Below are 57671 nucleotides of genomic sequence, written 5' to 3'. Positions count from 1 at the left end.
CCGCGCCGCACTGGCCACACCAACCCTGGGCCAGAGCTGGCAGACGCTGGACTTGCTTCTGACCGACGAGCTGGTGCTGGAACGGGAAATCGAGCGCTTTCAGGGCTACCAGCAACAATGGCAAAGCCAGGGCGTACTGCCCATGCTGCGCAGCTTTCTGATGGACTTCGAAGTGCCCGGTCTTTTGCTGCAACGCCCAGACGGTGAGCGAAGGCTTACTGATATTCTGCACATTGCGGAACTTCTGCAGCAGGACAGCCTGCAACTGGACGGCGAACATGCGCTGGTGCACCACTTCACCCAGATCCTGCGGGCAGCGGATGAAGAGGACGAACACCGCACCCTGCGCCTGGAAAGCGACGCCGGGCTGGTGAAGGTAATTACCGTACACAAATCCAAGGGCCTGGAATACCCGCTGGTGTTCCTCCCCTTTGGCACCGCCTTCCGGGCGGAGAACCAAAAGCAGGCGTATGTTCGCTACCACGACGACTCCGGCAAGCTGGTAACGGTGTTCGACCCATCGCCGGAAGACATCGAACAAGCCGACCAGGAACGCCTGGGCGAGGACATCCGCAAACTCTACGTGGCCCTGACCCGGGCCCGGTTTGCCACCTGGGTGGGCGCGGCGGCTGTGGATAACTGGCATCAGAGTGGTTTGGGCTACGTGCTGGCCGGATCACCGGAGCAGGGCATCAGCCAGGCGCTGACAACCCTGGCCCAGGGTCGGCCGGAAATCGGCGTGATGCCGCTGCCGGAACCCCAGGACACCGTATTCACCGAAACTGCCCCGGAAGCCCTGGGGCCGGCACTGGAGTCCAGCCGGGAAGCGAAGGAAGACTGGTGGATTGCCAGTTACTCCAGCATCGAATACACCGGCATGGCCGGCACCGGTATTACCTTCACCGGCGAGGTGGAAGACGCCCAGACCCAGAACCTGCTGGAAGAAAGCGCCCAGGAACCAGCCGAAGAAGCCCCGGCCATGCCCAGCGTACGGAACCATCACCACTTCCCCAAAGGCGCCGGCCCCGGCACCTTCCTGCACGAATTACTGGAATGGTGCACAGCCCAGGGCTTCCAGCGGGTTGTGGATAACTCCGAGCCGCTAAACGAACAGCTCACCCGCCGTTGTGGCACCCGGGGTTGGGGCGACTGGGTGGAACCCCTGCAGCAGTGGCTGCTGGCGTTGATCCGGAAACCGCTGAAACTGGACCGGGACGGGCAGCAAAGCGCCAGCCTGGCAGAGCTGGGCAACCTGCGCCCGGAGCTGGAGTTCTGGTTTGAAAGCCGCAACGTCAGCATCCGACAACTGGATGCGCTGGTCACCCGTCACACCCTGAACGGCGCGGACCGGCCCCGGGCCGAAACCTACCGCTTCAACGGCATGCTCAAGGGCTTTATCGACCTGGTGTTTGAACACAAGGGGCAGTATTACGTGCTGGACTACAAATCCAATGCTTTGGGCGAGGACGACGCCGCCTACACCGACCAGGCCATGGGCCAGGCGATCCTGGACAAGCGCTACGACCTGCAATACGTGCTCTACCTGCTGGCCCTGCACCGGCTGCTGAAAGCCCGGCTGCCGGGTTACGACTACGACCAGCACATCGGCGGCGCGGTGTACCTGTTCCTGCGCGGGGTGAATTCCGCCAGTGGCGGCGCGTTTACCGACAAGCCCCCGAGAGTGCTGATTGAACAACTGGATGCCCTGTTCGATGGCGAGCCAGTCTCCGGGGAGGTAGCCGCATGAGCCGTACCCGCCACACCGAAAACCAGTTTGCCCTGGACCTGGGAGACGACTCGCCGGTGAACACAACAGCAACGGAACCGCGCAAGCCTGTGGATAACTCACAGCTACTGGCCAGCCTGAACGAAACCGAAACCCTGTTAGGGCAATGGCAGCAGGCCGGCTGGATTCGCCCGCTGGATACCGGCTTTGCCCGACTGATCCGGGAACTCAGCGAAGAGCAGGGTGAAAGCCCGCAGCCATTGGTGCTGCTGTTGGCGGCGCTGACTTCCCACCAGGTGGGCCGTGGCCACGTGTGTATCGACCTGGCCACGCTGCTGGCCGATGCCGGCCATACCCTGGCGCTGCCGCCGGAAGAACCGGCCAACACCGGACTGTCCGAAGCCGAGGTGGCCAACCTGCAAGGGATTGATCCACAGGAGCTGCTGGCCCGGGTGCAACTGGCCGATTGCCTCGCGGCCCTGCAAGGCTCGCAAGCGGTCAGTGACGGCTCCATGCCGGCACCGCTGGTGCTCAACGGCAGCCGGCTGTATCTGCGCCGGTTCTGGCGCTATGAACAGCGTATTGCCGAGGGTATCCAGCAACGGCTGGCCTTGCCATCGCCGCTGGCTGACCCGCAATCAGTGGCCGCGCAAACCTTATCCACAGCCCTGGGCGCGCTGTTCCGTTCCACCGAACCAGTGGATTACCAGACACTGGCCTGTGCCCTGGCCGCCCGCAACCGCTTTGCGGTGATCACCGGCGGCCCGGGTACCGGCAAGACCACCACTGTCGTTAACCTGCTGGCTGCCCTGCAGGCCGTAGCCGGGGAAAGCCCGGAACGGGCAGGGCGCAAGTACCGTATCCGCCTGGCCGCGCCCACCGGCAAGGCCGCCGCCCGCCTGAACGAATCCATTGGCGGCGCCGTCAGCAAGCTGCCGCTGGCAGACCTGCCCGGCTCCGTGGAACTGGACGACATTCCCACCAAGGTCACCACATTGCACCGGTTACTGGGCAGCCGGCCGGATACCCGCCAGTTCCGCCACAACCAGGACAACCCGCTGCTGGTGGATATCCTGGTAATCGACGAAGCCTCCATGGTGGATGTCGATCTGATGGCCTCGGTGTTCGACGCACTGCCCGCCAACGCCCAGCTAATCTTGCTGGGTGACAAAGACCAGCTGGCCTCGGTGGATGCCGGTGCGGTGCTCGGCGAGCTGTGCCAGCGCGCCTTCGACGCCCACTACACCCCGGACACCGCCAGCTGGCTGGCCGCCATCACCGGCGCCCGGGTACCCGACGGCTTTGTGGATAACTCCGGCCAGCCCTTGGATCAGGCCGTGGCCATGCTGCGCAAGAGCTACCGTTTCGGGCAGGACAGCGGTATCCGGCAGTTAGCGGAAGCCGTTAATACAAGCGCTCTGACAGGCACCGTACTCAAGCAGATTCGCGACGCCGAGTTTGAGGATGTGATCTGGCTGAACGGCCACACAGCGAGACCCGACCCGGAGCAAACGCTGGAGCTGATCTGCCGCCACGCCATCACCGGCACCCCTGAGAGCTTCCGCAACGCCGGGCAGGGGCGGGTGGTGAATGGGAAAGCGCTGCCAGCGCCGGTGGGCTATCGCCATTATCTGGAAGTTATCCACAGCTCCGGTTTAACCGCGGACAGTCCGCGGGAAGCCTGGGATGCCCACGCGGCAGAAGTGCTGGAAGCCTTTAACGACTTCCAGGTTCTATGTGCGTTACGGAAAGGGCCCTGGGGTGTGGAAGGTTTGAACGAGCGCATCGCCCAACAGTTGCTGGCAGAAAAGCTGATCGACAAAACCGAAGGCTGGTACGCCGGCCGTCCAGTGCTGGTCACCGGCAACGACTACAACCTGGGCCTGATGAACGGGGATATCGGTATCACCTTCAGCGTGCCCTGGGATAAGACCGAAACCGGCGAGCCCAAACAGACCCTTCGGGTAGCCTTCCCCAGCGGTGACAGCACCGGCGGCATCCGCTGGATTTCCCCAAGCCGATTGCAGCAACTCGAGACCGTATACGCGATGACTGTACATAAGTCCCAGGGCTCGGAGTTCAACCACACCTGTCTGGTGCTACCGGATCGCCTCAGCCCGGTGCTTACTAAAGAGCTGGTTTATACCGGCATCACCCGGGCCAAGAACTGGTTCAGCCTGATTACCGGCGATGCGCAGGTGTTCAAGGACAGCGTAGGACAGCAGGTGGTGCGGGCTTCGGGTCTGGCGCTTCGGCTTGTGGATAACTAGGCCCTGGTATTCGGTCTTTGAGGGCTCCGGGTCGCCAGTAAGCGGAGGGCCTTGCCAAAACACGCTCCTTCGGCACATCCCTGTGACGCTTGAGCTCCGCCATCCATGGCTCCGCACAGTTTTGGCAAGGCCCTCCGCTCACTGGCTCAGCTAGGAGTTGTCCTCACTCCGGTGCTGCTGCTCCCACAGATGGGCGTAGTGACCACCGGCAGCTAACAGTTCATTGTGACTACCACTTTCCACAATCCTGCCACCGTCCATCACCAGAATGGTATTGGCGTCACGAATGGTAGACAGCCGGTGAGCAATTACCAGAGTGGTACGCTGACGACTAACCTCCTTCAAAGCACCGAGGATTGCCTGTTCGGAAAGGGAATCCAACGAAGAGGTCGCCTCGTCCAAAATCAATAACGGCGGGTTCTTCAAAATCACCCGGGCAATGGCCACCCGCTGCTTTTCGCCACCGGATAACTTCAGGCCACGCTCTCCCACTTTAGTTTCGTAACCTTCTGGCAGGCTGTGGATAAAGTCTTCCAGGTGGGCCATGCGTGCGGCCCGGTAGACTTCTTCCTCGGTCGCTTCGGGGCGGCCGTAGGCGAGGTTGCGGTACAGGGTATCATTGAACAGGACGGTGTCTTGCGGTACAGGGTATCATTGAACAGGACGGTGTCTTGCGGTACCACACCGATGGCCGAGCGCAGGCTGTCCTGGGTCACGTCGCGGATATCCTGGCCATCAATCCGGATGGCACCTTTATTCACCTCATAGAACCGGAATAACAGCCGGGCGAGGGTAGACTTGCCGGCGCCGCTGGCGCCGACCACCGCTACCGTGTGGCCAGCCGGAATGGTGAAGTTCACATCCTGCAGGATGGGGCGGTCCGGCCGGTAGGCGAAGTGGATGTTTTCGAAGCGTACTTCACCGTTATCCACAGCCAGGGGTTTGGCATTCGGCGCATCCTGGATGGCGGGTTTATCCCCAAGCAGTTTGAACAGGCGCTCCACGTTTACCAGGGCCTGGCGGATTTCCCGGTAGACGAAACCCAGGGCGTTCAGGGGGATGAACAGCTGGATCAGGTAGGCGTTTATCATGGTGAAGTCGCCCAGGGTGATCTCGCCACTGGCCACTTCGCCCACCGCCATGGCCATGATGACAATCAAGGCCACGCCGATGATCAGCGCCTGGCCGGCGTTCAGGGTGGCCAGGGACAGGCGGTTTTTCAGCCGGGCCTTTTCCCAGTCGTCCAGGTCCTGGTCGTACAGTTCGGCTTCGTAGCGTTCGTTGTTGAAGTATTTGACGGTTTCGTAGTTCAGCAGGCTGTCGATGGCCCGGGAGTTGGACTGGTTGTCGCGGGCGTTGGCTTCCCGCACGAACTTCGTTCGCCACTCGGTGATCTTGATGGAGAACACCACATACACCACCACCGCCACCAGAATGGCCAGCACGTAACCCACGTTGAACACCACCAGTAAAATACCGGCCACCAGCAGGATTTCCAGGATGGTGGGCACGATGTTGAACAGGGTGAAGCGCAGCAGGAAGCTGATGCCGTTGGTGCCCCGTTCGATATCCCGGGCCAGGCCACCGGTTTTGCGGTCCAGGTGAAAGCCCAGCTCGCGCTGGTGCAGGTGTTCAAAGATCCGCAAGGACACCCGCCGCATGGCCCGCTCGGCTACCCGGGCAAAGACGGCATCCCGCAGCTCATTGAACAGGGTGGCGCCAAAGCGCAGGGAGCCGTAGGTCACCACCAGTACCACCGGAATCCACAGCAGCATGTCCGCGCCGCGGTTCTGGTCCAGGTAATCCACGATGTATTTCAGGGCGACCGGTGTGGCTACCGTGGCCAGCTGGGCCATCACCAGCAAAGACAACGCCAGTGCTACCCGGCCCCGGAACTCGGTCAGGTAGGGCCAGAGCCCGGCAATCACTTTCCAGTCGGGTTTGTGGTCGGCGGGGTAGTCGTTATCAGCGTAGGCGCGCACGGGATTTCCTGTTCGGTTGGTAAGGAGCAGATTGTGCCAGATTCATCGTATACTGTGGGCATTCACAGGGTGCCTGAACAGCACCAAATTTTCAGACTCAGGTATTTACATGACTTCGGATAATTCCCAGCCCAAGACCACGCCGGATCACCAGCCGCGCCCCTGGATCGATTTGCTGGTCAGTATCGTGATTCCCTCCGTTATTCTGATGAAGTTCAGTGGCGATGAGCACCTGGGCAGTGTTAATGCGTTGATCCTCGGCCTGGCCTTCCCGTTAGGCTGGGGCTTGTTCGAACTCATCCGGTACCAAAAGAAGAACTTCATTGCCCTGCTGGGCCTGATCAGTGTGGGCCTGACCGGTGGTATCGGCCTGCTGGAGCTGGACGCCGGCTGGCTGGCTATCAAGGAAGCGGCGGTACCCGCGGTGATCGGGCTGGCAGTGCTTATCTCCACCCGCACCAAATACCCGCTGGTGCGCACCCTGCTGTATAACCCCAATGTTCTGGATGTGGATAAAATCCATGCTTCATTGGAGGAGCGGGGCAGTGTGGATGAATTCGAAGAGCGGCTGATGAAGGCCAGTTACTTCTTTGCCGGAACCTTTCTGTTCTCGTCTATCATGAACTACGTGCTGGCGAAGTGGATTGTGGTGAGCCCGTCTGGCACCCAGGCGTTCAATGAGGAGCTGGGGCGGATGACCCTGGTCAGCTACCCGATGATCGCCATTCCCTCCATGGTGATGATGATGCTGATTTTCTGGTATCTGTGGCGCACCATTCGCAGGCTTACCGGCCATACCCTGGAAGAGGTGATGGCACCGCACCTCGTGGAGAAAGAGAAAGAGAAGGAACGGAAGCGGGCACAGTCTTCCAAATAGTACGGACTGGAATATCCATTCGGTACTGATAACAAAAAACGGTGGCTTCCTGCGGATGCCACCGTTTTTTTTGCCCTGGATAGCGCCCGGGAATCAGACGTCCAGGTTGGTCACTTCCAGTGCATTGGTCTGGATAAACTCACGGCGCGGTTCCACATCGTCGCCCATCAGGGTGGTGAAGATCTGGTCCGCCGCAAAGGCGTCTTCAATGGTGACCTTCATCATCCGGCGGGTTTCGGGATCCATGGTGGTTTCCCACAGCTGTTCCGGGTTCATTTCACCCAGACCCTTATAGCGCTGGATGTTCAGGCCACGTGAGGCTTCCTTCATCAGCCACGCCAGGGCGCCTTCAAACGACAGTACCGCCTGCTTGCGCTCACCACGCTGGATGTAGGCACCCTCCTCGATCAGGCCTTCCAGGGTTTCGCCAAGGCGGGCAATGGCCTTGTAGGAGGCAGATTCGAAGAAATCGTGGCTGAACACGTGCTCGTAGGGAATACCGTGCACGTAGATCGTCACCTTCGGCAGGTACAGGCCACGCTCTTCGTCCCGGGTAACGGAGAAGGTGTACTTGGTGCCAGTCTTGGTATCCAGCTCCAGGCCTTCACCCAGGCGTGCCACCCAGCGTGCGACCGGTTCTTCGTCCTTCAGCTGCTCCGGTGTCAGGGTGCTGTTGTAGATCATCTGCTGCAGCACCATGGCCGGGTAGGCACGGGACAGGCGATCAATCATTGCCATAACGGCCTGGTAGTCCTTCACCATGGTCTCCAGGGCGGAATCCTTGATGGCAGGTGCCTCAGGGTTCACGTACAACTGGGCGCCTTCCAGGGCGGTCTGGGTCAGGTAGGCTTCCTTCGCCTTTTCATCCTTCAGGTACTGTTCCTGCTTGCCGCGCTTGACCTTGTACAGGGGCGGCATGGCAATGAACACATGGCCACGCTCGATGATTTCACGCATCTGCCGGAACAGGAAGGTCAGCAGCAGGGTACGAATGTGGGAGCCGTCTACGTCGGCGTCCGTCATGATAATGATGGAGTGGTAACGCAGTTTGTCCGGGTTGAATTCTTCCCGCCCGATACCGCAACCGAGGGCGGTAATCAGCGTGCCCACTTCGGCAGACGACAGCATCTTGTCGAAACGGGCTTTCTCTACGTTCAGGATCTTACCCTTCAGGGGCAGGATGGCCTGGGTTTTCCGGTCACGACCCTGCTTGGCACTACCACCCGCAGAATCACCCTCCACTATGAACAGTTCAGACAGGGCGGGGTCTTTTTCCTGGCAGTCAGCCAGCTTGCCGGGCAGGCCGGCGATATCCAGCGCACCCTTGCGACGGGTCATATCCCGGGCTTTACGGGCGGCTTCACGGGCACGGGCCGCTTCGATCATCTTGTTGACGATCACCTTGGCTTCGTTCGGTTTTTCCTGCAGGTAATCGGCAAACTTCTGGTACAGCTCCTGCTCAACCGCGGTTTTCACCTCGGATGAAACCAGCTTGTCCTTGGTCTGGGAGGAAAACTTCGGGTCCGGCACTTTCACGCTGACAATGGCTGTCAGGCCTTCCCGGGCATCATCACCGGAGGTGGCTACCTTGGCTTTCTTGCCCAGGCCTTCGTGCTCGATGTAGTTGTTCAGGGAACGGGTCAGAGCCGCGCGGAAGCCGGCCAGGTGCGTACCACCATCCCGCTGGGGGATGTTGTTGGTAAAACAGTAGATGTTCTCCTGGAAGGCATCGTTCCACTGCATCGCGACTTCCACGGCAATTCCGTCTTCACGTTCGTGGGTGAAGTGGAAAACCTGGTTCAGCGGGGTCTTGTTGGTGTTCAGGTGCTCAACAAAGGCCCGCAAACCGCCTTCATACTCGAAAATCTCTTCCTTGCCGCTGCGCTCGTCTGTCAGGCGGATACGCACACCACTGTTCAGGAACGCCAGTTCCCGCAGGCGCTTGGCCAGGATGTCGTAATGGAATTTGATGTGAGTGAAGGTTTCCGGTGAAGGAATAAAGTGAACCTTGGTACCGGAATCCTGGGTGTCGCCCACTTCGGCCAGCGGTGCGTTGGGAACACCGTGGGTATAGGTCTGCTCGTAGACCTTGGCATCACGACGGATGGTCAGGGTCAGGGTAGAGGACAGGGCGTTAACCACTGACACACCCACACCGTGCAAACCACCGGAAACCTTGTAGGAGTTGTCGTCGAACTTACCGCCGGCGTGCAGTACCGTCATGATAACTTCGGCAGCGGATACACCTTCTTCTTCATGGATATCCACAGGGATACCACGGCCGTTATCCTTGACCGTGATGGACTCATCGGGGTGGATGATCACGCCGATTTCAGAGCAGTAACCCGCCAGAGCCTCGTCGATGGAGTTATCCACCAATTCAAAGACCATGTGGTGCAGGCCGGTGCCATCGTCGGTATCGCCGATGTACATACCCGGGCGCTTGCGCACCGCATCCAGTCCCTTGAGGACTTTGATGCTGGAGGAATTGTAGTTCGATTCACTCATTAACGAGACTCCTGAGGTGATTCCCGGTCTATTCTTCCGTCAATTTTCCATGTTCCACGTGGAACATTCTGTATTCAGGGGCATCGACACCGGCCCATAACACGTCGGGTTCCGGGTGTTCGATGGAGGTAATAAACACCTGACAACGCAATTCCTGGAGCTTGCGGGCCAACATAATCCGGTGGCGCACATCCAGCTCCGCATTGATGTCATCCAGCAGGAAGGTAACCTGTTTACCGAGATCGCTCAGAACCTTGCCCTGGGCAATCTTCATCAGGATCACGAGGGCTTTCTGCTGTCCCCGCGAAAAGGTTTCTGCCACCGGACGCCCGCCTAGCTTCAAGCGAATGTCCGCACGGTTGGGGCCGTACAAGGTGTGCCCCATCCGGCGTTCCTGTTCCCGGTGACCGGCCAGCACCTCAACCAGTGACTGGCTGCGATCCCAGCCCGGATAGAACTCCAGCTTGAGGCCTTCTGTCCATCCGGCATCCAGTTCTTTGAGCACTTCATTGAAGGCTGTTTTGAACTTCCTGAAAACCTGTTCCCTGATGTCGCTGAGGGTTTCTGCAAGGGCACCAAACTGATTGTCCCATACCCGCATCAATGATTCGTCCAGTCTACCATTTCTGAGCGTTTGATTCCGCTGTGATGTCACTCTCTGGCATTGTTGCCAGGTTAAAGAAAAGGAAGGTTCCACGTGGAACACTAACCAATCCAGAAACTGGCGACGCTTGCCCGGCCCCCCGGCCACAATGTCGAAGACGCCGGGATCAATAACCGACACCGGAAGATGCATAGCCAGTGCCGACAAACTACGAACAGCCTCACCGTCCACGCGAAGAGAGGTTTCCTTGGCTGAAACATCCCGGGCGATGCCCAGGCGATGAACAACAGGTTCCTGGCTATCATCTGAAGTTCCGGCCATGCCTTTATCCAGGCCACCAAAAACCGTGAGTTTGCTCTGACCATGGGAAACGACCGCCTGGTGCCGGGTAACCCGGAACGAGCGACCGAGCCCCAGATAACCAATGGCTTCCAGTACGCTGGATTTACCACTGCCATTGGCACCGTAGATCAGGTTAAAGGAGGGAGAGAAGCTGATGGGATCCGGCGCCAGGTTACGAAAATTCTGGGTCTGAAGTTTCACTAGCGCCATAGGGAGAAAATCTCGATAAACCTGGGCCCCGTTAATGCAGCATGGTCAGGCGTTCATCCATAAACACATCCATTTCCGGCGCCAGGATATGCACATAACGGTCGAAGTACAGGAACTGTTTCAGTAACAGCGCGAACTCACGCGGGAAGTGCAGCCCGTGGCTTTCGCCAACCTTAACCATATCCATCAGGATGTTGTTCACATCATCCTCGGCCTGGTCCACCTGATAGGGCACATCGTCCGGCACCATGCGATCCATCTGACGGTACAGTTTCTGCAAATCCGCAGACAAATCTTCCACCCGCACAGAGCGACGGGTCACGCCGATACGAATCATGGCATCGGCCATGCCATCGAAGTTGCCCACCATGATGGCGGAAATAAAATCGCTTACCGCCTGCCAGGTGTCCGGCTTGATACGGCCCACAATGCCGAAATCGATAAACCCGACCCGTCCGTCCTTCAACACCATCAGGTTACCGGCGTGCACATCCGCGTGGAAAAATTCGCACTTGGTCAGGCTGGCAAACCAGGTATTCATGGCCGTAATCAGGGTGCGTTCCGGATCGCTGGAAAATCCGCGAATACTTTCCAGGTCGGTCAGCGGTACGCCATGGAAGCGTTCCATGGTGAGGATCCTACGGCTGCTGCAATGCTCGTACACCAGGGGAACCGTGGCGTCTTCGTTGTGGGTATCGTTCAGGAACTGTCGGAAAACCTTGAGGTTATTGGCTTCCTTGATGAAATCACATTCTTCCATCATGGTTTGCTGGATTTCATCGACAATGCCCGACAGGGAAGTCCAGGACAGTTTCGGAGCCAGGGTTTCCAGGATACGGGCAGACAGATACAGAAAATTCAGGTCCGTCAGCAGGATGTTTTCCACACCCGGCTTCTGAACCTTGATCACCACATCTTCACCGGTCACCAGCTTTGCCGCATGTACCTGGGCAATGGATGCGGAGGCGAGGGCCACCGGATCGATCTCGGCAAACACCTGGTCAATCGGCCGGCCCAGTTCATCCCGGATAATCTTGCGGATGACGCTGAAGGGCAGGCTCGGGGTTTTATCCAGGCAATACTGGAACTCCTCCACATACTCCTTCGGGAAAAAGGTAGGCGAGCTGGCGATAAACTGGCCCAGCTTGATGTAGGTAGCACCCAGGTTTTCGAAGGTCTGGCGCAGCAGCTGCGGGGTAGGGGGGCGATCGCCCCGCACCCAGTTCAGCCCGGTACGGCCCAGCACCGACAAGGTCTGGCCAATTCGGAAAGCACCTTTGATTCCATTCGTTACGGCACCCATAAAGTCCTCCGGAAATAATTACAGCCGCATGGGCATGACAACATACAGACAGCTGTTGTCATTTTCGGCTTCAATCAGCGCACTGCTGTTTGGATTAGACAGAGTGATCTTCACCTGGGCATCGTCCAGGACGTTCATCACATCCACCAGGTAGCCTACATTGAAACCGATCTGCAGGGATTCGCCCTGGTAGTCTACCGGCAGTGCATCTTCGGCCTGTTCCTGGTCCGGGTTGTTGGCAAATACCTGCAACTGTCCCGGGGACAGGTTCAGGCGTACGCCGCGAATGTTTTCGTGGGACAAAATACCGGCCCGCTGCAGGGTATTCTTCAGGGTCGCGCGATCGGCCAGGACAATCTTGTCGCCGCCACGGGGAATAACCCGGTTGTAGTCCGGAAACTTGCCTTCAATCAGCTTGGAGGTAAAGGTGTACGCACCCACCGTGGCCCGGAGGTGGTTATCGCCGATCACCAGGGTGACGGGCGACTCGTCGTCATCCAGCAGGCGGGCCAGCTCAAGCACCCCTTTTCTCGGCACAATCACCTGGCGCAGGTCCGGACAACCGGTCTGCAGATCACAGTGAGCCATGGCGAGGCGGTGGCCGTCGGTAGCCACGGCACGGACATGGCCGCTGTCCACTTCCAGTAACAGACCGTTCAGGTAATAACGCACATCCTGCTGGGCCATGGCGAAGGCGGTGGCGTCGAACATACGGCCGAGTTCCTTCTGGGGCAACTCCAGGCGGAAACTTTCCGGCTCGTCTTCCACGTTCGGGAAATGCTCCGCCGGCAATGTAGACAGGGTGAAGTGGGAATTACCCGCGCGCACATGCAGGCGGTCACCTTCCAAAGCCAGGTCAATCGGGGCCTCGTCGCCAAGGGCGCGACAGATATCCGACAGCTTGCGGGCCGGAACCGTGATCCTGCCAGGCTGGTCCACATGTACCGGGGTTACCCGGCCTACCAGCTCCACTTCCATATTGGTACCGGTCAGCGTCAGGGTATTGTCTTCCGCTTCCAACAACACGTTGGACAGCACCGGCATGGTCTGTTTCTTTTCCACAACGCCCGCAATGCTTTGCAGCGGGGTGAGCAGGGATTCACGGCTGATTGTCAGTTTCATGGCACTCGGCTTCAGTTATCGGAAGTGAATGTTATTGGTTTTGCCACCCCGGTCAGGTGGTCAGCAGTCTCATAAAGTTCTGGTAGTCTTCCCGGATGCCCGGATCGGTTTCCTGCAACTCGATTATCTTCTTGCAGGCGTGCAGCACCGTGGTGTGGTCCCGGCCGCCAAAGGCATCGCCAATTTCCGGCAAACTGTGGTTGGTCAGTTCCTTGGCCAGGGACATCGCCACCTGGCGGGGCCGGGTGACGGTACGGGTCCGGCGCTTGGACAACAGGTCCGATACCTTGATCTTGTAATACTCCGCCACGGTGCGCTGGATATTATCAATACTGACCTGCTTTTCATGCAGTGCCAGCAGGTCTTTCAGGCTTTCCCGGATAAACGGCGGGGTAATCTCAGAGCCAGTGAAGTGAGCATTCGCTATCACCAAACGCAGTGCGCCTTCAAGCTCCCGGACATTGGAGCGTATTTTCTGGGCAATGAAAAACGCCGCTTCGCTGCTCAGCTTCACATTGGCCTGCTCGGCCTTCTTCATCAGAATCGCGACCCGGGTTTCCAGCTCCGGCGGCTCGACCATCACCGTCAGGCCCCAGCCGAACCGGGATTTCAGCCGCTCTTCCATATCCACGATTTCTTTCGGGAAACGGTCACAGGTCACAATCACCTGCTGGCCACCCTCAAGCAGCGCATTAAAGGTGTGGAAAAACTCTTCCTGGGAACGCTCCTTGCGGGCGAAGAACTGTATATCGTCGATCAGCAAGGCATCGACCGAGCGGTAGTAGCGTTTGAATTCGTTGATGGCGTTCAGCTGCAGCGCCTTGACCATATCGGCCACAAACCGTTCCGAGCGCAGGTATGCCACCTTGGCCTTCGGGTTGCGACGGACAATCTCGTTACCGATGGCGTGCATCAGGTGGGTTTTACCCAGGCCTACGCCACCATAAAGGAACAACGGGTTATAGGCGCCACCGGGGTTCTCTGCCACCTGCATGGAGGCCGCGCGGGCCAGTTGGTTGGATTTACCTTCTACAAAGGTATCGAAGGTAAAGGTTTCGTTCAGGAAACTCTGGTGCTTGATATCACCCTCAACCTGCACCGGGCGCCGTTCGTTACCACCGGTCCTGCCGGCAGACGTGCTGCCTGGCGCCTGGCGCGGACTGGCCACCGTAGCCGCCACGCTTTTCTCTTCTTCAGTAACGGTCTCGCCGGTTTCATCAGCCAGGCGTTCCGGAACCGGCTCGGCCACCGAACGCACCACCGGCTCGCTCGCCTTGGGGGCAGACCCCACTTTCATCTGAACCCGGGGGGCCTGACCGCCTCCCAGCTCCTTTAATACTTCTTCTATACGGCGCAGGTATTTTTCATTCACCCAATCCATCACAAAACGGTTGGGGGCGAACAGCATCAACTGCCCTTCGCGCTGATCCGACTGGAGGGGCCTCAACCAGGTATTAAACTGCTGTGCGGGAAATTCATCCCGGAGTACTTCAAGACATTGATGCCACATACTGTTCGGCACGACCGCCTGCTCCCGACTACCTGACTGTTCTTACACCGGAAAGGGCTTTCCCGTTGCTCAAGGTGACCCCGGATTCTACCCCGAGCCGGGGTTCAGTAAAAGGCCGGCTGTGCAGGTCATGAACAGCCTGTGGAAACTTTTTATTTTCAGTTTCAAATTCTTACAAACCTATCTACAGCCTTGTGTACAGAAAACCCCTGAAAAAAAGTTATACACAGGGCTCTGTGTAAACCACCGCTTCAACCCTGTGTGCAACACCTTGACCGAACCATGGATAACTCGCTCCCTGATTCCGAACCGGACTTGTTCACAATTCGACAGGGTGTTCTCCACAGGGCTCAGAGCCACCTGTCACAAGCCTTATCATTATTCTATTTTTTTGTTTCTGTTGAGATTTTTAGGCTTTTCCACAGAAATCATGGTGCGTAATAACAGTAATAAATAATCTTTGAAAGAATTTAAAAAAGACTTATAGATTCTGTTAGTGAGCCTTGCGGGTTTTACCCATACGGAAAACTTGCTTTACCTGTCGCTCAAACATTGAACTTGTCTCAGGATTTGACTAGAATGCCGCTCCTGTTTTGGCTGTCTATTTTCCAGCCAGTTACCAATGTCCATTGACGATTTGTGAGATCATCACCATGAAAAGAACATTCCAGCCAAGCGTCCTGAAGCGCAAGCGTGTTCACGGTTTCCGTGCCCGTATGGCGACTGCGAACGGCCGTAAGGTAATTTCCCGTCGTCGTGCCAAAGGCCGCGCACGTCTGTCTGCGTAACTTTACGCTCGCCTCATGAAGGCTTTGACGTTTCCGAAGTCTCATCGACTGTTGAAACCTTCGGACTACAGCAAGGTCTTCGATGGCGTACAGCTGAAAGTTCCGCACAAGAATTTTCTGATCCTGGCTGCTCCCAATAATCTGGGTCACGCCAGGGTCGGACTGATTTTCTCGAAGAAAAACCTGAAACTGGCGGTCCAGAGAAACCGGATCAAACGCCAGGTACGGGAAACCTTCAGAAATCAGCAGGATTTACCCGCCCTGGACATTATTGTTCTTGGCAGACAAGGCCTTGCCCAGCTGGAAAATCCAGCGGTGCATTCCGCTTTGGACGATATCTGGCGCAGAGTGAAAAAGCAGTTCAACAAGCAACTCGAAAAAACGTACCGAAAATCAACGTCTGAGGGCTCAGACGCGACGTCCCGAGGTACAGATTGATGCGCCAATTACTGCTTTTACCCATCCGGTTCTACCAATATGCCATCTCTCCAATGATGGCGAGCCATTGCCGGCACTACCCTACCTGTTCACAATACGCTGTCGAAGCCATTCAGCATCATGGCGCTCTCAAAGGCAGTTACCTGGCAGGTGCGCGTCTACTCAGATGTCATCCCTGGGCCGAAGGCGGTTATGATCCTGTACCGGGAACCGGGCACGTTGCTCCAGAGCCAACCGGCAACCTGACTGAATCCACTCACACCACTACTCAGACCAGACCCTAAGTTTATGGATATTCAACGCATCGTTTTGTTTGCCGGTCTTGCGATTGTCAGTTACCTGATGGTGCTAGCCTGGAACGAAGATTATAACCAGCCGCAAACTACCCAGGTGGTAGAGGCTGAGTCCTCCGTTAACGGCAACGCAATGGCAGACGATATGGTGTTGCCGGAGTCCGGATCGACAGCATCAGGCAACGATGAATTCGCGACACCGGAAACCGGTAGCCTGTCGTCAACGTCTGCAGCTGCGGAAGGTTCAGTCAGCAACCGCTACATCACCGTAACCACCGACGTTTTCCAGCTGAAGATTGACCGCATTGGCGGCAACGTGGTGGAAAGTTCACTGCTCCAGTACGACGAATCCCTCAACAGCGAACAACCCCTGAAACTGTTGTCCAGCACCCAGACCCGTACCTACCTGCTGGAAAGCGGACTGATCGGCCGTGATGGTCCGGATGGCCGTAACGCCTCCCAGGCTCCGGTATTCAACGCTGAAAGCAGCGAGTTCGAATTATCTGAAGGCCAGGACGAACTCAACATCGACCTGACCTTCACCACCGATCAGGGCGTGGCTATCACCAAGCGTTACCAACTGGCCCGGGACAGCTACGAAATCGGTGTCCGTTACCTGATCAGCAACAACTCGGAATCCGACTGGCAGGGCAACTTTACCGGCAAAATCGTTCGTGACCAGGCTCCGGACCCCACTTCCCAGGCCAGCATGGGTATCAAGGCCTATCTGGGTATGGTGGTCAGTACGCCGGAAGACCCCTACGAAAAATACGACTTTGATGATCTATCCGAAAACCGCATCAACCAGTCTGTTACCAACGGCTGGCTGGCGTTTCTGCAGCACTACTTCCTGACCGCCTGGGTTCCTGACCGTGATCAGACAGCCCAGTTCCAGAGTACCCGTCGGGATCAGTTGCACGTGATGGGCTTTGTTTACCCCGCCACCACGGTGGCTGCCGGTGATACCGCGGAAATTGGCGCAACCGCCTACGTGGGCCCGAAGATCATTGATCGCCTGGAAGCCCTGGCACCCAACCTGGACCGCACCGTTGATTTCGGCTGGTTGTTCTTCATCTCCCTGCCGCTGTTCATCATCCTGGAATGGTTCTATGGCCTGGTGGGTAACTGGGGTGTGGCCATTATCCTGCTGACGGTTCTGGTAAAGGCGGTGTTCTTCCACCTGTCTGCCACCAGTTACAAGTCCATGGCCAAGATGCGTGCGGTCGCTCCGCAGCTGACCCGCCTGAAGGAACTCTATGGCGACGACCGCCAGCGCATGTCCCAGGAAATGATGGCCCTGTACAAGCGGGAAAAAATCAATCCGCTGGGTGGCTGTCTGCCGATCCTGGTTCAGATGCCGGTGTTCATTTCCCTGTACTGGGTACTGTTTGAAAGTGTGCAGCTGCGCCACGCGCCGTTCATGCTGTGGATCCAGGATCTGTCCCAGATGGACCCGTACTTCATCCTGCCGATCCTGATGGGTGCCAGTATGTTCATCCAGATGAGCCTGAACCCGACACCGCCGGATCCCATGCAGGCCAAGATCATGAAGCTGATGCCGCTGATCTTTACTGTGTTCTTCCTGTGGTTCCCGGCAGGCCTGGTACTGTACTGGCTGGTGAACAACATTCTTTCGATCTCCCAGCAGTGGTACATTACCCGCAAGATCGAAGCGGAAACTGCAGGCAAGAAGTACTGATTTAACAGTCCTTCTGACCTGACAAAGGCTCCCTTGGGGAGCCTTTGTTTTTTCTATCCCGGGAAAATGAAGATGCAGCCAGCTACAGACACCATCGCCGCCATTGCCACTGCTCCGGGCCAGGCCGGTGTAGGTATTGTTCGGGTGTCCGGCCCAAAAGCCATGACCATAGCCCGCGCCATGCTGGGCTTCGAGCCCAGACCCCGATATGCCCATTACGGTCCGTTCCGGGACCAACAGGGTGAACTGATCGATGAAGGCATCGGCCTGTACTTCCCCAATCCGAACTCCTTTACCGGCGAGGATGTATTCGAACTACAGGGCCACGGCGGTACCGTGATCCTGGATATCCTGTTGCGGGAAGTCTGCAGCCTGGGTGCCCGGCTGGCCCGCCCCGGTGAATTCTCCGAAAGAGCCTTCCTGAATGACAAGCTGGACCTGGCCCAGGCCGAAGCCATTGCCGATCTGATCGAAAGCAGCTCGGAACAGGCCGCCCGATGCGCCGTCCGTTCCATGCAGGGGGTATTCTCCAAGCGTGTGGATAACCTGGTGGAGGCTATCACCCATCTGCGCATTTACGTGGAAGCGGCCATCGATTTTCCGGAAGAGGAGATCGACTTCCTTGCGGATGGCAAGGTGGCAACCGACCTTCAGAACCTGCTGGAACAGGTAGAGCAGATCCTGGGCGAAGCCCAGCAAGGCACTATTTTGCGGGACGGCATGAAAGTAGTGATTGCGGGCCGACCCAATGCCGGAAAATCCAGCCTGCTCAATGCCCTGGCGGGCCGGGAAGCGGCGATTGTGACCGCTATCGAAGGCACTACCCGGGATGTGTTGCGGGAACATATCCACATTGATGGCATGCCGCTGCATATCATCGACACGGCCGGCCTGCGGGACAGCCCGGATGAAGTGGAACGCATCGGCATTGCCCGGGCCTGGGAAGAAATCCGCCAGGCCGACCGCATCCTGCTGATGGTGGATGCCACCACCACCGGCAAAACCGAACCCCATGAAATCTGGCCGGACTTTATCGACCAGCTGCCCGCCAGCGCACCGGTCACCGTCATTCGCAACAAGGTGGATTTGTCCGGTGAAGCTGTGGGTATCACCGCAGAGCCGCATCAAACCGCACCGGTTATCCGGCTTGCCGCCAAGGCTGCGGAAGGCCTGGAAGTACTTCGGGACCACCTGAAAGAGTGCATCGGCTTTGCCAGCACCACCGAAGGCGGCTTCCTGGCCCGGCGCCGGCACCTGGATGCGCTCGAACGGGCACGGGATTCCTTGCTCCAGGGCCAGTCCCAGCTTGAAGGCTATGGTGCGGGGGAACTACTGGCGGAAGACCTGCGGGCAGCCCAGGATGCCCTGGGGGAAATCACCGGGCATCTGACGCCGGACGAGCTTTTGGGTAAGATTTTCAGCAGCTTCTGCATCGGAAAATAGGAACAACCATGAAAAACAACTCCCTGAACACCATTGGCATATTCACTCTGTTCGCGGCGCTGGTGCTGACCGGCTGCAGCACCGTGTACTACAACACCATGGAAAAGCTCGGGTTTGAGAAGCGCGATATCCTGGTCGACCGGGTCGAGAATGCCCGGGATGCCCAGACAGATGCCCAGGAAACCTTCCGCTCGTCGCTGGAACGGTTCCAGAGTGTGGTGGCCATTCCCGACACTGAACTGAAGGCGAAGTACGAAGAAATCCGCGATGCCTATGAAGACAGCGAAGGTGCTGCCGAGAAAGTCCGGGACCGGATCGACAGCGTCGAGGATGTGGCGGGTGCCCTGTTTGCGGAGTGGGAAGACGAGCTGGACCTGTACGAAAGCGCATCCCTGCGCCGCAGCAGCGCGCAGCAACTTCAGGAAACCCGCAATCAGTACGGGCAGCTGATTAACCGGATGCACCAGGCGGAATCCCGCATGGATCCGGTGCTTCAGGCGTTTGAAGACCAGGTGTTGTACCTCAAGCACAACCTGAATGCCCAGGCCATCGGTGCGCTGGAAACGGAGCTGGGTAAAATCCGCAGTGATGTCGACAGCCTGATCCGCAACATGGAAGCCTCCATTGCCGAATCCGAAGCCTTTATCCGCCGCTTCCGGGATCAGTAACCCCGGCGGAAAAGTGGCGACGGCGTAATTGTTCCAGTTTTTGGCACAAATTGTTCCAGTTAACTTGCTGTAATTCTCAATTGATAACAAATATCATTCGCTCCTGAAATTCATTGCTTAATTTTTGGGAGCGACACATGGTGTTCAGGTCTTCATTGCTGGCGACCTCGGTTGCGGTAATCTCTGCCGGTTATTCACTGCAGGCCACTGCGCAGCCGGTGCAAATGGACGAGCTGGTGGTCTCCGCCGCCGGTTTTGAGCAGAAGGTTACCGATGCACCGGCGAGCATCAGTGTGATCAATCAGCAAAGCCTGCAGCAGAGTCAGTTTTCCAACCTGGGGGAAGCACTCGAAACGGTAGAGGGCGTGGATGTCCGCCAGAGCACCGGCAAAACCGGCGGCCTGAACGTCAGTATCCGGGGCCTGCCCAGTGAATACACCCTGATCCTTATTGATGGCCGTCGCCAGAACCCACCGGGTGACGTTACCCCGAACGGATTCGGCGACACCTCCACCAGTTTCATTCCGCCCCTTTCCGCCATTGAGCGTATCGAAGTCATTCGTGGCCCCATGTCTACTCTCTATGGTTCTGATGCCATCGGCGGTGTGGTCAACATCATCACCAAGAAAGTCTCGGATGAGTGGACCGGCTCGGTCACCCTGGAGCATACCTTCCAGGAAAACCGGGACTACGGTGATACCGGCAAGACCAGTTTCTACACCAGCGGTCCGTTGATCGAGAACGTATTGGGGCTGGCCGTGCGAGGCAGCGTGCTTGACCGGGAAGCAGCCGACCTGGACTTTGAAGACGGTAGCGAGGCACCCAAGCGCGGCGTTGCACCGGTGGATGGCCGCAATCATACCCTGGGTGCCCGCCTGACCCTGGTGCCGGCCGCCGGCCACGAGTTCTATCTGGATGCGGAGCAGGGCCGTCAGGTTTACAACAACGAGTCCTGTCAGCTTGGTACGCTGGATGGCCGGGACCGCAGTTGTGGAGACGACCCTGGTGTGGCGAACGGCTATTCCGATGAACTGCGTTTCAACCGGGATCAGGTGGCGCTGGGTCACTCAAGCCAGCTCGGCTTTGGCACCTGGAGCAATGACCTGACCTACAATGTGACCGAAACCGAAGGCCGGACCCTGCCGGGGATTATCGGTGCTGCCTACGACGCCCCCTACCAGAACCTGGTGGGAGGGGCCGAGCGGGAACTGGAATCCAAAGACACCGTCTTTGACACCAAGCTGGTCGCTCCGCTAACCGATAACCATATCGCCACCTTCGGGGCCCAGTACCGGGACACCGAATTGACCGACGGCATTGCCGACACGACCTTTGAGCAGAATTCCTGGGCGGTTTTTGCCGAAGACGAGTGGTATCTGAGAGACGACCTGGCGCTGACGCTGGGCGGTCGCTACGAAGACCACGATGCCTTCTCCGGCCACTTTACGCCACGAGCCTACCTGGTGTGGAACAGCGCACCGTCCTGGACCTTCAAGGGCGGGGTCAGTCAGGGGTATCGTACGCCGGACATCAACGATCTCCACGATGGCATCAACGGTGTCACAGGACAGGGTGAAGATATCACCATCGGTACTCCGGACCTGGAGCCGGAGAAGAGCACCAACTACGAAGCCGGCGCCTACTTTGACAACCTTGAGGGCTTCAAGGCCAATGCCACCGTGTTTTTCACACGCTTTGAAGACAAGATTGATGATGGCTCAGAAGTGACCATCAGCGGTGATCCCCGGATTCCCGATGGCACCTACGATCAGCTGGATAACATTGGCAAGGCGGAAACCCGGGGTATCGAGCTGGCCTCCAGCTGGCAGTTTGCCCCAGACTGGAGCCTTCGCGGCAACTACACCTACACCGATTCCGAGCAGAAAAGCGGCGAGAACAAGGGTGAAAAGCTGACCAACACACCGGAGCATGTGCTGCACGCCCGGCTTAACTGGCAGGCAACAGCCAAACTGGGGCTGTGGCTGTCTGGTGAATACCGGGGCGAGCGCACCCGCTACCTGAAAACCCGGGAAAACCTGAGTACGGAAGAGCTGGCCATTGACCAACAGGTCGGAGAGCTGAGCGATTATGCGCTGTTCCATCTGGGTGGCTCTTACCAGGCCAGCGACAAGGTTCGACTGACGGCGACCATTTACAACCTGTTTGACAAGGATTTCCTCGAGGGCAGCAATTACAGCTATATCAACGCGGACGGTGACCAGGTAACCGACTGGGCATCCGATTACATCTACGTGTTCCGAGGCATGGCCAGCGGGGGGACGGTGGAAGAGGGCCGCCGCCTGTGGCTTTCCGCCACTGTGGATTTCTAAGTTATCCACAGCTTCTGTTAATAAAATCCGACAACGTAGAAAGGGGAAGCCAGGTGCTTCCCCTTTTTGTGGAACCGGGATTCCAAGGCCCCGGATCCGGAAGAAAAAAGTCCCGGGAAAACCCGGGACCGGAAGTTACCGGGGTTACCCGGTAAAGGCCATGTTCTCGGTTTCAATCTGCATCAGGCTGCGGGTCGGGCTGAGCATGCTGGTGGCATGGGTCTGGGCCCGGGGCAGCAAGCGCTCGTAGTAGAACTCGGCGGTGTTGAGCTTGGTCTGGTAGAAGGATTCAGACTCTTCACCGCCATTATCCAGTTTATCCACAGCCACGGCGGACTGGCGCAGCCACATGTAGGCCATGCTCACGTAGCCGCTGTACATCAGGAAGTCGTAGGCTGCTGCACTGACCACATCCCGGTCTTTGCGGGCCGCCAGCATCACCCGTACCGTCAGCACGTTCCACTGGGCGGTGAGTTTCAGCAGCTCCACCGCCATCGGGCGCAGGCGCTTGTCGGTCAGGTGCTTGCGGGCAAAGTTGGCCACCTTGAAGGTGAACTCGCGCACCGCGCCGCCCTGGGTCATCAGCAACACCTTACGGCCCAGCAGGTCCAGGGCCTGGATACCGGTGGTGCCTTCGTACAGGGTGGCAATGCGGGTATCGCGGGCGATCTGTTCCATACCGTGTTCACGGATGTAACCGTGGCCACCGAACACCTGCATCCCCAGGTTGGCCGCTTCACAACCCAGTTCGGTCAGGAAGCCTTTCAGGATCGGGGTCAGGAAGCCGAGTTTGTCGTCATACCTCTCGGCTTTTTCAGTATCACCTGCGGTATGGGCTTCCACCATGTGGTCGGCTACCCGGGCCGCGTAATAGAGCATGGCCCGGCCACCTTCGGCGATGGCTTTCTGGGTCAGCAGCATGCGCCGAACATCGGCGTGGTGAATCAGGCTGTCGGCCACCTGGTCCGGCTCTTTCTTGCCAGACAGCGCGCGCATGGAGCGGCGTTCTTTGGCATAGTCCAGAGCCCACTGGTAAGACAGCTCAGCCGGCCCCACACCCTGAATGGCGGTACCAATCCGGGCGGTGTTCATAAAGGTGAACATGCACTCCAGGCCCTGGTTTTCCGGGCCGATCAGGTAACCGGTGGCGTCGTCAAAGTTCATTACGCAAGTAGCGGACGCCTTGATACCCATTTTCTTTTCCAGGCTGCCGCAGCTTACGCCGTTGCGCTCGCCGACACCGCCATCGGCGGCCGGCATGAACTTGGGCACAATGAACAGGCTGATGCCCTTGGTGCCTTTCGGGGCATCCGGCAGGCGGGCCAGGACAATGTGCACAATGTTCTCGGTCAGGTCATGCTCGCCGGAGGAGATAAAGATCTTGGTGCCGGTCAGTTTGTAGCTGCCATCGGCCTGGGGTTCAGCCCTGGTTTTCACCTGGCCCAGGTCGGTGCCGCACTGGGGCTCGGTCAGGCACATAGTGCCGCCCCAGCGGCCTTCGGTGAGAGGCACCAGGTAGGTTTGTTTCTGCTCGTCCGTACCGTGCAGGAAGATGGTGTTCATGGCACCCAGCGACAACCCCGGGTACATGGAGAACGACCAGTTGGCCGTGCCCATCATTTCCTGCTTGAACAGGCCCATGGAAGCGGGCAGGCCCTGGCCACCAAACTCTTCGGGGGCAGACAAGCCCTGCCAGCCACCCATCACATACTGCTGGTAGGCTTCTTTGTAGCCCTTGGGGGTGATTACTTCGCCATTTTCCAGCTTGCAGCCTTCTTCGTCGCCGCTCTGGTACAGGGGGCTCAGCACTTCTTCACAGAAGCGGCCACACTCGGTAAGGATTGCATCTACAATGTCCGGAGTGGCGTTTTCGCCGGAGGCCAGGCCCTGGTAATGGGTCGGGTAGTCGAATACATCATTCAGCAGAAATTTCATGTCCCGCAGGGGCGCTTTATACACAGGCATAGCCGGTCCTCGTTTAATCTCAGTCCGATTCGTGCGGGCCCGAAAGCCCGGATGAGTGCAGTTTTACGGCATTCCCGTGGGGCTGCCATTGACGGAAAGCGCCTGAATGGCTGTCAGAATGGACAATTGGCTGAAATGACGCAGTGGCGATTTTCTGATCGGAAACGGTAAGCAGGCCGTAGATCTCTGCACTGTCAGGCTGTTCTGGCGTTAACCCGGAGTGTAAAAGTCATGCAAAATTCCCGGATGCGACCCAAGGCCAGTGGTCTGGGGCCGTTGAGTCTTATATTGTTGATGTCTCTGGTGCTGGCAGGCTGTGCCGGGCCCGCACTGGATGATTACCAGAGCACCGGGCCAGACCTGGTGCCAAGTCAGTTCTTTACCGGCGAACTTTCTGCCCGGGGTGTGGTCAAGGACTTCTCCGGCGAGGTCATCCGCACCTTCGATGCGGATATCGTGGCCAGCTGGGACGACAACGGGGTGGGCACCCTGGATGAAGTGTTCCGTTTCGATGATGGCGAAGAGCAGACCCGGGTCTGGACCCTGACGCCATCGGAGCAGGGCTACCACGCCGAGGCTGGCGATGTCGTTGAACCGGGCACCATGCGCTGGCAGGGCAATGCCATCCACATGAACTATGTTCTGCGGGTGTCATACGGCGATGGCACGATTGATGTCAGAATGGACGACTGGATGTATCTGGTTACCCCCGATACCCTGATCAACCAGACCACCATGAGCAAGTGGGGTGTGGACGTCGGGGAAGTGGTACTGGTGATCCAGAAAAAAGGCGCGGGGCCGGCTCCGCAATCCTGATAACAGAATACGGACAGGTAACAGATACCCATGTGGAAGCAATGGCTGGTGGCGCTTGTGTTGGTCGGAGTTGTGGTGGCAGGTGCCGGCGTGTATCTGAGCCTGGAAGACCCGGCTGATGCGGAAGCCGAAGACGAACCCACGGCATCCACGGTAAATATCTCGGCACCGGAAATGCGCAGGGTGCGGGATGAGGTATCGGCCGTTGCCAACCTGAATGCCATGGATGCGGTGGCCCTGACCACCGAAGTCAGCGGTCGGGTAGTGGAACTCAACCTGCAAACCGGGCGCAAGGTGCAGCAAGGTGATGTACTGGTGCGGCTGGATGATCGCCAGGCGACAGCCGACCTGGCCGTAATTGAAGCCCAGCTGGCAGACGCCCGCCGGCAATATGACCGGGCCCGCAGCCTGCGGGCCAACAACAGCGTATCCCAGTCCCAGGTGGATGAGCTGAGAACTGCGGTGGATGTTGCCATTGCCCAGCGCGAAGCAGCCCGGGTCCGGCTTCAGAACCACCGGATTGAAGCGCCGTTCTCCGGCGTGGTCGGGCTGTCGGACATCAGTGTGGGCGCCTACCTGCAAGCCGGCACTGTGATTACCACCCTGGATTCCACGGATCAGCTGGAACTGAACTTTGCAGTGCCCGAGCGGTTCGTCGGCCAGGTTCAGCTGGGCCAGCCGGTGCGCGCCACCTCTCCGGCATTCCCCGATGAAATCTTTGAAGGCGAGCTGGTGGAGCTGGCTACCCGCATCAGCGAGCTGAGCCGCACCCTGGCGGTGCGGGCCCTGATTGATAACCCCGATGGCCGCTTGCGACCGGGCCAGTTTATGTCCGCCTCTTTGACCCTGCAGGAACGGGAAGGCCTGGTGGTACCGGAGCAGGCGGTGATGCTGCGGGGCGACCAGAAATACGTATTCGTGGCCGAAGATGGCCAGGCCCGCCGGGTTTCGGTAAAAACCGGCAGCCGCCTGCCCGGATGGGTGGAAGTCACCGATGGCCTGACCATGGAGGATGCGGTGATTATTACCGGCCAGGACCGGCTGAGTTCCGGCAACCGGGTTCGGGTGATCGAGTCAGATCGTGCCATTCCGGAGAACCGGTTCGACTCTGTGCAGGGGTCCTGAGCCATGGTGCTGTCAGACGTCTCCATCAAGCGCCCGGTCTTCGCCACGGTTCTGAGCCTGCTGATTGTTGTGTTCGGGCTGGCCGCCCTGATGGGCCTGCCGGTTCGGGAATATCCGGACATTGATCCGCCGGTGGTCTCCGTAGCTACCGACTACACCGGTGCCGCCGCCGAAGTGGTGGATACCCAGATTACCCAGGTGATCGAAGGTGCCATCAGCGGCATTGAAGGCATTCGTTCTATTGAGTCCTCCACCGAGCAGGGTGAATCCCGCACCACCATCGAGTTCAACACGTCCCGCGATATCGACATTGCTGCCAACGATGTGCGTGATGCGGTCTCCCGGGTGTTGAACCAGATGCCGGACGAAGCCGATCCGCCGGTGGTTAGCAAGGCCGATTCCGATGCCCGGCCGATGATGTGGATAACTCTGACCAGCGAAGTCTGGGATGCCGCCGAACTGAGTGATTTTGCCGACAGAGTGCTGAGCGACCGGTTGTCGGTGCTGGACGGCGTGGCTGATGTGCGCATCGGTGGCGAACGCCGCTATGCCATCCGGGTCTGGCTTGACCGGGAACGGCTGGCGGCCCGCAATATCACCGTGTCGGAAGTCGAGCAGGCCCTGCGGGCCAACAACGTGGAATTACCCGCCGGCTCGGTGGATTCCTCCACCCGCAACTTTACCGTGCGGGCCGAGGGCCGGTTATCCACAGTGGAAGAATTCCGCAACCTGGTCGTACGCCGGGATGGCAACGACCTGCTGCGACTGGGTGAAGTAGCCAACGTGCAGATGGGTGTGGAATCGGATATCGGCCGCCTGCGGGCTGCCGGCCGCACGGCCATTGGCATGGGGGTTATCCGCCAGTCCAAGGCCAATACCGTTGCGGTGTCTGACGGCGTGCGGGCCGAGCTGGACAAGATCCGTGAAACCCTGCCACCGGAAGTGTCGATCAGCGAAAGCTACGACGAATCCATCTTTATCCGTGCCTCCATCAAGGAAGTGCTGGTGACTCTGGCGATCTCGGTATCGCTGGTCATCCTGGTGATTTTCCTGTTCCTGCGGTCCTGGCGCGCCACGCTGATTCCGGCGGTCACCATTCCGGTGGCGGTAATCGGTGCCTTTATCGGCCTGGGCTTCCTGGGCTTTTCCATCAACGTACTGACCCTGCTGGCGGTAATCCTGGCTATCGGCCTGGTGGTGGATGACGCCATCGTGATGCTGGAGAACATCCAGCGCCGGATTGATGAAGGCGAGCCACCGTTGCTGGCGGCCTATCGTGGTGCCAAACAGGTTGCCTTTGCGGTCATTGCCACCACCCTGACGCTGGTGGCGGTGTTTGTGCCCATCTCGTTTATGGGCGGTAACGTGGGCCGGTTGTTTGCCGAGTTCGGGTTTACCCTGGCGGCGGCGGTGATCTTCTCCAGCCTGGTGGCGCTCACCCTGGCCCCGATGCTGTGTTCCAAGTGGCTGCGCCACAGTCCGGAATCGGCGGAAGGCCACCGGCTCTGGGCCTTCAGCGAAAAGGTTCTCAATGGGCTGAGCAACGGCTACAAGCGCCTGCTGGAGTTTTCCCTGAACCAGCCCGGCCTGTTGCTGGGCCTGGGGATTGCCGGGCTGATCGTGGCAGCGGTGATTTATCCCCGCTTGCCGCAGGAACTGGCGCCCATTGAAGATCGTGGCGTAATCATCATGCCCACCAGTGCGCCCCGGGGCTCCACCGTCGAATATACTGACCACTTCGTGCAGCAGGCCGAGCAGCGGTTGCTGACCTACCTGGAGGAGGGCACCGCCGAGCGGTTACTTTCCATTGTCGGTTTCCGGGATGAAGAAGACAGCGCCTTCATGATCATGGGGTTGGTGCCCTGGGAGCAGCGGAATATCAAGCAACAGCAGGTGACTACGGATATCCGTGACAAGCTGTCGGATATATCCGGTGCCCGCATCAACGTCATCAACCCGCCAGGCCTTGGCCAGCGGGGCTTCAGCCAGCCGGTGGAATTTGTGATTGCCGGCCCGGACTACGAATCGGTCCAGGCCTGGAGTGAAGAGATCATGGAGCGGGCCAGGGAAAACCCGAACCTGCTGAATGTGGATACCGATTTCGAACTTACCCGCCCGGAACTCCGGGTGAACATCGACCGCGACAGGGCGGCCGACCTGGATATTACCGTGCAGGATGTCGGGCTCACCCTGCAGACCATGCTGGCGTCCCGACAGGTGACCACCTACCTGGACCGGGGCCAGGAGTACGATGTGATTATCCAGGCCGAGGATGCCAATCGCGCCACCCCGGATGACCTGGAGCAGATTTTCCTGCGGCCGAGGGCAGGGGGGGAGCTGATCCCACTGAAAGCCCTGGTGTCGGTGGAGGAAATCGGCGCTAACCCGGATCTGCGCCGGATCGACCGCCTGCCGGCGGTAGTGATCAGCGCTTCCCTGGCCGATGGCTACGATCTGGGTACGGCCCTGAATTACCTGAATAACCTGGCTGTGGATAACTTGCCGCCGGAAGCCCGGCTGAGTTACAAGGGCTTGTCTCGGGAATTCGAGGATTCCTCGGCGGCCATCTTTATCACCTTTGCCCTGGCCTTTGTGATTGTGTTCCTGGTGCTGGCGGCCCAGTTTGAAAGCTGGATTCACCCGATGATCATCATGCTGTCGGTGCCCCTGGCGGTTACTGGTGCGCTGATTGCCCTGGCCTGGTCCGGCATCAGCCTGAACATCTACAGCCAGATCGGGATCATCATGTTGCTGGGGTTGATGGCCAAGAACGGTATCCTGATCGTGGAATTCGCCAACCAGCTGCGGGACAAAGGTTACAGTGTGCGGGATGCCATTCTGGAAGGCGCCACGCTTCGCTTCCGCCCGGTACTGATGACCACCATCTCCACTGTGTTTGGTGCAGTACCCCTGGTGATTGCCACCGGGGCCGGTGCCGAAAGCCGCGCGGCGATCGGTATGGTGATTCTGGGCGGGCTGATCTTCGCCACCACCCTGACCCTGTTTATTATCCCGGTGCTGTATAACCTGCTGGCCCGGTTCGCCAAGTCTGCCAACGCGGTGGAAAAAGAGCTGGACCGGCTGGCGGCCGGCCCGTCCGGGGGCTCCGGCCTGGCAAGCAGCCCGGCAAAGAAGGCCGATGAGTTCTGATGCCTGTGCACAGCCAGTTCCGGTTGCTGGGCCAGCGGCGGTTTCTGCCGTTCTACCTGACCCAGTTTTCCGGTGCCTTTAACGACAACCTGTACAAGAATGCCCTGCTGTTGCTGATCACCTATCAGGCGGGTGGCCTGATGGGCTTGTCGATCAATGTGGTGGTCAATATTGCCGCCTTCCTGTTTATCCTGCCGTTTTTCCTGTTCTCCGGCATTGCCGGCCAGATGGCCGACCGCTATGAAAAGGCCTGGATTATCCGCCGGGTCAAGGCGGCGGAAATCGGCATCATGTCCCTGGCGGCGCTGGCTTTGTGGTTTGGCTGGTACGAACTGCTGCTGGTGTTGTTGTTCCTGATGGGCGCGCAGTCCACGTTCTTCGGGCCGGTGAAATACTCCATCCTGCCCCGGGTGCTGGCAAACGACGAACTGGTGGGTGGCAACGGCCTGGTCAGCATGGGGACCTTCGTGGCCATTCTTCTGGGCACCATTGCCGCCGGTGTTATCGCCGGTGCCGAGCAGGCAGCACGTATTACTGCTGTGGCCGTGCTGGTGATGGCGGTGCTGGGCTACCTGGCGGCGCGCAAGGTACCGGATACCCGGGATGAAGCACCGGAAGTGATGGTGCGTTTCCGGCCCTTGCTGGAAACCTGGCGGCTGATGGCCGTGGCCCGGGAACGCCCCAAAGTGTTGGGGGCGATCCTCGCCATTTCCTGGTTCTGGTTCCTTGGCGCGGCGTACCTTACCCAGTTTCCCAACTTTGCCAAAACCTGGCTGGCGGGTGACGAAACCGTGGTCACCTTGCTGCTGGCCATGTTCATTGTGGGTATCTCCGCAGGCTCCATGCTGTGCGAACGGCTGACCAAGCATCGAATAACCCTGGCGCCGGTACCCTGGGGCGCCCTGGGCCTGACCTTGCTGGGCATTGACCTGTTCTTTGCGGTACCGGCCAACCCGGAACCGTCCACCTGGCTCAGCCTGATGACGGAACCTGTGTATATCCGGGTGTTGCTGGACCTGGTGGGTATTGGCATCTGCGGTGGCCTGTTCATTGTGCCGCTGTATGCGTTTATCCAGTATGAAACCCCGGATCACAAGCGGGCCCGCATTATTGCTGCCCTGAATGTGATCAATTCCCTGTTCATGGTGGCCAGTGCCATTGCCGGTATCCTGGTGCTCGGGGTCTTTGACCTGGGAATCCCGACCTTTTTCCTGATTTTATCCCTGGTGAATGCGCTGGTGTGGGTAAGTGTGCTGGGGCTCCGGCGCAGTGCCGCCCAATCTGTGGATAATTAATGGGAAAAGCTACGGATAACCGTTGGATCGTTTTTTATAAATGCAATAATAACAGTAAGTTATAGTCGTAAAGCCGGGTCTGAAAAGCCTTTGTAAATGTGGATAACTTTCTTGAAAACTTTTCTGAACTGCCGGCTACAAGCTTCTGAAAAACCGATAGTTTCGGTTTTTACCTAGATTAAAACCGGTCGCCGAACCCGGGTTGTACCCGGTTCCCCCACCTGGCGGCTTTCGGATACCCGAAGTTCTGGTTAAAATTTGCACATTCTGACTGTAATTTCCCGGGCGAGGCGTTATACTCGCCGCCCTGTTTTTTTCCCCGATTTCCGAGGTGTAGTGTGGAGTTTCCGACCCGTTTCGATGTCATTGTCATTGGTGGTGGCCATGCCGGCACTGAAGCTGCGTTGGCGGCTGCGCGCATGGGCTCGCAAACCCTGCTGCTGACCCACAACATTGAGACCCTGGGGCAGATGTCCTGCAACCCGGCCATCGGTGGCATCGGCAAGAGCCACCTGGTGAAGGAAATCGACGCCCTCGGCGGTGCCATGGCCCGGGCGACAGACCAGGCCGGTATCCAGTTCCGGGTACTCAACAGCCGCAAGGGCCCGGCCGTACGCGCCACCCGCGCCCAGGCTGACCGGATTCTGTACAAGGCAGCCATTCGCCACATGCTGGAAAACCAGCCCAACCTGACCCTGTTCCAGCAGGCCGCGGACGACCTGGTTGTGGAAAACGACCAGGTAGTAGGCGTGGTCACCCAGACCGGCATCCGCTTCAACGCCAAGACCGTTGTGCTGACCACCGGAACCTTCCTCGGCGGAGTTATCCACATCGGTATGCAGAACCACGCGGGTGGCCGTGCCGGTGATGCGCCGGCCAATGCCCTGGCCAGGCGCCTGCGGGAACTGCCGTTCAACGTCGGCCGCCTGAAAACCGGTACACCGCCGCGTATCGACGCCCGCACCGTGGATTTCTCCGCGATGCAGCAGCAGTGGGGTGACGACCCGACCCCGGTGATGTCGTTTATCGGCAGCCGTGACGAGCATCCGGAGCAGATCTGCTGCTACGTGACCCGCACCACCGAAGAAACCCACGACATCATCCGCAGCGGTTTTGACCGCTCGCCCATGTTCGCCGGTAACATCGAAGGCGTGGGCCCGCGCTATTGCCCGTCCATCGAGGACAAGGTCAACCGCTTTGCCGATAAAGACTCGCACCAGATTTTTGTGGAGCCGGAAGGCCTGACCACCAACGAGTTGTACCCGAACGGCATTTCCACCAGCCTGCCGTTTGATATCCAGCTCAAGGCCGTGCGTTCCATTCCCGGTTTCGAGAATGCCCACATCCTGCGCCCGGGCTACGCCATCGAGTATGACTACCTGAACCCGCAGGACCTGCGCCATACCCTGGAAACCAAGTTTATCCAGGGCCTGTATTTTGCCGGCCAGATCAACGGCACCACCGGTTATGAAGAAGCCGGCGCCCAGGGCTTGCTGGCGGGTATCAACGCTTCGCTGCGGGCTCAGGACAAAGACGAGTGGTACCCGCGCCGGGACGAAGCCTATCTGGGCGTGCTGGTGGACGACCTGATCACTATGGGCACCCAGGAGCCGTACCGCATGTTCACCAGCCGCGCCGAATACCGGCTGATCCTGCGGGAAGACAACGCCGACCTGCGCCTGACCGAAACCGGCCGCAAGCTGGGCCTGGTGGATGACGAGCGCTGGCAGAAATTCAGCGACAAGTGCGAAGGCATAACCAAAGAGCGCAGCCGCCTGGAAAGCACCCGCATCCACCCGAACACCGAAGCGGGCGAGCGTGCCAACGGCTACCTGAAACAGCCGATGACCCGGGACCAGTCCCTGGCTGAGCTGCTGCGCCGGCCGGAAATTGTCTACGACCACATCGCCGAGATCAGTGCCGAGCGGGCTGAAGACCCCAATGTAGCCGATCAGGTGGAAATCGAGATCAAATACGAAGGCTACATCTCCCGTCAGGCGGACGAGATCGAGCGCCTGCGCAAGAACGAGAACACCGCGCTGCCGCTGGATCTGGATTACGACGTGATCGGTGGCCTGTCCAACGAGATCAAACAGAAGCTCAAGGATGTGCGCCCGGAAACCGTGGCCCAGGCCTCCCGCATCCAGGGAGTGACCCCGGCGGCAGTCAGCCAGATCCTGGTACACCTGAAAAAGCGTGACCTGTTGAAAAAGCAGAGCGCCTGAGATGAGTTATCCACAGCTATGGCAAAGCCAGCTGCAGGATGGCCTGGCGCAAATGGGTGTTGCCCTCAGTGACAGCCAGCAGGCTCAGTTGCTGGCGTTCCTGGCCCTGCTGAACAAGTGGAACAAGGCCTACAACCTGACCGCGGTCAGGGATGAACAGGTCATGGTGTCGCGCCAGTTGCTCGACAGCCTCAGCATCATGCCCTGGGTAACCACCGACCACCTGCTGGACGTAGGCGCCGGCGGCGGCCTGCCCGGCATTCCCCTGGCCATCGTATTTCCGGACAAGTGCTTTACCCTGCTCGACAGCAATGGCAAGAAAACCCGGTTCCTCAACCAGTGTGTGCTGGAACTGGGCCTGGCCAACGTTGACGTCATCCACGGCCGGGCCGAAGATTGCCAGCCGGAACAACCTTTCAGCCAGATCAGCAGCCGCGCCTTTACCGCGCTGGAGAACCTGGTTAGCTGGTGTGGCAGCTTGCTGGCGAATGACGGCCAGTTCCTTGCCATGAAAGGTCTGTATCCGGATGATGAAGTGGCTGCCCTTCCGGAAGGCTGGCAGGTAGAATCCAGCCATTCCCTGAAGGTACCCGGAGCAGACGGCGAACGGCATTTGCTGATCGTCACCCGGGCCGACCAATCCCGGTAACCCGAAACAGCAGGAGGCAAGGCATGGCGCGCGTGATTGCAGTGACCAATCAGAAAGGCGGTGTGGGCAAAACCACCACCTGCGTGAACCTTGCTGCCTCACTGGCTGCTACCAGGCGCCGGGTGCTTTTGGTAGACATGGACCCCCAGGGCAACGCCACCATGGGTAGCGGTGTGGATAAAAACGCCCTGGAACTGTCGGGTTACGATGTGCTGACCAAGCGTGCCAGCCCGGCAGAAGTCATCGTGAAAACCGACGCCTCGGGCTTTGACCTGCTGCCTGCCAATGGCGACCTGACGGCCGCCGAAGTGGAACTGATGAACGAAATCGGCCGGGAGCACCGGCTGCGGCTGGCGCTGAACAGCGTCCGGGAAAATTACGACTACATCCTGATCGACTGCCCGCCGTCGCTGAACCTGCTGACCGTAAACTCCCTGTCGGCGGCGGACTCCGTACTGATTCCGATGCAGTGTGAATACTACGCGCTGGAAGGCCTGGCGGCACTCATGAACACGGTCGAACAGATCAAGGAAACGGTCAATCCGAACCTGGAGATCGAAGGCATCCTGCGTACCATGTACGACCCCCGCAACAGCCTGACCCTGGATGTTTCCGGCCAGCTCAGTGAATACTTCGGCGAGAAGGTGTACCGGGCGGTGATTCCCCGCAACGTGCGCCTGGCCGAAGCCCCCAGCTACGGTATGCCGGCACTTGCCTACGACAAGACCTCGAAGGGTGCGGTGGCCTATCTGGCCCTGGCGGGCGAGATGGTGCGCCGGCACGGTTCAAAAAAGACATCCGCCGCCGTTGCGGTGTAACATAGTTTGCCGTCGGGCAACCATGCACCAACTTTTTCAACAGGAAGAATGACAAACACCATGGCGGCGAAAAAACGAGGCTTGGGCGAACGAGGTTTGGGAGCGCTGTTACAGGGCTCGAAGGTTAACCTGAACCAGCAAGTGGCCGAACACGATGGCGAACTGCGGGAGATCCCCGTAGACCTCATCCAGCGTGGCCGTTACCAGCCGCGCCGGGATATGGACCCCGCCGCCCTGCAGGAACTGGCAGATTCCATTCGCCAGCAGGGTGTGATGCAACCGGTGGTGGTGCGCCCGGTTTCCGAAGGCCGCTATGAACTGATTGCCGGTGAGCGCCGCTGGCGCGCGACCCAGATTGCCGAGCTCGACAGCATTCCCGCCATCATTCGTGATGTGCCGGATGAAGCCGCCATCGCCATGGCGCTTATCGAGAACATCCAGCGCGAAAACCTGAACCCGATCGAAGAAGCCTTTGCCCTCCAGCGCCTGCAGGAAGAGTTTGGCCTGACCCAGGCCCAGGTGGCAGAGGCTGTGGGTAAATCCCGCACCACCATTACCAACCTGTTGCGGCTGATCGGCCTGACCGAAGATGTGCGCACCATGCTCGAGCATGGTGACCTGGAAATGGGCCATGGCCGCGCGATGCTGACCTTACCCCCTGAACAGCAGATGCAGGTGGCCCGCCAGGTGGTGGCCAAGTCGCTTTCCGTGCGCCAGACCGAAGCCCTGGTGCGCCGCATCCAGCAGGAAAAGCCCGCAACGGAAGATTCCGGCAGCAAGGCGCTGGACCCGAACATCCGGGCCCTGCAGGATGACCTTTCCGACCGGCTCGGTGCCCGGGTGTCCATTGCCCACGGCAAGCGGGGCAAGGGTAAAGTGGTGATCGAATACAGTTCGCTGGATGAGCTGGACGGTATTCTGGGCCATATCCGCTGAGCGCCCGGAAATTCCTGAAAATCATCCTAAAGTATCCATTCAGGCCAGAAACACCACATCTGGGTGCAGCCGAAGCCTGATAACACAACCTGTGTAAAAGCAGGCCTTTTCATCTTGAAATCTGGTTAAATTTTCGCCATTTTTTCCGTCGGGTTATGTTGAACAGCTACCGGTTAACACATATAATTCCGCGCGCTTGGAATGACAGCTGGTGATATGAGCCGTTCAATGAAAGCCATCACGTACGTGCCGCTGAAACAGTGGCTGACCATAGAGATGGCCTCTCTCACCGTTCTGAGCCTTTTGTGGTTGCTGGAAAGTCGTTTGGCCGGTTATTCCGCGTTTATCGGCGGTCTTATTTTTGTCATACCAAACGCTTACTTTGCTCACCGGACGTACCGGTACCAGGGCGCAAGGCAGATGCACCTGGCAGTCAGCAACATTTTCAGGGCAGAGAGCATCAAACTCGCCCTTACCGCAGTGTTTTTTGCGGCCGTTTTCACTTTAATGGAGCCAGTACATGTACCGGCTCTGTTATTCACTTTTGCTGTGATGGTTGTGTTGGGTACGGCATTGCGCTGGCTCATCCGGCCGCGACCACAGCGATGACTGGACGAGAGCAGTATGGCAGCTGATACCCCAGTAGAGTATATAAAACACCACCTCACCAACCTTACCTATGGCAAGCTTCCGGAAGGCTATGAGCGCGCAGACGGCAGTGTTGTGCAGGAGGCCACCTGGACCTTCGCACGCACCGGCCAGGAAGCCGCAGACATGGGCTTCATGGCGCTCCACGTCGATACCCTCGGCTGGTCTATCGCCATGGGTATCCTGTTCCTGGGTCTGTTCCGCTTTGTGGCCAACCGGGTCACCGACGGCGCACCGAGCGGACTGCAGAACCTGGTCGAAATGACCTTTGAATTCGTTCAGGGTATCGTGCGCGATGTTTTCCACGGCAAGAACCCGTTGATTGCCCCGCTGGCACTGACGATTTTTGTCTGGATCCTGCTGATGAACATCCTGAAGCTGATCCCGATCGACTATATTCCGTCTATCGCCCATGCGATGGGTCTTGAGTACTTCAAGATTGTGCCGACCACCGATCCCAATGGTACTTTCGGTATCTCCATCGGTGTGTTCCTGCTGATCCTGTTCTACAGTTTCAAGGTGAAAGGCGTAGGTGGCTTTACCAAAGAACTGGCCTTTAACCCGTTCAATCACTGGATCATGGTTCCGTTCAACCTGTTGCTGGAAATCCTGGCGCTGATCATCAAGCCGATCAGCCTGGCACTGCGTCTGTTCGGTAACATGTACGCCGGCGAAGTTGTCTTTATCCTGATTGCGTTGTTGCCGCTGTGGGTCCAGTGGACACTGAACGTTCCCTGGGCGATCTTCCACATCCTGGTGATCCCGCTTCAGGCCTTTATTTTTACTGTGCTTACTGTGGTTTACCTCAGCGCAGCACACGAAGATCACTGATAAACCCTTAAATACACAAACCCTTAACTATCTGAAAAACTGAGGAGTCTTCAATGGAAATGGTATTTATCGCAGCTGCGTTGATCATCGGTCTGGGTGCCCTGGGCGCTGGTATCGGTTTTGGTCTGCTGGGCGGCAAACTGCTCGAGTCCACTGCGCGTCAGCCGGAAATGGCTAACCAGCTGCAAACCAAGGCATTCATCATGGCTGGTCTGCTTGATGCGGTTCCCATGATCGGTGTTGGTATCGCGATGTACCTGATCTTCGTTGTTGCTGGTTAATCAGCCGAGAATTGAGGGTGGCAGTGCCCGGCACTGCCACCGCATTCCGGACACCAGGACGCAACGAATAGCAAGAGGTATATTGCCGTGAATATAAACCTTACGTTGATAGGGCAATCGATTGCCTTCGCTATTTTCGTCTGGTTCTGCGTCAAGTATGTATGGCCGCCGATTACGGCTGCCATGGAAGCGCGCCAGAAGAAAATTGCAGACGGCCTCTCTGCCGCAGATCGGGCTTCCCTCGATCTGGAACTTGCGCAGGAAAAAGCCGCTAAAGAACTGCAGAAGGCGAAAGAAGAAGCTGCAGCCCTTATTGACCAGGCCAACAAGCGTGCCGCCCAGATCGTCGAAGCCTCCAAGGACGACGCTCGCAAAGAAGGCGACAAGCTTATTGAGCAGGCAAGGGCGGAAATTCAACAGGAGCGTGTTCAGGCTCGCGACGCACTGCGTGCAGAAGTGGCCACTCTGGCCATTGCCGGTGCCGAGAAGATTCTGGAAACCTCTGTAGACGCCAAAGCTCACAGCGAGATGCTGGACAAGCTGGCCGCAGAACTCTAAAAGAGGGTCATCATGGCAGAACTTACAACGTTAGCCCGACCCTACGCGAAAGCCGTTTTTAAAGCCGCGCAGGACCAGAATGCCGTTGATCAGTGGGATCAGGCTCTGGCTTTCGCAGCTATGGTTGCGGCTGACCAAGAGGTAAAGAACATCCTGGCCAACCCCGGCCTGTCTGAGCAACGCAAGGCGGAACTCTTCGCTGACTGTTTTGAAGAGCCGCTGCCTGAAGCACTCAGAAACTTCCTGTTGATTCTTGCTGAAAACAAGCGTCTGGCCCTGTTGCCGGAGATTTCTGCTTTGTTCCGTTTGTACCGTGCAGACCTCGAGAAGTCTGTGCACCTGACAATCGATACCGCATTCGAATTGTCTGCAGACGAACAGCAGAAACTGATCGACGCATTGTCCAAAAAGCTGGAGCGCAAGGTTGAGCTTGAAACCGCAGTTGATCAGAATCTGATCGGCGGCGTGGTAGTACGTACAGGCGACCTGGTTATCGACGCTTCAGTTCGTGGCAAGCTGGCCAGAATGGCCAAGGCTCTGGGCTCCTGATTTCAGCACAAGGTTTGAGGACAAAGGCATGCAGCAACTGAATCCATCCGAGATCAGTGACATCATCAAGAAGAGAATCGAGAACCTCGATATCTCTTCCGAAGCTAAGAACGAAGGTACGATCCTGTCTGTTTCTGACGGTATCGTACTGATCCACGGTCTGGCCGACGTTATGTACGGCGAGATGATTGAATTTGCCAACGGCACTTACGGCATGGCGCTGAACCTGGAGCGTGATTCTGTTGGTGCGGTTGTTCTGGGTGACTACGAAGGTCTGGCTGAAGGCCAGAAGGTACGTTGTACCGGTCGTATCCTGGAAGTACCGGTTGGTAACGAACTGCTGGGCCGTGTTGTAGACGGTCTGGGTAACCCGATCGACGGCAAGGGCGAGCTGGGCAACAGCCTGACTTCCCCGGTCGAGAAGGTTGCTCCGGGCGTTATCGCTCGTCAGTCCGTTGATGAGCCGGTTCAGACTGGTCTGAAAGCCATCGACACCATGGTTCCCATCGGTCGTGGCCAGCGTGAGCTGATCATCGGTGACCGCCAGATCGGTAAGACTGCGGTTGCGATCGACGCGATCATCAACCAGAAGCACACCGGCATCAAGTGTATCTACGTTGCCGTTGGCCAGAAGCAGTCTTCCATTGCCGCCGTAGTGCGCAAGCTGGAAGAGCACGGCGCCATGGACCACACCATCGTGGTTGCTGCCGGTGCCGCGGATCCTGCAGCCATGCAGTTCCTGGCTCCGTACTCCGGTACCTCCATGGGTGAGTTCTTCCGCGACCGCGGTGAAGACGCACTGATCGTATACGATGACCTGTCCAAGCAGGCCGTTGCCTACCGTCAGATCTCCCTGCTGCTGCGTCGTCCGCCAGGACGTGAAGCATACCCGGGTGACGTTTTCTATCTGCACTCCCGTCTGCTGGAGCGCGCTTCCCGCGTAAACGCTGACTACGTTGAGCAGTTCACCAACGGTGAAGTGAAAGGCAAGACCGGTTCCCTGACCGCACTGCCGATCATCGAAACCCAGGCTGGTGACGTTTCTGCATTCGTACCGACCAACGTAATCTCTATTACCGATGGTCAGATCTTCCTGGAAACCAACCTGTTCAACTCCGGTATCCGTCCGGCCATGAACGCCGGTATCTCCGTATCCCGGGTAGGTGGTGCAGCCCAGACCAAGATCATGAAGAAGCTCGGCGGTAACATCCGTCTGGCCCTGGCCCAGTACCGGGAACTGGCGGCATTCGCCCAGTTCGCTTCCGACCTTGACGAAGCAACCCGTAAGCAGCTGGAGCATGGTCAGCGCGTAACCGAGCTGATGAAGCAGAACCAGTACAGCCCGATGACCGTTGCGGAAATGGGCACTTCACTGTTCGCAGCCAACGAAGGCTTCCTGGACGATGTTGAAGTAAACAAGGTTGTGAAGTTCGAAGCACAGCTGCTGGACTGGATGCGTTCCGAGCAGAAAGAGCTTCTGGACAAGATCGGCCCTGAAGGTAACTTCAATGACGACATCGCTGCCGGCCTGAAAGCTGCTCTGGAGAAATTCAAGACCACTCAGAGCTGGTAAATCCACCGGGCCCGCCATTGTGCGGGCTTGCTGGTCCCTTTGAGTGTCTAACTTGAAAAGGCAGTGACTTATGGCCGTCGGAAAAGAAATACGTAACCAGATCGGAAGCATCAAGAGCACGCAGAAGATCACTTCCGCCATGGAAATGGTGGCGGCGAGTAAGATGCGCAAGGCTCAGGATCGGATGCAGGCAACTCGCCCGTATGCCGAAAAGATGCGTCAGGTAATCGGACATATTGCTAAGTCCAACAAGGATTACCGTCATCCGTTCATGCAGGAGCGTGAGGTCAAGCGGGTAGGCTACATTGTAGTTTCCTCTGACCGCGGCCTGTGTGGTGGCCTGAACACCAATGCGTTCAAGCTGCTCGTGCGCGAAATGCGTGAATGGAAAGAGAAAGGTATTGAGACTGATATCTGTGCCATTGGCCAGAAAGGCGCATCCTTTTTCCGCAGCTATGGCGGAAACGTGGTTGCAGCCCTGACCCACATGGGCGACAGCCCGAGTGCGGAAAAGCTGATTGGCAGTGTCAAGGTGATGCTGGATTCGTTCGAGGCAGGCAAGATCGACCGCCTGTTCCTGATCAGTAACGAGTTCGTCAACACCATGACCCAGAGCCCGAAGTCAGAGCAGTTGTTGCCTCTGCCGGAAGGTTCCGATGAAGACATCGGTCGCCAGTGGGATTATATCTACGAGCCGGACTCACGTCCGATTCTTGACGGGTTGATGCCACGTTATATCGAATCCCAGGTGTATCAGGGTGTGGTAGAGAATCTGGCCTGTGAACAGGCCGCCCGGATGATCGCTATGAAGAGCGCCACCGACAACGCTGGCAGCATCATTGACGAGCTTCAGCTGGCCTATAACAAGGCCCGTCAGGCAGCGATCACACAAGAGATTTCGGAGATTGTGAGCGGCGCCGCATCTGTTTGATAGCGCTCACAAACCTACTGGTTTTATTGACTACTAGATAACGAGGAACCGAGCATGAGTAGCGGACACATCGTTCAGATCATTGGCGCGGTTATCGACGTGGAATTTCCACGTGACTCCGTGCCAAGCGTTTACGACGCACTGCTGCTTGAAGGTGGCGAAACAACTCTGGAAGTCCAGCAGCAGCTGGGTGACGGCATTGTTCGTACCATCGCTATGGGCAGCACCGAGGGCCTGAAGCGTGGCCTGAAAGCAGAAAACACCGGCAAGCCGATCTCTGTACCGGTTGGTACCAAGACTCTGGGCCGGATCATGGACGTTCTGGGTCGTCCCATCGACGAGCAGGGCGAAATCGGTGAAGAAGAGCGTTGGGGTATTCACCGCAAAGCTCCGGGCTATGCCGACCAGTCAGCGTCTGCCGACCTGCTGGAAACCGGTATCAAGGTTATCGACCTGATCTGCCCGTTCGCCAAGGGTGGTAAGGTTGGCCTGTTCGGTGGTGCCGGTGTAGGCAAAACCGTAAACATGATGGAACTGATCAACAACATCGCGAAAGAGCACTCCGGTCTCTCTGTATTCGCCGGTGTTGGTGAGCGTACCCGTGAGGGTAACGACTTCTACTACGAAATGAAGGAGTCTAACGTTCTCGATAAGGTTGCCATGGTTTACGGCCAGATGAACGAGCCCCCTGGAAACCGTCTGCGTGTGGCCCTGACTGGTCTCACCATGGCCGAGAAGTTCCGGGACGAAGGCCGTGACGTACTGTTGTTCGTTGACAACATCTACCGTTACACCCTGGCCGGTACCGAAGTATCCGCACTGCTGGGCCGTATGCCTTCAGCGGTAGGTTACCAGCCGACCCTGGCCCAGGAAATGGGTGAGCTGCAGGAGCGTATTACCTCCACCAAGACTGGCTCTATCACCTCTATCCAGGCGGTATACGTACCGGCGGATGACTTGACTGACCCGTCTCCGGCCACCACCTTCTCGCACCTTGACGCGACCGTGGTACTGAGCCGTGACATCGCTTCCAAGGGTATTTACCCGGCGATCGATCCACTCGACTCCACCTCCCGTCAGCTGGACCCGCTGGTGATCGGTGAGCAGCACTACAACGTTGCCCGTGGCGTTCAGAACGTTCTGCAGCGTTACAAGGAGCTGAAAGACATCATCGCGATCCTGGGTATGGACGAGCTGTCAGAAGACGACAAGCTGACCGTTTCCCGTGCGCGTAAGATCGAACGCTTCCTGTCTCAGCCGTTCCACGTAGCAGAAGTATTTACCGGTTCCCCTGGTAAGTACGTGTCTCTGAAGGAAACCATCGCCAGCTTCGAAGGTATTCTGAACGGTGACTACGACGACATGCCGGAGCAGGCCTTCTACATGTGCGGTGGTATCGAAGAGGCAATCGAGAAGGCTAAGGCAATGAAAGAGAAAGAAGGCAAGTAAACCTCCTTCTTCCCTTTCTGACCCAAGAGGCGTAAGAAATGGCTATGACCGTACATTGTGACGTCGTAAGTGCCGAGGAAAAAATTTACTCCGGTCTGGTGGAGATGCTGATCGCCACCGGTACCGAGGGTGAGCTTGGTATCCAGTTTGGCCATGCTCCGCTGCTGTCTGCGCTCAAGCCGGGCGCAGTGCGGATCATCAAGCAGGGTGGAACCGAGGAGATTCTGTACGTTTCAGGTGGCTACCTGGAAGTGCAGCCTAACCTGGTTACCCTGATGGCTGATTCTGCGGTTCGTGCAAAAGATGTAGACGAAGCCGCAGCACTGGAAGCCCAGAAGGAAGCCGAGAAGGCACTGGCGAATAAGACAGGCGAGTTTGAGTACTCCCGGGCCGCCGCTGAGCTGGCAGAAGCCGCCGCTCAGCTGCGTACCATCCAGAAACTGCGCAAGAACCTGCGTTAAGCAGGGTTGCGTCAGTGCCCGGACTGGCCTGACAGTGAACCGCATCCTCAGGTGGAGGGCTCTGTGTTTCCTACCGGAAACAGAGGGGTTTCCGCCAGGACGCGGTTTTTTATTTTCTACCGGATAAAGAGTTTGGAGCTGTACGCCCCATGAACCCGCTACACGTTGTGATCCTGGCCGCCGGTCAGGGTTCAAGGATGAAATCCGCCCTGCCGAAGGTCTTGCACCCGGTAGCCGGCAAGCCCATGTTGCACCATGTGGTCGACACCGCAAAGCAACTGGGCGCGGAGAAAATTCACACAGTGATCGGCCATGGCGCGGACCAGGTACGGGCGTCGCTGCATGACGACTCGGTGAACTGGGTGCTCCAGACCGAACAACTGGGTACCGGCCATGCCGTGGCCCAGGCCCTGCCGGACCTGCCGGATAACGCCCGGGTACTGATACTCTATGGCGATGTTCCGCTGACCCGTAAAGATACCCTGGAAGCCATGGTCAGTGACCTGGACGACAGCAATCTGGCCCTGCTGACCGTGGATATGGACAACCCCCACGGTTATGGCCGGATTGTCCGTAACGACCAGGGGCAGGTTCAGGCGATTGTTGAGCAGAAAGATGCCACCGCCGAGCAGCAGGATATCAACGAAGTAAACACCGGGATCCTGGCGGTATCGGCCAGTCACCTGAAAAGCTGGTTGCCGACGTTATCCAACAGTAATGCCCAGGGTGAATACTACCTGACCGACATCATTGCCATGGCTGTGGATAACGGCCTGTCGGTCACGGTTTCGCAGCCCCTGAACCCGTTTGAAGTGCAGGGTGTGAATAACCGCCTGCAGCTGGCCGAGCTGGAACGCTGGTATCAGCGCCAGCAGGCCGAGCGCCTGATGACCGAAGGTGCCACCCTGGCCGACCCGGCCCGCATTGATGTTCGCGGCGAGCTGACCATTGGTAACGACCTGTGGATTGACGTCAACGCCGTGTTCGAAGGCAAGGTAAGCCTCGGCAGCAACGTGGTAATCGGCCCCAACTGCGTGATCAAGGACGCGACCATTGCCGACGGTGCCGAGATCAAGGCCAACAGCGTCATCGAAGGTGCGGTGGTGGGCGCCAACGCCCAGATTGGCCCGTTTGCCCGCCTGCGCCCGGGCACCGAACTGGCCGCCAACACCAAGGTTGGCAACTTTGTGGAAACCAAGAAAGCCGTGGTAGGTGAGGGCAGCAAGATCAACCACCTGAGCTACGTGGGCGACGCCTCACTGGGCCGTAATGTGAATGTTGGTGCAGGCACCATCACCTGTAACTATGATGGCGTGAACAAGCACAAGACTGTGTTGGGCGATGGTGTATTTGTGGGTTCCAACACCTCGCTGGTGGCCCCGGTGTCTGTTGCGGACCAGGCGACCATCGGTGCCGGTTCCACCATCACCCGGGACATCAGTGAAGGCGAACTGGCCGTGGCCCGCGGCAAGCAGCGAAACATCTCCGGCTGGGAACGGCCGAAAAAAGCGTAAAGACCGATTAACGAACAGGTGACAACAGCATGTGTGGGATTGTAGGAGCGGTATCTGAACGGGACGTCCAGGGTATTTTGCTGGAGGGCCTGCGCCGCCTTGAATACCGGGGTTACGACTCCGCCGGTATGGCCGTTATCAGCAGCGCCGACCAGATACAGCGGGCCCGGGAAGTGGGCAAGGTAGCTGCCCTGGCAGACGCCATCGCCGCGAACCCGGTTGCCGGCCACGTGGGTATTGCCCACACCCGCTGGGCGACCCATGGCGAGCCGTCCGAGCTCAACGCCCATCCGCATATGTCTGGCGACCGCCTGGCCATCGTTCATAATGGCATCATCGAAAACTACCAGGAACTGCGGGACGAACTGAAAGCCGAGGGCTTCGAGTTCACGTCCCAGACCGACACCGAGGTAGTGGCGCACCTGATCGCTAAAAACTACCGGGCCGGTGGCGGCCTGTACCAGGCCGTGAAAACTGCCCTGGATCGCCTGCGCGGCGCCTATGCCCTGGCCGTTGTCCACGCTGATGAGCCGGATCACATGGTAGTGTGCCGTCAGGGCAGCCCGCTGGTAATTGGTGTGGGAATCGGTGAAAACTTCATCGCTTCCGATCAGCTGGCCCTGCTGCCGGTGACCGACCGTTTCATGTTCCTGGAAGAAGGCGATATTGCCGACATCCGCAAAGGCAGCATCGAGATCCATGATCGCGAAGGCATGGCCGTAGAGCGCGCCATTACCCGTTTCGAGCACGGTGCCGATTCCGCCGACAAGGGCGAATACCGCCACTACATGCTCAAGGAAATCTACGAGCAGCCGAAAGTGATCAAGGCCACTATGGAAGGCCGGATTACCGACACCCGGGTACTGGAGCAGGCCCTGGGTACCGACGCTGCCAACCTGCTGGAAAACGTGCGCCATGTGCAGATCATCGCCTGTGGTACTTCCTACCACGCCGGCATGGTGGCCCGTTACTGGATTGAAGACCTGGCCGGCATCCCTTGCTCCGTGGAAGTCGCGTCCGAGTTCCGCTACCGCAAGCACGTGATCCAGCCGGATACCCTGTTCCTGTGCATCTCCCAGTCCGGCGAAACCGCGGATACCCTGGCCGCACTTCGCCAGGCCAAGAAAGCCGGTTTCCGGGCGGCCCTGGCCATCTGCAACGTACCGGGCAGCTCCCTGGTGCGGGAATCCGACCTGGTGATCATGACCCAGGCCGGCCCCGAGATTGGCGTAGCCTCTACCAAGGCGTTCACCACCCAGCTTACCGCACTGCTGATCTTCACCCTGGCCCTGGCCCGTCACAACGGCCTGAGCGAAGAGAAGGAAGCGGAGATCGTGGGCGCTATCCACCAGCTGCCGAAGCAGGTCAGCGATGTGCTGGCACTGGATGCAGACATCGAAGAAATGTCCAAGGCCTTTATGGACAAGCACCACAGCCTGTTCCTGGGCCGTGGCTCCCAGTTCCCGGTGGCCATGGAAGGGGCGCTCAAGCTTAAAGAGATCTCCTACATCCATGCCGAAGCCTATCCGGCCGGTGAGCTCAAACATGGTCCGCTGGCGCTGGTCGACAGCGAGATGCCGGTGGTCACCGTGGCGCCGAACAACGACTTGCTTGAGAAACTGAAATCGAACCTCGAAGAAGTCCGGGCCCGTGGCGGAGAGCTGTTTGTATTTGCCGACAGGGATGCCGATGTGAAGCCTGAAGAGGGGCTGCATGTGATGCAGATTCCGTCTGTGCACGAGATCACGGCGCCCATTGTCTACACCGTGCCTTTGCAGCTGCTGTCGTACCACGTTGCAGTACTTAAGGGCACTGATGTGGACCAGCCCCGAAACCTGGCCAAGAGTGTGACGGTGGAATAAACGGCGAGATTCAGGCTGGCCGCCGTCCGCGGTAAACCGGGGCCAGCCTGATTTTCCGGAAACATGATCCAGAGCAAGTCTTTCCGGGCGATGTAGGTCCAAGTACGGAGACCCGGGCGGCCCCACAGGGGTACCCTATACACAAATATCAAGGCAGGTAATGGTTGCCTGTTGCATACTTTTTTAGCCGCCAATTCAAGAAGAACTGATGCAATGCCCGACACTCTCGTTTCCGGATTTACCCGCAATTTCCTGGGCAAGGCGCCCAACTGGTACAAGCAGGTTATTCTGCTGTTTCTGATTGCCAACCCGATTGTGATGTTTGTGTTCGGGCCGGTGACGGCAGGCTGGCTGCTGATTGCCGAGTTCATCTTTACCCTGGCCATGGCCTTGAAGTGTTACCCATTATTGCCAGGCGGCTTACTGGCGGTGGAGGCCTTACTGATTGGGCTAACCAACGCCGACGCCGTGTACCACGAGGTGCTGATCAACTTCCCGGTTATCCTGCTGTTGATGTTCATGGTGGCAGGCATCTATTTCATGAAAGAGCTGCTGCTGGTGACCTTCACCCAGATCCTGGTGGGGGTACGCTCCAAGTCTGCGCTCTCGCTGCTGTTCTGTGGTGCCGCAGCCGTGTTGTCAGCGTTTCTGGATGCCCTTACGGTAACCGCGGTCATCATCAGTGTGGCGGTGGGTTTTTACTCGGTGTATCACAAGGTGGCGTCTGGTAAGGGCTATCAGCAGAAAGACCACAATGCCAACAGCGATGCCGAAGTGGTGGAACTGCACCGGGAAGACCTGGAAAACTTCCGGGCGTTCTTGCGCAGCCTGTTGATGCACGGTGCCATTGGTACCGCCCTGGGTGGTGTGGCCACCATGGTTGGCGAACCCCAGAACCTGCTGATCGCCAAGGTGGTTGGCTGGGATTTCGTGGGCTTCTTCCTGCACATGGCACCGGTGAGTATTCCGGTACTGATTGCCGGCCTGTTTACCTGCTGGGCGCTGGAGAAGCTGCGCTGGTTCGGCTACGGCGGTCGCCTGCCCAAGCCGGTACGCCAGGTGTTGCAGGAATACGCCGATAACGAAAGAGCCAGCCGCACCAAGTCCGACAAGGCTGCCCTGTGGGTGCAAGCTGTTGCTGCCGTGATCCTGGTGCTGGGCCTGGCGTTCCACGTAGCGGAAGTGGGGCTGATCGGCCTGCTGGTGATCATCCTGGTTACTTCCTTCACCGGTGTGATCGACGAGCACCAGATTGGCAAAGCCTTCCAGGAATCCCTGCCGTTCACCTCACTGCTGGTGGTGTTCTTTGCCATCGTGGCGGTGATCCACGAGCAGCACCTGTTCAAGCCTATCATCGAATACGTACTGAGCCTGCCGGAAGGCCAGCAACCGGGCATGTTCTTCATTGCCAATGGCCTGCTGTCCATGATCAGCGACAACGTGTTCGTGGCCACCGTATACATCAGCGAAGTAAAACAGGCCCTGGATGCCGGCGCCATCAGCTTTGACCATTTCCAGACCCTGGCCGTGGCCATCAACACCGGCACCAACCTGCCCAGCGTGGCCACCCCCAACGGCCAGGCCGCGTTCCTGTTCCTGCTCACCTCCGCCATCGCCCCGCTGGTACGGTTGTCCTACGGCAAGATGGTGATTATGGCCCTGCCGTACACCGTGGTGATGGGTGGCGTAGGCCTGTACATGGTGACCCACGCCTTCTGATTCTCGACGCCGATAACAGCCTCATCTGACGCCCGTGCCGCTTTCACAAAGCTCCACGGGCGTTCTTGTTTCTGCTGCTTAGTCTGTATATAGTGACGAAGTCCTTGGTTTACTACCATATATTGTGATCAAAGCGTGATCACTCAGGTAGTCGGGAATCCGGTGAGAATCCGGAACTGACGCGCAGCGGTATTGGGGAACGAGCGTGGCATAAAGACACTGGCAAGGAGCCCCTGGTTACCTCCTGAATCGCCTCTGCGTGCTCTGAAAGCTGCAGATGCAAGGCGCGGCTCGCCGCCAATGGCCTTAGCCCTTGGCAAGAGTCGCAACACAGCAGGTGCAGCTTTCAGAGCACGCCCTTCGGGGCTTTCAGAGCGCTTCACAATCGGCGTTGCAACTTTTTGAAAGGCCCCGGCCTTACTGCAAAGTTGCGCCTTGACTGTGAAGCGCTCTGAAAGCCAGAGGCGACTCAGGAGGTAACCAGGGGCTCCAACCGGGAAGTCGCCACGCAAGGCCGAACCACACGGTTCACGCCCCTGAGTCCGAAGACCTGCCAGGGATAGACACTGCACCTTCGCGTTTATCAAGGTGAGCAGGCGGGTTTCGTTTTCTGGCCACGGAATCCACGGAAGAACACGGAAAGAAAAGACTTACTGATTTTTTGCCACGAAATCCACGAAAAAACACGAACAAAGATTTACTACGAAAAGAAAAAAGCTTTTTATCTTTTCCTTTCGTGTTTTTTCGTGGATTTCGTGGCAAAACAGTCCCTTTCTTTTCATTTTTCCGTGTCCTTCCGTGGATTCCGTGGCAAAAACCTCCCCCTTCTCCTGAACGCAAAGGCTGCGCCACCACGCGTACACAAGGAGAAGTTCCATGTCTGCCATCCTGTCCCCCGAGCCCCCGGCGGTTGCCGCTACAGAATCCCTTCAGGTCATCAAACGCAACGGCACCCTCGTTGGCTTTAACCCTTCCAAGATCACCGTCGCCGTTACCAAGGCCTTCCTTGCGGTAGAAGGCGACCAGGCCGCGGGTTCTGCCCGTATCAACGACGCCGTGCACCGGGTCACCGAACAAGTGGTGCAGGCCATCAGCCGGCGCCTGAAGGCCGGGGGCAAGGTGCATATTGAAGACATCCAGGACCAGGTAGAACTGGCCCTGATGCGGGCGGAGGAACAGAAAGTGGCCCGGGCCTACGTGCTGTACCGGGAAGAACACGCCCGCAAGCGCGCCATTGAAGAACCCATGGAAGCGCACCCGCACCTGACCGTGAAAAAAGCCGACGGCAGCGTGGCGCCGCTGGATCTGGGTTTGATGAAACTGCAGGTAGAGCAGGCCGCGACCGGGCTGGACGGCATTGAGGGCGAATCCCTGGTGGAGGAAGCCCTGCGCAACCTGTACGACGGCATTGCCGAAACCGAAGTGTTGTCTGCCCTGATCATGACCGCCCGGGGCCGCATAGAACGGGAGCCGGACTACAGCGCCGTGACTGCCCGCCTGTTGCTGGAGCAACTTCGGCTGGAAGCGGCCGAGGCGCTGGACTTGCCCCGCAACCAATCCCTGACAGAGAGTTATCCACAGGCCCTGAGCGCCTTCATCCATACCGGTATCCGCTACGAATTGCTGGACGAAGCCCTGGCCGCCTTTGACCTGGAACGCCTGGGCGCAGCCCTGAAACCCGAGCGCGACCACCAGTTCGGATTCCTCGGCCTGCAAACCCTGTACGACCGTTACTTCCTGCACTGGAACGGCGCCCGCCTGGAACTGCCCCAGGTGTTCTTCATGCGCGTGGCCATGGGCCTGGCCCTGCGGGAAGACGACCCCAACGCCCGCGCCATCGAGTTCTACAACCTGCTGTCCAGCTTCGATTACATGGCCAGCACCCCGACGCTGTTCAACAGCGGCACCCGCCATTCCCAGCTGTCCTCCTGCTACCTGACCACCGTGCAGGACGACCTGGGCGGCATTTACGGGGCCATCAAAGACAACGCGCTGCTCTCCAAATGGGCCGGCGGCCTGGGCAACGACTGGACCCCGGTGCGGGCGCTCGGCTCCCACATCAAAGGCACCAACGGCCAGAGCCAGGGCGTGGTGCCGTTCCTGAAAGTCGTCAACGACACCGCCGTGGCGGTGAATCAGGGCGGTAAGCGCAAAGGCGCCGTGTGTGCCTACCTGGAAAGCTGGCACCTGGACATCGAAGAGTTCCTGGAACTGCGCAAGAACACCGGCGACGAACGCCGCCGCACCCACGACATGAACACCGCCAACTGGGTGCCGGATTTGTTGATCGAACGCATGCGTGAAGACCGGGACTGGACCCTGTTCTCCCCCAGCGATACGCCGGATCTGCACGACCTGTACGGCAATGCCTTCCGCGAACGCTACGAACACTACGAAGCGCTGGCGGAGCAGGGCGAGATCACCCTGTTCAAGAAAATTCCGGCCAAGCAGCTGTGGCGCAAAATGCTCACTGTGCTGTTCGAAACCGGCCACCCCTGGATCACCTTCAAAGACCCCTGCAACCTGCGCTCGCCGCAGCAGCATCAGGGCGTGGTGCACAGCTCCAACCTGTGTACCGAAATCACCCTGAACACCAGCGCCGACGAAATCGCCGTGTGCAACCTGGGCTCTGTAAACCTGGCGGCCCACATCAAGGACGGCGAGCTGGATGTACAACGCCTGGAACGCACCGTAAACACCGCCGTACGCATGCTCGACAACGTTATCGACATCAACTTCTACGCGGTGCCCCAGGCCAGGAATTCCAACCTCAAACACCGCCCGGTGGGCCTGGGCCTGATGGGTTTCCAGGATGCCCTGTATCAACTGGGCCTGCCTTACACCAGCCCGGAAGCGGTGGAGTTTGCCGACGTGGCCATGGAGCAGCTCAGCTACTTCGCCATTCGCGCCTCCGCCACCCTGGCCGGCGAACGCGGTGCCTACGAAACCTACGAAGGCTCCCTGTGGCAGCAGGGCATCCTGCCCATCGACTCCATCGCTCTTTTAAAAGAGGCGAGGAAAGACGGTGACCTGTCCCTGAACACCGACAGCCGCCTGGACTGGACCCCGATACGGGAGCTGATCGCCAAACACGGCATGCGCAACAGCAATGTCATGGCCATCGCGCCCACCGCCACCATTTCCAACATCGTGGGCGTGTCCCAGTCCATCGAACCGGCGTACCAGAACCTGTTTGTGAAATCGAACCTGTCCGGCGAGTTCACCGTGGTGAACCCCTCACTGGTGCGGGATCTCAAGGCCGAAGGCTTGTGGGACAACGTGATGGTGAACGACCTGAAATACTTCGACGGCAGCGTGCAGCAGATCGACCGCATACCCGCCGAACTCAAAGCCCGCTACGCCACCGCCTTCGAAATCGACGCCCGCTGGCTGGTAGAAGCCGCCGCCCGCCGCCAGAAATGGCTGGACCAGGCCCAGAGCCTGAACCTGTACATGGCCGAACCCAGCGGCAAAAAGCTCGATGCCCTGTACCAGCTGGCCTGGGAACGCGGCCTGAAAACCACCTACTACCTGCGCTCCCTGGGCGCCACCGGCGCCGAAAAAACCGCCCCGGTGTCTGCGCCACAGCCGCAGGTTTGCAGCATTGATAATCCTGACTGCGAGGCGTGTCAGTAACTGACTTTTTGGCCACGGACACTCACGGACGCTCACGGACGAAAAAACATCTTTGTCTTTGTCCGTGTGGGTCCGTGAGTGTCCGTGGCAAATCAATCTAAAAGGAGCGAACCATGCTGAACTGGGACGACGAATCAAAACCCGCACAGCAAGCCGCAAACCCCGAAGGCCCGGCGCCGGTGAACGTAGACGACAAACGCGTCATCAACGGCGAAACCGACATCAACCAGTTGGCACCCTTCAAGTATCCCTGGGCCTGGGAATACTTCATGAATGCCAACAAAAACCACTGGACCCCGCTGGACGTCAACATGGCCCAGGACGTTCACGACTACCACCACCGCCTGACCCCGGCAGAAAAGCACGTGTACGAAAACGTACTGGCCTACCTCACCACCTCCGACATCCTCGCCATGCGCAACATCGGCCTGGCGGTGATGGAGAAAATGAGCGCACCGGAACTGCAGATCTACCAGGCCCGCCAGGTATACGAAGAAGCCCTGCACACCTGGACCTACCAGCACTGCATCGAAACCCTCAACCTGGACCAGAGCGAGATCTACAACCGCTACCGCGTGGTGCCCCAGATCAACGGCAAAATCCAGCTGGCCAACCGCCGGCTGGACGCTGCCATGCGCTCCGACATGAACCTGCGCAACCCGGACGACCTGCAGGAATTCATCATGTCTTACCTGTTCTTCGCAGCGGTGTTTGAAGGCTGCTGGTTCTATAACGGCTTCAGCCCCATCTTCGCCCTTCAGCGCCGGGGCCTGATGCGCGGTACCGGTGAACAGCTGCAGTACATCCTGCGGGACGAAGCCATGCACTTCTCCTTCGGCCTGAAAGTGGTGAACCAGATCCTGGAGGAGGAAAACATCAGTTTCGACCCCAAAGCCGTGCGCGATATGTGGGACGAATCCGAAGCGGCTGAGATGGCTTACGCCAACTACATTCTGCGCGACCCGATTATGGGTTACTCGGCGGAATACCACACCGAGCAGTTCCGGTTTGTGGCCAACCGGAGGGCGCGCACCGTAGGGCTGGAAGAGCCGTTCCCGGGGGCGAAAAACGTCTCGCCCTGGCTGGACGAGCAAGCCACCATGCGCAAGGAGAAGAACTTCTTTGAGACCCGGGTGATTGAATACCAGACCGGCGCTCAGCTGGAGTGGTAAGCAGGTAGGGGGGGGGCAGAGCTGTCCGATATGTCGGGCAGCTCCGGTAGGGTTATTTCCGCGCCATGGCTTCCAGCATCCGGTTCACTGCGTCCAGGTGCTCTGGCTCGTTGTGGCTCATGCCCTGGAAACAGGCGCAGATCTCCAGGAAATCCTTCAGCTCGGTGCGCTGGGCCATCATCATCAGCCGCTTGGTCAGCCGCGTTGCCTTGGGCGGCTGGCTGGCCCGTTCACCGCGGCAATCACCGGCACCTCCACCGCCTGCATCGCCAGGGGAATACGCTGGATACCCTTGCGATAGCGCTCTGCACACTCAGCGGGATTGCCAGCGAAATCGCCGCTGCGGTTAGCCATATCGCGGATGTTGCCACCGGCACTGAACGCCGACCCCGCCCCGGTGATCACCAGCACGGATACGTCCTGGCAGTGGTTGACCCACTCTGCTGTGGTGACGATGTCATCAATCAGGTGGGAGCCTGTGAGGGCATTGCGCAGGTCGTGCCGGTTCAGGGTCAGCACGGCCACCCCGTTTTCCAGAGTGAGCAGGGCATCCGTAAGTTGGGGCAAGCTGGCCATCGTGGAGTCCTTGTTCTGTAAATTTACAGCGATTGTCTCGCTATGATTGGCCCATGCCAAGAACCTTCGACCGCCTTGGCCAAGGCCCGTGCTGCATGGACTAACAAACAGTGGAGTTATACGAACCCGTTCGCAAAACTCCGGGGAAATGCATGGGAAATGTTAGTAACCTTCTGATATGTTTAGGATGTGGGGTTTTCAGGGGCGGAGTTATACGCCCCTGAGTAGGAGCAGGGGTGGCTCGAATCAGGGCGTATAACTCCGGCGGTAGCCGTGGTTCGTTTTCTTAGGTTGTTGTTTTTGTTTAGAAAAAATTAAAAATTTCGGGCGCGTTTTGGTTGGAATTATACGAATGCGGGATATACGAACTCGTTCGTAGAATTCACTGTTATGTGCCAAAAATGAGGAAAATATGAATAGTGACTTAAACGACTTAATTGACAAGTACCGGTCTGACAATGAATCCGTATTCAATACGTGGTTTATTAATAATGACGAAAGACTAAAAGCCTTTCGTTCAATACGCCGTGGTGTTCAAAGTGTAATCAATGATATTAAAAATAAGGAATTTGGGAATGACTACAAAGGTTCATCGTTAGAGTTTGTTTTAAACTGTATCACAGAACAAAAACAAGTTTTCATTGGAGCATCGCATGCTTTTTACTGGAAACCAAAGTTAAGAATTCCAGACATTTATGAAAATGAAGAAAATAAAATGTCTTTTGGTCAATTTCTTGAAAATTGCTTCGCAGCCAAAAATGAAGAGCAAATCCTAAAGGAAATAATCAACCTAGATGAGAAGAAAATAAAGGGTCTTGGTCCGGCAGTGGCAAACATTTTATATTTCCTTCATCCTGAAACAATTCCTCCATTTAATACAGCAATAGTCAATGGTTTTAATCATTTATTCAAAGAAAAAGTTAAACTTGGTTCCTGGACTGAATACCTTCGTATGCGTGAGGTCATTTTACAAAAAAACAATAAGCATAAAAAATCACTGTCAAAAGATTTAGGTGCAATTTCAGGCTTGCTGTTTGACATTGGTGTAAAAAAAATAATGGTTGGCGACGAAGGAAGTCTTTCGGAAAAAGAAAAAGCAAAGATTGAAAACCTTCTCAAAAAAAGGCACAAAGAAGTAACCAGTGAAAGAGAGCAAGAAAACTTGCATACTGAAATGCAATACCATTTATTGAAGATCGGAAAAGCTTTAGGGTATCAAGTAATTAGTGCTTCTAATGATCGTTCTAGAAATTTTCAAGGAAAAAACTTTTCATCCTTGTGCCTCCCTTGTTTCCCTGAAATTAATGTAGAAAAAGAAACAAAAAATACAATTGCATTAATCGATGTAATTTGGTTTGAAAATAATACAAAGAATATTGTTTGCGCTTTTGAAGTTGAAAAAAGTACCTCAATCTATTCGGGAATACTCAGGCTGACTGACCTATATCACTCGTTTCCAGAAAACCCTTCCTCTTTATTTTTAATAATACCTGACAATAGAGAAAAAGAGCTGTTGCTACAGTTAAGCAGGCCATCAATTAAATCCAACGGAACTAAAATTCACTATATTAAATTTTCAGTCCTGAAAGAAAATTGCGAAGCAATCTGTAAGTTTGGAACAGGAAAAGAAACTCTACTAAAAATAGCGAACCAATAAGAACAGGCACATAACAAACTAATCAACCGGACGGAAAATACGTCTGTGCTGAATTGAAAAGCAAAACCAAATTGCGGTGGTGTTCGGGCCGTTCGTCGCCGCCGGTTATCATGAACCGTTATCTGTGTCGGATCATCGGAGAATGAGAAATGAAAGGGAGTTGCCTTTGCGGCGGAGTTAGTTACGAGGTGGACCGATTGGACACCCCGATTCAGCACTGTTCTTGTAGCACGTGCCGGAAAGCTCATTCGGCGGCATTCAATACCGGAGCGGGAGTCCTTCACGAGCATTTCCGGTGGACGAAGGGCGAGGAAATGTTAAAAAGCTTCGAATCCTCTCCCGGAAAATTCCGCTTCTTTTGCTCAAACTGCGGTTCACAACTGGTCGCGTACAAAGAGGGAAGTCCTCGTGTAATTTTGCGGGTGGCCAGCCTTGATGAAGACCCGCTCAGCAGACCTGAGCGTCAGATTTGGAGATCGCACGAAGTCCCCTGGCTAGAATATGGCTCCCACATTGTGGCGTATTCGGAGTGGGAGCCAGGACATTGAATGCAGATAACAATCGGCACCAGCCGGAAAACCTACACTACGCGCCTTTTTGTGTATTCGCTGGCGCTCATTTTTACACAAAAATTCGCTCCGTTACGGTTTCCGCTGTGCCGGGCGTTAAATTTTTTGCCGCACCCTCGTAGACTATGTTGTAATACATTGTAGTAGCCAAAATTGAGGGTATAGTCATGAGCGTCACCACGGTTCGCCTTCAAGCAGAAGTTGAACAGCACCTGGAAGCAATTGCTGGCAGGTTGCACCGGAGCAAAGGTTGGGTAATTAACCAAGCATTATCGGAGTACATAGAAAAGCAGCAGCTGGAGCAAGAGCGCTGGAAACAGACCTTAGAAGCAATGGAGTCCGCTGCACAAGGCAAGGTTGTTGATGCCCGCGAGGTTCACAGCTGGCTTAATAGTTGGGGAACCGACAACGAGCAGGATGCACCGAGGTCAGGTAAGTGAAACTGGTTTACACGGACGAAGCCATTGAAGATTTACAGCGCCTCAGGGAGTTCATTGCAGTCCACAATCCATCGGCGGCAGCCCGGATCGCCACCGAACTGGTTGGCAAAATCGAATTGCTTCCTGATTTTCCCAAGATGGGCACACCAGTTGAAATGGCACCGGTGCCTGACTCTGTTCGAGATATGGTTTTCGGGAAATATGTCGTTCGATATTCGCTCCATCCCAGTGCCATCATCATTCTCCGGGTATGGCATGGCCTTGAAGGTGAGCGGTAGTAATTTAACCAGGCGCGTCACTCGGATGCCTTTGTCTCCGCTGCGCTGCGACAAAGCCACCGGTGCGCTTCAGCGTTAGCTGTACAAAAGGAGTATTGAGTTGCCGACCTTAAGTTTCTGGAGAGAATTTCTGAGTGCTTTTACCAGAGGTTTATCTGCTACTTCTGGAGAGGAGTTTTTGAGAGCATGGGAGTCCAGTGGAAATCGAACCGCACTCTATGAAGGGACTTTGTTGAAAAGTGTTTCAGAGACAATGGGACTGACTTTCAAGAAAGAGGAATTCAAAGTCGATTACACCTTTTGCGCAATCGATGACAACGGCTACGATGTGCCAATGGTGTTCGTTGAGTCAGAAAATATCGCCACCTCCGCCCACCATGAAATGCGAAAGCTATGCTGCCTTCATGCGCCGCTAAAAGTACTCATCGTTTGCGCCGAATGGTCTGATGAGCCTGATGCATGGAAGCATGGCGGATACAAAAACCAGGCTCTAAAACAGTGGGCGACACAGATACGCGCACACAACAAAGCATGGCCGTCACCCAGTACCACTGGTGTAATCGTCGCAGAATGGAACGCATCCCTAAAATATTACGCAACGGCCTTTGATCATTTAGGAGAGGTAGTAGATGAGCATCGGGTTATTTTTGAACATGGGGCCAGCTAACCAGTGCAGGCACGGCGACGCCTACTACATTGCACCTTCGGCTCCATTTCGTTGGCGCGCATGCTGCAAGCGTTATAAGCATTAGGGAAATTCGCATGATCAACAGGGCAGTTTTAGTTCTTTTGTTTTTATTATCGGGATCGGCCATCGCTGAGGAAAAGCCGCCTGAGCTTTGGTCCTGGTTTAAAGATCTGAGCAAATCCAAAGAGGCGTGCGAGATACAAAGCTCATATGCGCTGCAAGTCATAGGGCTCGAAAACCAGGTTGAGAATGAATACGGAATATACGGGAATGTAAGATCAAATCGTGTCGTCGTTAAATGTATAGAAATATCACCTACCCGAAGCAAGCTCATGGTTGCGGTTGCTGGGTACAATAGGGATTCAGTCGAGCTTGTGAGAAATAAAATCATTTCTTCAATTCAGTAATATAGAGCTTATAACAAGGCGCAGCAGTTCGCGGCCGATGGCCGCCGGACGCCCTTTCCGTGGCTCCGTCGTCGCCACTCCAAGGTCGCCGCTGTGCTTCAGCGTTAATTGGTAGAGATATGGAACCAGTTATCCAGGAAGAAATAACGGGTTGTGGTATTGCTGCAAGCGCTGCTCTAGCAGGCATTGGCTATGCGGAGGCCAAGAGTAAGGCAAACGCTCTGGGTATTTACGCCGCAGACACGTCGCTCTGGTCGGAGACTGTGCACGTCCGGAAGCTTTTGCGGGCATTCGGTATCTCGGTGTCGCCCAAAGAAACACCGTTCGAGTCTTGGGAGTGCCTTCCAGACAAGGCCCTTATGGCGATTAAATGGCGTACGGAACAGGGCAAACCATTCTGGCATTGGGTTGTGTTTGTCAGAGAGGGCGGCGAGGCAAAGGTGCTGGACTCCAAAAAGGCACTGAAATCGAACGTCCGCCGGGATTTCGGGCGCATGAAGCCCAAGTGGTACATTGAGGTATCCAATTAACAAGGCGCAGCAGTGCGCGGCCTATGGCCGCCGGACGCCCTTTCCGTGGCCCCTTCGTCGCCACTCCAAGGTCGCCGCTGTGCTTCGGCGTTATGTTCACAAAGAGTCAGGGAGTTATTGTCAAATCTGGTGTATGACCATCAAGCGGCGTCTCTGTCAGGTTGATCATCCACCCGTTCTCCATCCCGAAACTGAACGTTGTTCACGACCAGCTTCAGTTGGTTAAACCCCTTGATCCGCTTCCAGCGTT

The 57671-nt window shown here is 57.4% G+C and carries 44 protein-coding genes, 2 pseudogenes and 1 riboswitch (1 of these 47 running past the window's edge); of the genes and pseudogenes, 38 read left to right on the top strand and 8 right to left on the bottom strand.

Annotation, left to right across the window (positions count from 1 at the left end):
• Window positions 1-1747: the final stretch of an exodeoxyribonuclease V subunit beta gene (recB, locus tag H3Z84_RS12535; RefSeq protein ID WP_199457682.1), read on the top strand. The gene continues 1979 nt to the left of window position 1, outside the view; only the last 1747 of its 3726 coding nucleotides appear in the window; the start codon falls outside the window, past its left edge; the stop codon is at window positions 1745-1747.
• A complete protein-coding gene (gene recD / locus H3Z84_RS12530) occupies window positions 1744-3996 on the top strand; it encodes an exodeoxyribonuclease V subunit alpha (RefSeq protein ID WP_199457681.1) in 2253 nt (750 codons plus the stop codon). The genes recB and recD overlap by 4 nt, the downstream gene beginning before the upstream one ends.
• Window positions 3997-4146: 150 nt before the next feature.
• Here the strand turns inward: recD and H3Z84_RS12525 are convergent.
• A pseudogene (locus tag H3Z84_RS12525) lies at window positions 4147-5978 on the bottom strand (ABCB family ABC transporter ATP-binding protein/permease).
• Between the two features lie 109 nt (window positions 5979-6087).
• Between H3Z84_RS12525 and H3Z84_RS12520 the strand changes: the two are divergent.
• Window positions 6088-6855 (top strand): VC0807 family protein, encoded by a 768-nt coding sequence (locus tag H3Z84_RS12520; protein WP_199457680.1) that lies wholly within the window; start codon window positions 6088-6090, stop codon window positions 6853-6855.
• A 93-nt stretch (window positions 6856-6948) separates the two neighbouring features.
• Here H3Z84_RS12520 and gyrB read toward each other — a convergent pair whose 3' ends face one another.
• Genes gyrB through dnaA form a run of 5 tightly spaced genes read right to left on the bottom strand, consistent with a single transcriptional unit; the run spans window position 6949 to window position 14466 of the window.
• On the bottom strand, window positions 6949-9363 hold the full coding sequence (gyrB, locus tag H3Z84_RS12515; protein WP_094624305.1) for a DNA topoisomerase (ATP-hydrolyzing) subunit B: 2415 nt from the start codon (window positions 9361-9363) through the stop codon (window positions 6949-6951).
• A gap of 28 nt (window positions 9364-9391) precedes the next feature.
• Complete coding sequence (gene recF, locus H3Z84_RS12510) at window positions 9392-10519, bottom strand: DNA replication/repair protein RecF (protein ID WP_199457679.1); 1128 nt, start codon at window positions 10517-10519, stop codon at window positions 9392-9394.
• Between the two features lie 31 nt (window positions 10520-10550).
• Window positions 10551-11822, bottom strand: a complete 1272-nt coding sequence (locus tag H3Z84_RS12505; protein ID WP_058342179.1) for an ABC1 kinase family protein — start codon at window positions 11820-11822, stop codon at window positions 10551-10553.
• 18 nt (window positions 11823-11840) lie between these two features.
• Window positions 11841-12944, bottom strand: a complete 1104-nt coding sequence (gene dnaN, locus H3Z84_RS12500; RefSeq protein ID WP_058342178.1) for a DNA polymerase III subunit beta — start codon at window positions 12942-12944, stop codon at window positions 11841-11843.
• 52 nt (window positions 12945-12996) lie between these two features.
• Window positions 12997-14466: a chromosomal replication initiator protein DnaA gene (gene dnaA, locus H3Z84_RS12495; protein WP_199457678.1), complete on the bottom strand. Its 1470-nt coding sequence runs from the start codon at window positions 14464-14466 to the stop codon at window positions 12997-12999.
• 641 nt (window positions 14467-15107) lie between these two features.
• Between dnaA and rpmH the strand changes: the two genes are divergently transcribed.
• The 7 genes from rpmH to H3Z84_RS12460 all read left to right on the top strand — a co-directional run bounded on the left by rpmH (window position 15108) and on the right by H3Z84_RS12460 (window position 22113).
• Window positions 15108-15242 carry a 50S ribosomal protein L34 gene (rpmH, locus tag H3Z84_RS12490; RefSeq protein ID WP_008172542.1) on the top strand — a complete coding sequence of 45 codons (135 nt, stop codon included), beginning with the start codon at window positions 15108-15110 and terminating at the stop codon, window positions 15240-15242.
• 15 nt (window positions 15243-15257) lie between these two features.
• A complete protein-coding gene (gene rnpA, locus H3Z84_RS12485) occupies window positions 15258-15680 on the top strand; it encodes a ribonuclease P protein component (protein ID WP_199457677.1) in 423 nt (140 codons plus the stop codon).
• Complete coding sequence (gene yidD, locus H3Z84_RS12480) at window positions 15680-15964, top strand: membrane protein insertion efficiency factor YidD (protein WP_082641126.1); 285 nt, start codon at window positions 15680-15682, stop codon at window positions 15962-15964. Before rnpA ends, yidD begins: the two co-directional genes overlap by 1 nt.
• Window positions 15965-15968: 4 nt before the next feature.
• Window positions 15969-17672 (top strand): membrane protein insertase YidC, encoded by a 1704-nt coding sequence (yidC, locus tag H3Z84_RS12475; RefSeq protein WP_199457676.1) that lies wholly within the window; start codon window positions 15969-15971, stop codon window positions 17670-17672.
• Window positions 17673-17744: 72 nt separating this feature from the next.
• On the top strand, window positions 17745-19115 hold the full coding sequence (gene mnmE / locus H3Z84_RS12470; protein WP_199457675.1) for a tRNA uridine-5-carboxymethylaminomethyl(34) synthesis GTPase MnmE: 1371 nt from the start codon (window positions 17745-17747) through the stop codon (window positions 19113-19115).
• An 8-nt stretch (window positions 19116-19123) separates the two neighbouring features.
• Window positions 19124-19783, top strand: a complete 660-nt coding sequence (locus H3Z84_RS12465) for a DUF2959 domain-containing protein (protein WP_199457674.1) — start codon at window positions 19124-19126, stop codon at window positions 19781-19783.
• A gap of 137 nt (window positions 19784-19920) precedes the next feature.
• Window positions 19921-22113 carry a TonB-dependent receptor domain-containing protein gene (locus tag H3Z84_RS12460; protein WP_199457673.1) on the top strand — a complete coding sequence of 731 codons (2193 nt, stop codon included), beginning with the start codon at window positions 19921-19923 and terminating at the stop codon, window positions 22111-22113.
• Window positions 22114-22257: 144 nt separating this feature from the next.
• Here the strand turns inward: H3Z84_RS12460 and H3Z84_RS12455 are convergent, their stop codons facing one another.
• The gene (locus H3Z84_RS12455) at window positions 22258-24078 is read right to left on the bottom strand and encodes an acyl-CoA dehydrogenase C-terminal domain-containing protein (RefSeq protein WP_199457672.1); all 1821 of its coding nucleotides are present in this window, start codon (window positions 24076-24078) and stop codon (window positions 22258-22260) included.
• Window positions 24079-24324: 246 nt separating this feature from the next.
• Between H3Z84_RS12455 and H3Z84_RS12450 the strand changes: the two genes are divergently transcribed.
• The 22 genes from H3Z84_RS12450 (at window position 24325) to H3Z84_RS12345 (ending at window position 52276) form a co-directional block, all read left to right on the top strand.
• Window positions 24325-24894, top strand: coding sequence for a DUF3833 domain-containing protein (locus H3Z84_RS12450; RefSeq protein WP_036220016.1), 570 nt, complete (start codon window positions 24325-24327; stop codon window positions 24892-24894).
• 30 nt (window positions 24895-24924) lie between these two features.
• Window positions 24925-26019: an efflux RND transporter periplasmic adaptor subunit gene (locus H3Z84_RS12445; RefSeq protein ID WP_199457671.1), complete on the top strand. Its 1095-nt coding sequence runs from the start codon at window positions 24925-24927 to the stop codon at window positions 26017-26019.
• A gap of 3 nt (window positions 26020-26022) precedes the next feature.
• Window positions 26023-29169 (top strand): efflux RND transporter permease subunit, encoded by a 3147-nt coding sequence (locus H3Z84_RS12440; RefSeq protein ID WP_199457670.1) that lies wholly within the window; start codon window positions 26023-26025, stop codon window positions 29167-29169.
• Window positions 29169-30464 carry an MFS transporter gene (locus H3Z84_RS12435; protein ID WP_199457669.1) on the top strand — a complete coding sequence of 432 codons (1296 nt, stop codon included), beginning with the start codon at window positions 29169-29171 and terminating at the stop codon, window positions 30462-30464. The genes H3Z84_RS12440 and H3Z84_RS12435 overlap by 1 nt, the downstream gene beginning before the upstream one ends.
• A 338-nt stretch (window positions 30465-30802) precedes the next feature.
• Window positions 30803-32689: a tRNA uridine-5-carboxymethylaminomethyl(34) synthesis enzyme MnmG gene (gene mnmG / locus H3Z84_RS12430; protein ID WP_199457668.1), complete on the top strand. Its 1887-nt coding sequence runs from the start codon at window positions 30803-30805 to the stop codon at window positions 32687-32689.
• 1 nt (window position 32690) lies between these two features.
• Complete coding sequence (gene rsmG, locus H3Z84_RS12425; RefSeq protein ID WP_199457667.1) at window positions 32691-33338, top strand: 16S rRNA (guanine(527)-N(7))-methyltransferase RsmG; 648 nt, start codon at window positions 32691-32693, stop codon at window positions 33336-33338.
• 23 nt (window positions 33339-33361) lie between these two features.
• Window positions 33362-34156 carry a ParA family protein gene (locus H3Z84_RS12420; RefSeq protein ID WP_058342165.1) on the top strand — a complete coding sequence of 265 codons (795 nt, stop codon included), beginning with the start codon at window positions 33362-33364 and terminating at the stop codon, window positions 34154-34156.
• 60 nt (window positions 34157-34216) lie between these two features.
• Entirely contained in the window at window positions 34217-35092 is an 876-nt protein-coding gene (locus H3Z84_RS12415) for a ParB/RepB/Spo0J family partition protein (protein WP_199457666.1), read from the top strand.
• Window positions 35093-35320: 228 nt separating this feature from the next.
• Window positions 35321-35701, top strand: coding sequence for an ATP synthase subunit I (locus H3Z84_RS12410; RefSeq protein WP_228285843.1), 381 nt, complete (start codon window positions 35321-35323; stop codon window positions 35699-35701).
• 15 nt (window positions 35702-35716) lie between these two features.
• Window positions 35717-36571, top strand: coding sequence for a F0F1 ATP synthase subunit A (gene atpB / locus H3Z84_RS12405; protein ID WP_199457664.1), 855 nt, complete (start codon window positions 35717-35719; stop codon window positions 36569-36571).
• Between the two features lie 53 nt (window positions 36572-36624).
• On the top strand, window positions 36625-36852 hold the full coding sequence (gene atpE / locus H3Z84_RS12400) for a F0F1 ATP synthase subunit C (RefSeq protein WP_014423137.1): 228 nt from the start codon (window positions 36625-36627) through the stop codon (window positions 36850-36852).
• 87 nt (window positions 36853-36939) lie between these two features.
• A complete protein-coding gene (locus H3Z84_RS12395) occupies window positions 36940-37410 on the top strand; it encodes a F0F1 ATP synthase subunit B (RefSeq protein ID WP_058342163.1) in 471 nt (156 codons plus the stop codon).
• Window positions 37411-37422: 12 nt separating this feature from the next.
• Entirely contained in the window at window positions 37423-37959 is a 537-nt protein-coding gene (locus H3Z84_RS12390) for a F0F1 ATP synthase subunit delta (protein WP_058342162.1), read from the top strand.
• 28 nt (window positions 37960-37987) lie between these two features.
• Complete coding sequence (atpA, locus tag H3Z84_RS12385; protein ID WP_058342161.1) at window positions 37988-39532, top strand: F0F1 ATP synthase subunit alpha; 1545 nt, start codon at window positions 37988-37990, stop codon at window positions 39530-39532.
• Between the two features lie 70 nt (window positions 39533-39602).
• Window positions 39603-40463: a F0F1 ATP synthase subunit gamma gene (atpG, locus tag H3Z84_RS12380; protein ID WP_058342160.1), complete on the top strand. Its 861-nt coding sequence runs from the start codon at window positions 39603-39605 to the stop codon at window positions 40461-40463.
• A gap of 54 nt (window positions 40464-40517) precedes the next feature.
• On the top strand, window positions 40518-41912 hold the full coding sequence (atpD, locus tag H3Z84_RS12375) for a F0F1 ATP synthase subunit beta (protein ID WP_199457663.1): 1395 nt from the start codon (window positions 40518-40520) through the stop codon (window positions 41910-41912).
• 38 nt (window positions 41913-41950) lie between these two features.
• Window positions 41951-42373: a F0F1 ATP synthase subunit epsilon gene (locus H3Z84_RS12370; RefSeq protein WP_058342158.1), complete on the top strand. Its 423-nt coding sequence runs from the start codon at window positions 41951-41953 to the stop codon at window positions 42371-42373.
• Window positions 42374-42522: 149 nt separating this feature from the next.
• Window positions 42523-43887, top strand: coding sequence for a bifunctional UDP-N-acetylglucosamine diphosphorylase/glucosamine-1-phosphate N-acetyltransferase GlmU (glmU, locus tag H3Z84_RS12365; protein WP_094625807.1), 1365 nt, complete (start codon window positions 42523-42525; stop codon window positions 43885-43887).
• Between the two features lie 29 nt (window positions 43888-43916).
• Window positions 43917-45749 (top strand): glutamine--fructose-6-phosphate transaminase (isomerizing), encoded by a 1833-nt coding sequence (gene glmS, locus H3Z84_RS12360; protein ID WP_199457662.1) that lies wholly within the window; start codon window positions 43917-43919, stop codon window positions 45747-45749.
• Window positions 45750-45962: 213 nt separating this feature from the next.
• Window positions 45963-47468: a sodium/proton antiporter NhaB gene (gene nhaB, locus H3Z84_RS12355; protein ID WP_199457661.1), complete on the top strand. Its 1506-nt coding sequence runs from the start codon at window positions 45963-45965 to the stop codon at window positions 47466-47468.
• Window positions 47469-47556: 88 nt separating this feature from the next.
• Window positions 47557-48041, top strand: a riboswitch (cobalamin riboswitch).
• 303 nt (window positions 48042-48344) lie between these two features.
• On the top strand, window positions 48345-51104 hold the full coding sequence (locus H3Z84_RS12350) for a ribonucleoside-diphosphate reductase subunit alpha (protein WP_199457660.1): 2760 nt from the start codon (window positions 48345-48347) through the stop codon (window positions 51102-51104).
• A gap of 113 nt (window positions 51105-51217) precedes the next feature.
• Entirely contained in the window at window positions 51218-52276 is a 1059-nt protein-coding gene (locus tag H3Z84_RS12345; RefSeq protein WP_199457659.1) for a ribonucleotide-diphosphate reductase subunit beta, read from the top strand.
• 52 nt (window positions 52277-52328) lie between these two features.
• Here the strand turns inward: H3Z84_RS12345 and H3Z84_RS12340 are convergent.
• A pseudogene (locus H3Z84_RS12340) lies at window positions 52329-52852 on the bottom strand (enoyl-CoA hydratase-related protein).
• A gap of 412 nt (window positions 52853-53264) precedes the next feature.
• Here H3Z84_RS12340 and H3Z84_RS12335 point away from each other — a divergent pair.
• The 6 genes from H3Z84_RS12335 (at window position 53265) to H3Z84_RS12310 (ending at window position 57421) form a co-directional block, all read left to right on the top strand.
• Window positions 53265-54509 carry a hypothetical protein gene (locus H3Z84_RS12335; protein WP_199457658.1) on the top strand — a complete coding sequence of 415 codons (1245 nt, stop codon included), beginning with the start codon at window positions 53265-53267 and terminating at the stop codon, window positions 54507-54509.
• A 149-nt stretch (window positions 54510-54658) separates the two neighbouring features.
• A complete protein-coding gene (locus tag H3Z84_RS12330) occupies window positions 54659-55057 on the top strand; it encodes a GFA family protein (RefSeq protein ID WP_084812760.1) in 399 nt (132 codons plus the stop codon).
• Window positions 55058-55245: 188 nt separating this feature from the next.
• The gene (locus H3Z84_RS12325; RefSeq protein WP_022989998.1) at window positions 55246-55518 is read left to right on the top strand and encodes a CopG family ribbon-helix-helix protein; all 273 of its coding nucleotides are present in this window, start codon (window positions 55246-55248) and stop codon (window positions 55516-55518) included.
• Window positions 55515-55796, top strand: coding sequence for a type II toxin-antitoxin system RelE/ParE family toxin (locus tag H3Z84_RS12320; RefSeq protein ID WP_023012028.1), 282 nt, complete (start codon window positions 55515-55517; stop codon window positions 55794-55796). The genes H3Z84_RS12325 and H3Z84_RS12320 overlap by 4 nt, the downstream gene beginning before the upstream one ends.
• A gap of 100 nt (window positions 55797-55896) precedes the next feature.
• Window positions 55897-56463, top strand: coding sequence for a hypothetical protein (locus H3Z84_RS12315; RefSeq protein WP_199457656.1), 567 nt, complete (start codon window positions 55897-55899; stop codon window positions 56461-56463).
• 547 nt (window positions 56464-57010) lie between these two features.
• Window positions 57011-57421, top strand: coding sequence for a hypothetical protein (locus H3Z84_RS12310; protein ID WP_199457655.1), 411 nt, complete (start codon window positions 57011-57013; stop codon window positions 57419-57421).
• The last annotated feature ends 250 nt before the right edge of the window (window positions 57422-57671 follow it).

The sequence above is a fragment of the Marinobacter sp. bablab_jr003 genome (assembly GCF_016464245.1).
Lineage (GTDB): Bacteria > Pseudomonadota > Gammaproteobacteria > Pseudomonadales > Oleiphilaceae > Marinobacter > Marinobacter vinifirmus.
Note: the sequence above shows the minus strand (reverse complement) of the source record. Positions and strands in the feature narration are given on the sequence as shown.

What these genes read in the sequence shown, in the direction of transcription:
- recD (WP_199457681.1), top strand. Translation starts at nt 1,744, where the DNA reads ATGAGCCGTACCCGCCACACCGAAAACCAGTTTGCCCTGGACCTGGGA.
- H3Z84_RS12520 (WP_199457680.1), top strand. Translation starts at nt 6,088, where the DNA reads ATGACTTCGGATAATTCCCAGCCCAAGACCACGCCGGATCACCAGCCG.
- gyrB (WP_094624305.1), bottom strand. Translation starts at nt 9,363, where the DNA reads ATGAGTGAATCGAACTACAATTCCTCCAGCATCAAAGTCCTCAAGGGA.
- recF (WP_199457679.1), bottom strand. Translation starts at nt 10,519, where the DNA reads ATGGCGCTAGTGAAACTTCAGACCCAGAATTTTCGTAACCTGGCGCCG.
- H3Z84_RS12505 (WP_058342179.1), bottom strand. Translation starts at nt 11,822, where the DNA reads ATGGGTGCCGTAACGAATGGAATCAAAGGTGCTTTCCGAATTGGCCAG.
- dnaN (WP_058342178.1), bottom strand. Translation starts at nt 12,944, where the DNA reads ATGAAACTGACAATCAGCCGTGAATCCCTGCTCACCCCGCTGCAAAGC.
- rpmH (WP_008172542.1), top strand. Translation starts at nt 15,108, where the DNA reads ATGAAAAGAACATTCCAGCCAAGCGTCCTGAAGCGCAAGCGTGTTCAC.
- rnpA (WP_199457677.1), top strand. Translation starts at nt 15,258, where the DNA reads ATGAAGGCTTTGACGTTTCCGAAGTCTCATCGACTGTTGAAACCTTCG.
- yidD (WP_082641126.1), top strand. Translation starts at nt 15,680, where the DNA reads ATGCGCCAATTACTGCTTTTACCCATCCGGTTCTACCAATATGCCATC.
- yidC (WP_199457676.1), top strand. Translation starts at nt 15,969, where the DNA reads ATGGATATTCAACGCATCGTTTTGTTTGCCGGTCTTGCGATTGTCAGT.
- mnmE (WP_199457675.1), top strand. Translation starts at nt 17,745, where the DNA reads ATGCAGCCAGCTACAGACACCATCGCCGCCATTGCCACTGCTCCGGGC.
- H3Z84_RS12465 (WP_199457674.1), top strand. Translation starts at nt 19,124, where the DNA reads ATGAAAAACAACTCCCTGAACACCATTGGCATATTCACTCTGTTCGCG.
- H3Z84_RS12460 (WP_199457673.1), top strand. Translation starts at nt 19,921, where the DNA reads ATGGTGTTCAGGTCTTCATTGCTGGCGACCTCGGTTGCGGTAATCTCT.
- H3Z84_RS12455 (WP_199457672.1), bottom strand. Translation starts at nt 24,078, where the DNA reads ATGCCTGTGTATAAAGCGCCCCTGCGGGACATGAAATTTCTGCTGAAT.
- H3Z84_RS12450 (WP_036220016.1), top strand. Translation starts at nt 24,325, where the DNA reads ATGCGACCCAAGGCCAGTGGTCTGGGGCCGTTGAGTCTTATATTGTTG.
- H3Z84_RS12445 (WP_199457671.1), top strand. Translation starts at nt 24,925, where the DNA reads ATGTGGAAGCAATGGCTGGTGGCGCTTGTGTTGGTCGGAGTTGTGGTG.
- H3Z84_RS12440 (WP_199457670.1), top strand. Translation starts at nt 26,023, where the DNA reads ATGGTGCTGTCAGACGTCTCCATCAAGCGCCCGGTCTTCGCCACGGTT.
- H3Z84_RS12435 (WP_199457669.1), top strand. Translation starts at nt 29,169, where the DNA reads ATGCCTGTGCACAGCCAGTTCCGGTTGCTGGGCCAGCGGCGGTTTCTG.
- rsmG (WP_199457667.1), top strand. Translation starts at nt 32,691, where the DNA reads ATGAGTTATCCACAGCTATGGCAAAGCCAGCTGCAGGATGGCCTGGCG.
- H3Z84_RS12420 (WP_058342165.1), top strand. Translation starts at nt 33,362, where the DNA reads ATGGCGCGCGTGATTGCAGTGACCAATCAGAAAGGCGGTGTGGGCAAA.
- H3Z84_RS12415 (WP_199457666.1), top strand. Translation starts at nt 34,217, where the DNA reads ATGGCGGCGAAAAAACGAGGCTTGGGCGAACGAGGTTTGGGAGCGCTG.
- H3Z84_RS12410 (WP_228285843.1), top strand. Translation starts at nt 35,321, where the DNA reads ATGAAAGCCATCACGTACGTGCCGCTGAAACAGTGGCTGACCATAGAG.
- atpB (WP_199457664.1), top strand. Translation starts at nt 35,717, where the DNA reads ATGGCAGCTGATACCCCAGTAGAGTATATAAAACACCACCTCACCAAC.
- atpE (WP_014423137.1), top strand. Translation starts at nt 36,625, where the DNA reads ATGGAAATGGTATTTATCGCAGCTGCGTTGATCATCGGTCTGGGTGCC.
- H3Z84_RS12390 (WP_058342162.1), top strand. Translation starts at nt 37,423, where the DNA reads ATGGCAGAACTTACAACGTTAGCCCGACCCTACGCGAAAGCCGTTTTT.
- atpA (WP_058342161.1), top strand. Translation starts at nt 37,988, where the DNA reads ATGCAGCAACTGAATCCATCCGAGATCAGTGACATCATCAAGAAGAGA.
- atpG (WP_058342160.1), top strand. Translation starts at nt 39,603, where the DNA reads ATGGCCGTCGGAAAAGAAATACGTAACCAGATCGGAAGCATCAAGAGC.
- atpD (WP_199457663.1), top strand. Translation starts at nt 40,518, where the DNA reads ATGAGTAGCGGACACATCGTTCAGATCATTGGCGCGGTTATCGACGTG.
- H3Z84_RS12370 (WP_058342158.1), top strand. Translation starts at nt 41,951, where the DNA reads ATGGCTATGACCGTACATTGTGACGTCGTAAGTGCCGAGGAAAAAATT.
- glmU (WP_094625807.1), top strand. Translation starts at nt 42,523, where the DNA reads ATGAACCCGCTACACGTTGTGATCCTGGCCGCCGGTCAGGGTTCAAGG.
- glmS (WP_199457662.1), top strand. Translation starts at nt 43,917, where the DNA reads ATGTGTGGGATTGTAGGAGCGGTATCTGAACGGGACGTCCAGGGTATT.
- nhaB (WP_199457661.1), top strand. Translation starts at nt 45,963, where the DNA reads ATGCCCGACACTCTCGTTTCCGGATTTACCCGCAATTTCCTGGGCAAG.
- H3Z84_RS12350 (WP_199457660.1), top strand. Translation starts at nt 48,345, where the DNA reads ATGTCTGCCATCCTGTCCCCCGAGCCCCCGGCGGTTGCCGCTACAGAA.
- H3Z84_RS12345 (WP_199457659.1), top strand. Translation starts at nt 51,218, where the DNA reads ATGCTGAACTGGGACGACGAATCAAAACCCGCACAGCAAGCCGCAAAC.
- H3Z84_RS12335 (WP_199457658.1), top strand. Translation starts at nt 53,265, where the DNA reads ATGAATAGTGACTTAAACGACTTAATTGACAAGTACCGGTCTGACAAT.
- H3Z84_RS12330 (WP_084812760.1), top strand. Translation starts at nt 54,659, where the DNA reads ATGAAAGGGAGTTGCCTTTGCGGCGGAGTTAGTTACGAGGTGGACCGA.
- H3Z84_RS12325 (WP_022989998.1), top strand. Translation starts at nt 55,246, where the DNA reads ATGAGCGTCACCACGGTTCGCCTTCAAGCAGAAGTTGAACAGCACCTG.
- H3Z84_RS12310 (WP_199457655.1), top strand. Translation starts at nt 57,011, where the DNA reads ATGGAACCAGTTATCCAGGAAGAAATAACGGGTTGTGGTATTGCTGCA.